Annotated in this window: 48 protein-coding genes and 1 pseudogene (1 of these 49 running past the window's edge); 31 read left to right on the top strand and 18 right to left on the bottom strand. The window is 71.7% G+C overall.

What is annotated here, in order from left to right:
* A protein-coding gene (locus ABZ565_RS30280; RefSeq protein ID WP_361033827.1) for a M28 family peptidase crosses the window boundary here: on the bottom strand, nucleotides 1–2,972 show its 5' portion. The gene continues 511 nt to the left of window position 1, outside the view; 2,972 of the gene's 3,483 nt are visible here — the first part of the coding sequence; its start codon is at nucleotides 2,970–2,972; its stop codon lies off the left edge, out of view.
* A gap of 336 nt (nucleotides 2,973–3,308) precedes the next feature.
* Between ABZ565_RS30280 and ABZ565_RS30275 the strand changes: the two genes are divergently transcribed.
* Both ABZ565_RS30275 and ABZ565_RS30270 read left to right on the top strand, forming a co-directional pair.
* Entirely contained in the window at nucleotides 3,309–4,229 is a 921-nt protein-coding gene (locus ABZ565_RS30275) for an aldo/keto reductase (RefSeq protein WP_361033806.1), read from the top strand.
* A complete protein-coding gene (locus ABZ565_RS30270; protein WP_361033803.1) occupies nucleotides 4,226–5,218 on the top strand; it encodes an aldo/keto reductase in 993 nt (330 codons plus the stop codon). Before ABZ565_RS30275 ends, ABZ565_RS30270 begins: the two co-directional genes overlap by 4 nt.
* Here ABZ565_RS30270 and ABZ565_RS30265 read toward each other — a convergent pair whose 3' ends face one another.
* The 3 genes from ABZ565_RS30265 to ABZ565_RS30255 all read right to left on the bottom strand — a co-directional run bounded on the left by ABZ565_RS30265 (nucleotide 5,219) and on the right by ABZ565_RS30255 (nucleotide 7,725).
* The gene (locus tag ABZ565_RS30265) at nucleotides 5,219–6,316 is read right to left on the bottom strand and encodes a serine/threonine-protein kinase (RefSeq protein WP_361033824.1); all 1,098 of its coding nucleotides are present in this window, start codon (nucleotides 6,314–6,316) and stop codon (nucleotides 5,219–5,221) included.
* A gap of 204 nt (nucleotides 6,317–6,520) precedes the next feature.
* The gene (locus ABZ565_RS30260) at nucleotides 6,521–6,994 is read right to left on the bottom strand and encodes an Lrp/AsnC family transcriptional regulator (protein ID WP_164398671.1); all 474 of its coding nucleotides are present in this window, start codon (nucleotides 6,992–6,994) and stop codon (nucleotides 6,521–6,523) included.
* Nucleotides 6,995–7,134: 140 nt separating this feature from the next.
* On the bottom strand, nucleotides 7,135–7,725 hold the full coding sequence (locus ABZ565_RS30255) for a lytic polysaccharide monooxygenase auxiliary activity family 9 protein (protein WP_361033800.1): 591 nt from the start codon (nucleotides 7,723–7,725) through the stop codon (nucleotides 7,135–7,137).
* Between the two features lie 333 nt (nucleotides 7,726–8,058).
* Between ABZ565_RS30255 and ABZ565_RS30250 the strand changes: the two genes are divergently transcribed.
* The gene (locus tag ABZ565_RS30250; RefSeq protein ID WP_361033798.1) at nucleotides 8,059–9,552 is read left to right on the top strand and encodes an FUSC family protein; all 1,494 of its coding nucleotides are present in this window, start codon (nucleotides 8,059–8,061) and stop codon (nucleotides 9,550–9,552) included.
* 123 nt (nucleotides 9,553–9,675) lie between these two features.
* The gene (locus ABZ565_RS30245) at nucleotides 9,676–10,722 is read left to right on the top strand and encodes a lactonase family protein (protein WP_361033795.1); all 1,047 of its coding nucleotides are present in this window, start codon (nucleotides 9,676–9,678) and stop codon (nucleotides 10,720–10,722) included.
* A gap of 74 nt (nucleotides 10,723–10,796) precedes the next feature.
* Here ABZ565_RS30245 and ABZ565_RS30240 read toward each other — a convergent pair whose 3' ends face one another.
* Nucleotides 10,797–11,720: a hypothetical protein gene (locus ABZ565_RS30240; protein WP_361033792.1), complete on the bottom strand. Its 924-nt coding sequence runs from the start codon at nucleotides 11,718–11,720 to the stop codon at nucleotides 10,797–10,799.
* A gap of 138 nt (nucleotides 11,721–11,858) precedes the next feature.
* The gene (locus ABZ565_RS30235) at nucleotides 11,859–12,869 is read right to left on the bottom strand and encodes a BadF/BadG/BcrA/BcrD ATPase family protein (RefSeq protein WP_361033789.1); all 1,011 of its coding nucleotides are present in this window, start codon (nucleotides 12,867–12,869) and stop codon (nucleotides 11,859–11,861) included.
* A gap of 85 nt (nucleotides 12,870–12,954) precedes the next feature.
* Between ABZ565_RS30235 and ABZ565_RS30230 the strand changes: the two genes are divergently transcribed.
* Nucleotides 12,955–13,632, top strand: coding sequence for a uracil-DNA glycosylase (locus ABZ565_RS30230; protein WP_361033786.1), 678 nt, complete (start codon nucleotides 12,955–12,957; stop codon nucleotides 13,630–13,632).
* Nucleotides 13,633–13,660: 28 nt separating this feature from the next.
* On the opposite strand, the gene ABZ565_RS30225 is transcribed toward ABZ565_RS30230, so the two are convergent.
* Together ABZ565_RS30225 and ABZ565_RS30220 are read right to left on the bottom strand one after the other, a co-directional pair.
* Nucleotides 13,661–14,749, bottom strand: coding sequence for an exo-alpha-sialidase (locus ABZ565_RS30225; RefSeq protein ID WP_361033783.1), 1,089 nt, complete (start codon nucleotides 14,747–14,749; stop codon nucleotides 13,661–13,663).
* A 113-nt stretch (nucleotides 14,750–14,862) separates the two neighbouring features.
* Nucleotides 14,863–15,921, bottom strand: a complete 1,059-nt coding sequence (locus tag ABZ565_RS30220) for a LacI family DNA-binding transcriptional regulator (protein ID WP_361033780.1) — start codon at nucleotides 15,919–15,921, stop codon at nucleotides 14,863–14,865.
* A gap of 214 nt (nucleotides 15,922–16,135) precedes the next feature.
* Here ABZ565_RS30220 and ABZ565_RS30215 point away from each other — a divergent pair, with 214 nt between their 5' ends.
* From ABZ565_RS30215 to ABZ565_RS30170, 10 genes are all read left to right on the top strand, one after another.
* Entirely contained in the window at nucleotides 16,136–17,389 is a 1,254-nt protein-coding gene (locus ABZ565_RS30215; protein WP_361033821.1) for an extracellular solute-binding protein, read from the top strand.
* Nucleotides 17,390–17,391: 2 nt separating this feature from the next.
* A complete protein-coding gene (locus ABZ565_RS30210) occupies nucleotides 17,392–18,321 on the top strand; it encodes a sugar ABC transporter permease (RefSeq protein ID WP_361033777.1) in 930 nt (309 codons plus the stop codon).
* 4 nt (nucleotides 18,322–18,325) lie between these two features.
* The gene (locus ABZ565_RS30205) at nucleotides 18,326–19,219 is read left to right on the top strand and encodes a carbohydrate ABC transporter permease (RefSeq protein WP_361033774.1); all 894 of its coding nucleotides are present in this window, start codon (nucleotides 18,326–18,328) and stop codon (nucleotides 19,217–19,219) included.
* Between the two features lie 52 nt (nucleotides 19,220–19,271).
* Entirely contained in the window at nucleotides 19,272–21,686 is a 2,415-nt protein-coding gene (locus ABZ565_RS30200) for a glycoside hydrolase family 3 N-terminal domain-containing protein (protein WP_361033771.1), read from the top strand.
* Between the two features lie 152 nt (nucleotides 21,687–21,838).
* Complete coding sequence (locus ABZ565_RS30195) at nucleotides 21,839–22,924, top strand: endo-1,4-beta-xylanase (protein WP_361033768.1); 1,086 nt, start codon at nucleotides 21,839–21,841, stop codon at nucleotides 22,922–22,924.
* A gap of 20 nt (nucleotides 22,925–22,944) precedes the next feature.
* On the top strand, nucleotides 22,945–26,166 hold the full coding sequence (locus tag ABZ565_RS30190; protein WP_361033765.1) for a glycosyl hydrolase 115 family protein: 3,222 nt from the start codon (nucleotides 22,945–22,947) through the stop codon (nucleotides 26,164–26,166).
* 39 nt (nucleotides 26,167–26,205) lie between these two features.
* On the top strand, nucleotides 26,206–26,586 hold the full coding sequence (locus ABZ565_RS30185) for a hypothetical protein (protein WP_361033762.1): 381 nt from the start codon (nucleotides 26,206–26,208) through the stop codon (nucleotides 26,584–26,586).
* Between the two features lie 89 nt (nucleotides 26,587–26,675).
* Nucleotides 26,676–26,954, top strand: coding sequence for a DUF1876 domain-containing protein (locus ABZ565_RS30180; protein ID WP_361033759.1), 279 nt, complete (start codon nucleotides 26,676–26,678; stop codon nucleotides 26,952–26,954).
* 128 nt (nucleotides 26,955–27,082) lie between these two features.
* The gene (locus ABZ565_RS30175; protein ID WP_361033756.1) at nucleotides 27,083–28,180 is read left to right on the top strand and encodes an NADH:flavin oxidoreductase/NADH oxidase; all 1,098 of its coding nucleotides are present in this window, start codon (nucleotides 27,083–27,085) and stop codon (nucleotides 28,178–28,180) included.
* A 230-nt stretch (nucleotides 28,181–28,410) separates the two neighbouring features.
* Entirely contained in the window at nucleotides 28,411–31,686 is a 3,276-nt protein-coding gene (locus ABZ565_RS30170) for a LamG-like jellyroll fold domain-containing protein (protein ID WP_361033753.1), read from the top strand.
* Between the two features lie 80 nt (nucleotides 31,687–31,766).
* Here ABZ565_RS30170 and ABZ565_RS30165 read toward each other — a convergent pair whose 3' ends face one another.
* A complete protein-coding gene (locus ABZ565_RS30165; protein ID WP_361033750.1) occupies nucleotides 31,767–32,771 on the bottom strand; it encodes a LacI family DNA-binding transcriptional regulator in 1,005 nt (334 codons plus the stop codon).
* Between the two features lie 155 nt (nucleotides 32,772–32,926).
* Between ABZ565_RS30165 and ABZ565_RS30160 the strand changes: the two genes are divergently transcribed.
* On the top strand, nucleotides 32,927–33,766 hold the full coding sequence (locus tag ABZ565_RS30160) for a phytanoyl-CoA dioxygenase family protein (RefSeq protein ID WP_361033747.1): 840 nt from the start codon (nucleotides 32,927–32,929) through the stop codon (nucleotides 33,764–33,766).
* A 58-nt stretch (nucleotides 33,767–33,824) separates the two neighbouring features.
* On the opposite strand, the gene ABZ565_RS30155 is transcribed toward ABZ565_RS30160, so the two are convergent.
* Nucleotides 33,825–36,095 carry an AbfB domain-containing protein gene (locus tag ABZ565_RS30155; RefSeq protein WP_361033818.1) on the bottom strand — a complete coding sequence of 757 codons (2,271 nt, stop codon included), beginning with the start codon at nucleotides 36,093–36,095 and terminating at the stop codon, nucleotides 33,825–33,827.
* A 148-nt stretch (nucleotides 36,096–36,243) separates the two neighbouring features.
* Nucleotides 36,244–38,691, bottom strand: a complete 2,448-nt coding sequence (locus ABZ565_RS30150; protein WP_361033744.1) for an RICIN domain-containing protein — start codon at nucleotides 38,689–38,691, stop codon at nucleotides 36,244–36,246.
* Nucleotides 38,692–39,204: 513 nt separating this feature from the next.
* Between ABZ565_RS30150 and ABZ565_RS30145 the strand changes: the two genes are divergently transcribed.
* From ABZ565_RS30145 to ABZ565_RS30115, 7 genes are all read left to right on the top strand, one after another.
* Nucleotides 39,205–40,293: an ABC transporter substrate-binding protein gene (locus tag ABZ565_RS30145; protein ID WP_361033741.1), complete on the top strand. Its 1,089-nt coding sequence runs from the start codon at nucleotides 39,205–39,207 to the stop codon at nucleotides 40,291–40,293.
* 118 nt (nucleotides 40,294–40,411) lie between these two features.
* The gene (locus tag ABZ565_RS30140; RefSeq protein ID WP_361033738.1) at nucleotides 40,412–42,067 is read left to right on the top strand and encodes a sugar ABC transporter ATP-binding protein; all 1,656 of its coding nucleotides are present in this window, start codon (nucleotides 40,412–40,414) and stop codon (nucleotides 42,065–42,067) included.
* The gene (locus ABZ565_RS30135; RefSeq protein WP_361033735.1) at nucleotides 42,064–43,038 is read left to right on the top strand and encodes an ABC transporter permease; all 975 of its coding nucleotides are present in this window, start codon (nucleotides 42,064–42,066) and stop codon (nucleotides 43,036–43,038) included. Before ABZ565_RS30140 ends, ABZ565_RS30135 begins: the two co-directional genes overlap by 4 nt.
* Nucleotides 43,035–44,096, top strand: coding sequence for an ABC transporter permease (locus tag ABZ565_RS30130; protein WP_361033732.1), 1,062 nt, complete (start codon nucleotides 43,035–43,037; stop codon nucleotides 44,094–44,096). Before ABZ565_RS30135 ends, ABZ565_RS30130 begins: the two co-directional genes overlap by 4 nt.
* A 109-nt stretch (nucleotides 44,097–44,205) precedes the next feature.
* A complete protein-coding gene (locus ABZ565_RS30125) occupies nucleotides 44,206–45,240 on the top strand; it encodes a LacI family DNA-binding transcriptional regulator (RefSeq protein ID WP_361033729.1) in 1,035 nt (344 codons plus the stop codon).
* Between the two features lie 64 nt (nucleotides 45,241–45,304).
* A complete protein-coding gene (locus ABZ565_RS30120) occupies nucleotides 45,305–46,384 on the top strand; it encodes an aldose epimerase family protein (RefSeq protein WP_361033726.1) in 1,080 nt (359 codons plus the stop codon).
* A 95-nt stretch (nucleotides 46,385–46,479) separates the two neighbouring features.
* Nucleotides 46,480–46,848, top strand: a complete 369-nt coding sequence (locus ABZ565_RS30115) for a helix-turn-helix transcriptional regulator (RefSeq protein ID WP_361033723.1) — start codon at nucleotides 46,480–46,482, stop codon at nucleotides 46,846–46,848.
* Between the two features lie 141 nt (nucleotides 46,849–46,989).
* On the opposite strand, the gene ABZ565_RS30110 is transcribed toward ABZ565_RS30115, so the two are convergent.
* From ABZ565_RS30110 to ABZ565_RS30090, 5 genes are all read right to left on the bottom strand, one after another.
* Entirely contained in the window at nucleotides 46,990–47,169 is a 180-nt protein-coding gene (locus tag ABZ565_RS30110; protein ID WP_361033720.1) for a hypothetical protein, read from the bottom strand.
* Nucleotides 47,170–47,239: 70 nt separating this feature from the next.
* On the bottom strand, nucleotides 47,240–47,941 hold the full coding sequence (locus tag ABZ565_RS30105; RefSeq protein WP_361033717.1) for an HAD-IA family hydrolase: 702 nt from the start codon (nucleotides 47,939–47,941) through the stop codon (nucleotides 47,240–47,242).
* Between the two features lie 72 nt (nucleotides 47,942–48,013).
* Complete coding sequence (locus ABZ565_RS30100; protein WP_361033714.1) at nucleotides 48,014–48,706, bottom strand: phosphatase PAP2 family protein; 693 nt, start codon at nucleotides 48,704–48,706, stop codon at nucleotides 48,014–48,016.
* 70 nt (nucleotides 48,707–48,776) lie between these two features.
* Nucleotides 48,777–49,712, bottom strand: a complete 936-nt coding sequence (locus tag ABZ565_RS30095; RefSeq protein WP_361033711.1) for a M48 family metalloprotease — start codon at nucleotides 49,710–49,712, stop codon at nucleotides 48,777–48,779.
* A gap of 86 nt (nucleotides 49,713–49,798) precedes the next feature.
* Complete coding sequence (locus ABZ565_RS30090; RefSeq protein WP_361033708.1) at nucleotides 49,799–50,392, bottom strand: DUF5134 domain-containing protein; 594 nt, start codon at nucleotides 50,390–50,392, stop codon at nucleotides 49,799–49,801.
* 222 nt (nucleotides 50,393–50,614) lie between these two features.
* Between ABZ565_RS30090 and ABZ565_RS30085 the strand changes: the two genes are divergently transcribed.
* Nucleotides 50,615–51,169 (top strand): GNAT family N-acetyltransferase, encoded by a 555-nt coding sequence (locus ABZ565_RS30085; protein WP_361033706.1) that lies wholly within the window; start codon nucleotides 50,615–50,617, stop codon nucleotides 51,167–51,169.
* A gap of 3 nt (nucleotides 51,170–51,172) precedes the next feature.
* On the opposite strand, the gene ABZ565_RS30080 is transcribed toward ABZ565_RS30085, so the two are convergent.
* Nucleotides 51,173–51,856 (bottom strand): glycerophosphodiester phosphodiesterase family protein, encoded by a 684-nt coding sequence (locus ABZ565_RS30080; protein WP_361033703.1) that lies wholly within the window; start codon nucleotides 51,854–51,856, stop codon nucleotides 51,173–51,175.
* 251 nt (nucleotides 51,857–52,107) lie between these two features.
* Between ABZ565_RS30080 and ABZ565_RS30075 the strand changes: the two genes are divergently transcribed.
* Genes ABZ565_RS30075 through ABZ565_RS30065 form a run of 3 tightly spaced genes read left to right on the top strand, consistent with a single transcriptional unit; the run spans nucleotide 52,108 to nucleotide 55,360 of the window.
* Nucleotides 52,108–53,505, top strand: a complete 1,398-nt coding sequence (locus ABZ565_RS30075; protein WP_361033700.1) for a DUF6421 family protein — start codon at nucleotides 52,108–52,110, stop codon at nucleotides 53,503–53,505.
* 26 nt (nucleotides 53,506–53,531) lie between these two features.
* Nucleotides 53,532–54,299 carry an SDR family NAD(P)-dependent oxidoreductase gene (locus tag ABZ565_RS30070; RefSeq protein ID WP_361033697.1) on the top strand — a complete coding sequence of 256 codons (768 nt, stop codon included), beginning with the start codon at nucleotides 53,532–53,534 and terminating at the stop codon, nucleotides 54,297–54,299.
* Nucleotides 54,278–55,360 (top strand): low specificity L-threonine aldolase, encoded by a 1,083-nt coding sequence (locus ABZ565_RS30065; protein WP_018106250.1) that lies wholly within the window; start codon nucleotides 54,278–54,280, stop codon nucleotides 55,358–55,360. The genes ABZ565_RS30070 and ABZ565_RS30065 overlap by 22 nt, the downstream gene beginning before the upstream one ends.
* Before the next feature lie 54 nt (nucleotides 55,361–55,414).
* Here the strand turns inward: ABZ565_RS30065 and ABZ565_RS30060 are convergent, their stop codons facing one another.
* Complete coding sequence (locus tag ABZ565_RS30060) at nucleotides 55,415–56,137, bottom strand: lysophospholipid acyltransferase family protein (RefSeq protein WP_361033693.1); 723 nt, start codon at nucleotides 56,135–56,137, stop codon at nucleotides 55,415–55,417.
* Nucleotides 56,138–56,356: 219 nt separating this feature from the next.
* Here ABZ565_RS30060 and ABZ565_RS30055 point away from each other — a divergent pair, with 219 nt between their 5' ends.
* From ABZ565_RS30055 to ABZ565_RS30040, 4 genes and pseudogenes are all read left to right on the top strand, one after another.
* Complete coding sequence (locus ABZ565_RS30055; RefSeq protein ID WP_361033690.1) at nucleotides 56,357–56,683, top strand: thioredoxin family protein; 327 nt, start codon at nucleotides 56,357–56,359, stop codon at nucleotides 56,681–56,683.
* 9 nt (nucleotides 56,684–56,692) lie between these two features.
* The gene (locus tag ABZ565_RS30050; protein WP_361033815.1) at nucleotides 56,693–56,836 is read left to right on the top strand and encodes a putative leader peptide; all 144 of its coding nucleotides are present in this window, start codon (nucleotides 56,693–56,695) and stop codon (nucleotides 56,834–56,836) included.
* Between the two features lie 43 nt (nucleotides 56,837–56,879).
* Complete coding sequence (locus ABZ565_RS30045; RefSeq protein ID WP_361033687.1) at nucleotides 56,880–57,386, top strand: flavin reductase family protein; 507 nt, start codon at nucleotides 56,880–56,882, stop codon at nucleotides 57,384–57,386.
* A gap of 201 nt (nucleotides 57,387–57,587) precedes the next feature.
* A pseudogene (locus ABZ565_RS30040) lies at nucleotides 57,588–57,671 on the top strand (electron transfer flavoprotein subunit beta); the annotation flags it as partial.

Raw genomic sequence — 57,671 nt, 5'->3', positions numbered from 1 at the left:
CCGGTTCCGGTCACGGTGAGTGTGTACGTACCCGCCGCGGCCTGGGCGCTCGCGGAGACCGTCATCGTGGCCGACGAGCCCGACTGCACGGACGTGGGCGAGAAGGAGACGGTCACACCGCTCGGCGCACCGGACGCCGACAGCCGCACACTCTGCGCGTCGCCGCTGGTGGTGGCCGTGGACACGGTCGCGGTGACCGAGTCGCCCGGCTGGACGCTCCCCGAGACCGGGTTCACCGAGACGGAGAAGTCGTTCGCGGGCGCGGTGGAGCCCACGGCGGACTTCCACAGCGTGTACGCGACCCCGTCGGCGCTGCGGTTGAGCGCGGTGGCGTTGATGTTGGCGGTGGTGTCGCAGGAGGAGTGGTAGCACGGGTCGTACGAACGGCCCGCCGTGCCGCCCCACTTGGACGCCTGCGCGGACGTCTTGGTGTCACTGGCCCCGGTGGCGTACCCGGAGGTCGCGATGCCCGCCTGCTGGAAGGAGTAGTCGTCGGAGCGGCCCTGGCCCTCCACGTTCTCCTCCGGGGCGAGCCCCAGGGAGACCCAGTACGCCTTCATCGGGGCCGAGGCGGCGGAGTTGAGGTTGTTGACGAAGTAGCCGCCGTTGACCGAGGCCACCATGTCGAAGTTGTAGTAGGCGGTGATGGCGCTGCGCTGTGCCGAACTCAGCTGGCCGACGTAGTACTCGGAGCCCTGGAGGCCCTGCTCCTCACCGTTCCACCAGGCGAACCGGACGTGCTTGGTCATGGTGGGGTTCTGCTGGGCGAGGGCGAGCGCGTTCTCCAGCAGGGTCGCCGAGCCGGAGCCGTTGTCGTTGATGCCGGGTCCGGCCGACACGCCGTCCAGGTGCGCGCCGAACATCACGGTGCTGTCGGCGGGCCCGCCGGGCCAGTCCGCGATGAGGTTCTTTCCGGTGTAGGTGCAGGTGGCGCAGGTCTGCTCGGTGACGGTGTAGCCGGCCGCCTGGAGCTTGCCCTTCACATAGGAGAGCGAGGCGTTGTAGCCGCTGCTCCCGGCCCGCCGGTTGCCGCCGTTCTGGGAGGCGATGGTGTTGAACTGCGTGAGGTGCGCCTGCACCTTGGCGACGTCGATGTCGGGCGGGTTGCCGCCGGGCGTGCCGCCGCCGTCATTCACGGTGAGGGTGTACTGCGCGGTGTGGTCCTGGGTGCCCGCGCCCTTCACGGTGAAGGTGTACGAGCCGGGGGCGGCGGCCGATGTCGTCGCCACGGTCATGGCGGAGGTGCCGCCGGACTGCACCGAGGCCGGGCTGAACGAGACGGTCGCCCCGCTGGGCAGGCCGCTCGCGGACAGGTTCACCGTCTGGGCGCTGCCGGAGGTGACCGTCGTGCGGACGGTGGCCGTCACCGAGCTGCCCGGCTTCACCGAGCCGGACGCCGGGTCCAGGGACAGCGAGAAGTCGTTGTTGCCGCTCGGCGAGCAGGTGGGTTCACCGCTCTGGGCGGGAATGCTGATCGCGTCCCACGCCGCCTTCGTGCGGTTGTACAGCGTGCACGTGGTGTCGAGGTTCTTGGCCGCGGTGAGGGTGGCCGTGCGGTAGCGCTTGTACGTCATACCGCTGGTCTTGAGGAGCATGCCGCCGTAGAACACCTTGCCGGCGTCCTGGATCCCGACACCGGTGACCGCGGAGTTGTTGCAGGTGGGGCTGGAGGGCTTGCCGCCGCCGGGGTTCGAGCCCTCGGCGAGCAGGTAGAACCAGTGGTTGAGGGGTCCGGCCGCCGCGTGCTCCTCGGTGTTGGGTATGGAGGAGCTGTAGCAGTTCGGGTCGCCGGTCTGGCCGGGGTTGTACATGACCCGGATCGGCCCGTTGCCGACGAGGTTGATCTTCTCGCCGACAGTGTAGTCCGGGTCGTCGTAAGGGGTGGGCTCGTTGGTGTACGCCTCGGTCAGCGCGCCCATGATGTCGCCGGTGGCCTCGCCGAGACCCGACTCGTGGTTGGCGCCGCCCGGTGTGTACTGGTCGATGCCGTGGCCGAATTCGTGGGCCACGACGTCCATGGCGCCGATCCACTGGTTGGCCTGGTTGTGGCCGATGGAGACCGTGGAGCCGTCCCAGTACGCGTTGACGTCGTTGAGGCCCACCTTGACCGGCCAGCTGCGTCCGTTGCCGTCGTGGCCGTTGCGCCCGAGCCAGTCGCGCAGCATGTCCCACTCGTGCTGGGCCGCCCACATCACGTCGACGCAGCCGGTCTCCTTGCTGGACGCACTGCCGGTGCCCCAGGAGTCGGTGGACTTGGTGAAGACGCTCCCGGTGCTGTAGTCGGCGCAGCTGAGGCCGGTACGGCTCGGGTCGCGCAGCGAGTAACTTCCCCCGGAGGAAGTGGTGTTGATGGTGAGCGGATTCGGCCCGTTCCACTGGCTGTTTCCGGTGCCGGCCCGGACGTCGTCGTAGCTGTCGATGACCGCGCCGGTGCCCGCGTCCACGAACACGTGCAGCCGGCTGGGCGCCTTCGCGGTCCGGCCGGTGAGCACGGTCTCCCAGGCCAGCCGGGAGCGCTTGCCGGTGGCCCGGACGACGAGCCGGTGGCTCTCGACCTCGTCCACCGTCCGCAGCCGCTCGCGGGAGGTGGCCTCGGCGGTCTTCGCGGAGACGGTCGCGGTGGTGGGCACGTTGATGCGCCGCGAGACCGCCGACTGCGAACCGCGCACCCGCCCCTTGGAGTCGGCCACCACGACGGCGTCCCCGCCGACCACGGGCAGGCCGCGGTAGGTGCGCTCGTACGCGACGGAGTAGAGGCCGTTGATCCACGGGGTGACCATCCGGCGCTCGTAGCGCTCGTCCGGCCCCTTGGCCAAGGTGTCGAGCCCGCTGGCGGCGGCCTTGTCGGCGGCCGAGACGGCGGTGGTGAGTGCCTTGGGGGCGGGAGGGGATGTGGGGTCCGCCGAGGCGGACGGGCCGCTGACGGCGACCAGCATTCCGGCGAGGACGGCCAGGGTCGTCCCGGCCGTCATCGGTCTGCGTTTCATCGAGGCTCCTCATGGTGTCCGTGATCGAGCGACCGAACACTCACATGTGGTCATGACCCCGTCAACGAACTGCGGGCGCCTGCAGGGGAGTTGGCAAGTCTCGTCAAGTCGGACGGGCGCGCCGCGGGATGCGCATGCGAAAAGGGGATGGACAGGCGGGGAGGCGGAAGTTATCCTGCACTCTCACCAGAACGGTGATCAACACGCAACTGTCGAGGCGAGCATATCACTGAATCGGCAAGCGGACAAGCACTTCTGGCCGCCCCTCATATGCCACCTCGTTTCCTGGTCTTCGCCCCACCCACACGGAAGGCACCAGCCTTGACCTCGCACTCCCTCACCGCAGCGGCCGCCGGCACCTGGCGGCTCGGTGATCTGACCGTCAACCGGATCGGCTTCGGCGCCATGCGGCTGACCCAGAACGGCGCGGCGTTCAGCGACGAGCGCACCCCGCACGACCGGGACCGGGCCGTCGCGGTGCTGCGCCGCGCCGTCGAGCTGGGCGTGAACCACATCGACACGGCGGCCTTCTACTTCTCGCCCCTGCGCTCGGCCAACGAGCTGATCAACCGGGCGCTCGGCCCCTACCCGGACGACCTGGTCATCACCACCAAGGTGGGTCCGGGCCGCGGCCCCTCCGGCGACTGGATCGACTGGGCCCGCCCCGAGCAGCTGCGCGGCCAGGTCCAGGAGAACATCCGCCAGCTCGGCCGCGACCACCTGGACGTGGTGAACCTCCGGATGAACGGCAACCGCCCCGTCTCCGAGCTCTTCGGTGCCCTGGCCGAACTGCGCGAGGAAGGGCTCATCCGCCACCTGGGCCTCTCCAACGTGTGGCCGGAGCAGATAACCGAGGCCCGGGCCATCGCACCCGTCGTCTGCGTGCAGAACCCCTACGGCATCGGCGAGCGGCGCGCCGGCTCCCAGGAGGTCCTGCGCATGTGCGGTGAACTGGGCATCGCCTTCGTCCCCTTCTACGCGATCGCGGGCGCCGGCCGCGAGTCCGGGGCCGGCGCCGAGCACGAGGCGCTGCTCGACGTGGTCCGCGCCCACGACGCCTCGCCCGCCCAGGTCCGGCTGGCGTGGACCCTCCAGCAGGGCCCGCACGTCCTGGCCATTCCGGGCACCGGCAACCCCGCCCACCTGGAGGCCAACGTGGCGGCGGGCGCCCTGCGGCTGACCGACGAGGAGATGGCGCGCCTCACCGCGCTCGGGCAGGCTGCAGGGGCGGACGTAGCATGATCCTCATGGAACAGCGCGAACTGGGCAGGACCGGACGCAACGTGTCGGTCGTCGGACTGGGCACCTGGCAACTCGGCGGGGACTGGGGCGAGGTCCGCGAGGCGGACGCCCTCGGAGTACTCGACGCGGCCGTCGAAGCGGGGGTCACCTTCTTCGACACGGCGGACGTCTACGGGGACGGCCGCAGCGAACAGCTCATCGGCCGCTATCTGAAGGAGCGGCCCGATGCCGGGGTCTTCGTGGCGACGAAGATGGGCCGCCGCGTCGACCAGGTGCCGGAGAACTACACCCTGGACAACTTCCGCGCGTGGAACGACCGTTCCCGCGCCAATCTGGGCGTCGACACCCTCGACCTCGTCCAGCTGCACTGTCCGCCCACCCCCGTCTACTCCTCCGACGAGGTGTACGACGCGCTGGACACGCTCGTCGCCGAGCAGCGGATCGCGGCCTACGCGGTCAGCGTCGAGACGTGCGCCGAGGCGCTGACGGCCATCGCCCGGCCGGGGGTGGCGAGCGTCCAGATCATCCTGAACCCGTTCCGCCTCAAGCCGCTGGACGAGGTCCTGCCGGCGGCGCGGGCGGCCGGGGTGGGCATCATCGCCCGGGTGCCGCTGGCCTCCGGTCTGCTCTCGGGCAAGTACACCGCGGACACCGTCTTCGCCCCCGAGGACCACCGCACCTTCAACCGGCACGGCGAGGCGTTCGACCAGGGCGAGACCTTCTCCGGCGTCGACTACGGAACGGGTGTGGCGGCCGCCGCCGAGTTCGCCGCGCTCGCCCCCGAGGGCGCGACCCCGGCGCAGACGGCGCTGCGCTGGATCGTCCAGCAGCCGGGCGTCACCAGCGTCATCCCCGGTGCGCGCTCGACGGAGCAGGCAGGGGCCAACGCGGCCGCCGCCGCGCTCGCCCCGCTCCCGCAGAGCACGCTGGACGCGGTGCGCGACCTCTACGACCGGCGGTTCCGCGCGACGGTCCACGACCGCTGGTAGTCACCGCCCGGAGAACAGGCTCATCCCCAGGAACACGGCCGCGAGAAAGGCGATCGCACCCGCGATGGCGCTGGCCACCCTGGGCCGGCGCCGGATCGCCTCGCCGGCGGTCCGCCGCCGGCCCGCCCCGGTCCTGGCCGCCGCACGCCGCCCGTGCCCGCCATGTCCGTGCACGGTCCCGTGTCCCGTCGGTGCCTCCGGCAGCCGGTACGTCGTCGGCGCACCGGAGTCCGCTCCGGGCAGCGGGGCGGGCGCGGCGGGGAAGGGCGTCGCGGGGTAGTGCGCGGCGGCGGGCGGCTGAGCGGGCGCGGGGTGGTGCGGCGGCAGGGGTTCCGGGCGGCCCCGCCAGGCGTCGCTGTGGAACCAGTCGGCGACCTGCTGGGCGGTGGGCCGGTCCTCCGGCTGCTTGGCGAGCAGGCCGAGCAGATACGTGTCGAAGGCGGCGGGGACGTCCACGCCGCGCCGGCGCAGCGGCACCGGAGGCGTGTCCACGTGCTGGTACAGGGTGGCCGTCGCGGTGTCCGAGCGGAACGGCGGCTCACCGAGCAGTAGTTGGTAGACGACGCAGCCGAGCGAGTACATGTCGGACGCGGCGTCGGCCGTGCGGCCGAGCGCCCGCTCCGGGGCGAGGTAGAGACTCGTACCGACGATTTGGCCCGTCGTCGTCAGCGCGGCGGACGGGTCGTCCACGAACTGTGCGATGCCGAAGTCCCCGATCTTGACGGTGCCTTCGCCGTCCAGCATGAGGTTCCCGGGCTTGATGTCGCGGTGGACGATGCCCTGCCGGTGCGCGGCGGCCAGCCCGGCGGCGGCCTGTCCCGCGATGCGGGCGGCCTGTTCGGGGCCGAGCCGTTCCTGGGCCAGCAGCAGATCCGCCAGGCTCCGGCCCTCGACCAGCTCCATCACGAGGAAGAGCCGGTTCTCCCACGCCCCGAAGTCGAAGACGGCCACCAGGTGAGGGTGGCTCAGGCGGGCGGCGGTCTGGGCCTCCAGGCGGAACCGGGCGGTGGCCGACTCGTCGGCGTGTTCCCCGAGGAGCAGCTTCACGGCGACGGCACGGCCGAGGACTTCGTCGGTGGCCCGCCAGACCTCACCCATCCCGCCCCGGCCGATGGCGGATATCAGCCGGTACCGACCAGCAACCAGCACCTGTGCACACCAATCTCGATAGCTCGGGCCTAGGCCGTGTCCGAGGGCCGCTTCGACTGCCGCGGCGACGGCCTCGCCGGGGCGAGAGCGGGGTGGGGGGAGCGCGGCAAGATCAGGATATCCGGCGCGCGGACCCCGTACGACCGGCCCTCCTCAGCGGGCGGCGCCGCCCAGCGATTCGACCAGGGGAAGCAGCCGGTGCGGCACCCGTTCGCGCAGCGCGACCTCGGTCCGGGTCCTGACCACGCCGGGCAGCCGGATGAGCCGCTGGATGACGTCCTCCAAGTGCCCGTTGTCCCGGGCGACCACCCGGGTCAGCAGGTCGCCGCCGCCGGTGGTCGAGAACGCCTCGATGATCTCGGGCACGGCGGCGAGTGCGTCGCCCACCTCGTCCAGGTGGCCCTGCGTGACCTCCAGGTGCACGAAGGCGAGGACCGGGTGGCCGAGTGCGGCGGGCGAGAGGAAGGGGCCGCTCCCGGTGATCACGCCGTCCCGCTCCAGCCGGTCGATGCGCGCCTGGAGGGTGCCCCGGGCGATGGACAGGATGCGTGCGTACTCGCGCACGCTCGTCTGCGGCTGCTCGATGAGCAGCCGCAGGATACGGGTGTCGAGCGCGTCCACCGCCATGCTTCGCCGGCCTCTTTCGGTGCGTCCTTCGGGGGCCAGCGACTGTACCAACGACCTCCGTCCGCGGCGGGCCGCGCGTCACCGCGCCGGCCGGATGTGCCCCGCGCACGGGCGGGTGGCGCGGGGCACGGACCGGACGGTCAGAACTGCACGTCGGAGCAGGCGTAGAACGCGTTGCCGGTGTCGGCGATCGTCCACACGCCGAGGATCAGGTGCTTGCCGGACTTCTGCGGCAGTACGCCGGAGTGGCTGACCGTCGAGCCGGGCAGCCGTCCGCCGAAGGGCACCGTGAGGAACGGCTGCGTCTCCAGGTCGGCCCGGGTGAGCGGCTTGGCGGGGTCGTAGCCGTCCTTGGTGATGTAGTAGCGGAAGTCGGTCGTGGCGTGCCGGGCCTCGATCCGCCAGTTGAACGTGTAGGTCTGGCCGGCGGTGACCTTGGTGGCGGGCCAGGCGCCGCCGCGCGGGTCGTCCAGCTCGGAGAAGCGGCCGATGCCGCCCGAGCAGATGTGGCCGTCGGCCGGGCCGCGGGTGGGGAAGCCCTTCGGGCCCTCGACACTCGGGGGCTCCCACTGGATCTGCCCGCAGCGCTTGACGGTGCCGATCCCGCAGAGCTGCTGCCGGCTGATGGGGGAGTCGGTGTAGCCGTGGCTCTGGGCGGGGGCCGAGGTGGCCAGCAGGGCCGCACCGGCGACCGCCAGCCCGGCCAGTAACGAAGTGATCTTCTTGCGCATACGTCGCTCCTGGAGATGTGGGGTGATGTCCGGAGGGTGCTGCGGTCTAGACCAAGGGTGAGCGTAGCGATGGCAATTTGACATGTCTAGACCAAGGAAGGGCGCCTCGCGCGGCGGCTTCCCGGCTGTGCTGATCCGTTGGCCGCCGACTGGTCGCCCGGATGTGCTTCGGGGTGGACCAATGGTCCAGTGATTCGAGGTCAATTTGAGCCAACCGCCCCTCGGATGGTCTGATGTACCCGTCGATGGCGCTGCGGACCTCCGCGGCGCCTTTTTCGTGCCTGAACCTGTGCCTGGAAGGGAGAGCCGGTGGACCGAAGTGGGGGAGCAGCAGTGCTGAGGAAAGCGTTCGTGGCCCGGGATCCCGGGCGGATGCGGCTGCGCTTCGCCTGCCGCGCGGTGCTCGGCATCGGACTCGCCGTCGTGGTGTGCGGGCTCGTCGGCCACTCGCTCGTGGCGGCCATCACCGGCGGCCTGGCCGCCCTGCTCGCCCTGTTCACCGTCAGCGACCCCACGGTCCGGGGCCAGGCGGTCACCACCGCGCTGCTGCCCGCCGCCGGCTTCCCGGTGCTCGCGCTCGCCGCCGTACTCCACGACCACCCGCTCGCCCGCGACACCGCGTTCCTCGCGGTCATGGGCGCGGGGGTCTACGCGAGGCGGTGGGGGCCGCGCGGGCACTCCCTCGGCGTCTTCGCCTTCATGGCGTTCTTCACCACGCAGTTCCTCCACACCCTGCCCGGGCAGCTCCCCGAGCTCTACTCCGCCGTCGCCCTGTCCCTGCTCTCCGCTTCGGCCGTCCGCTTCGGCCTCTGGTGCTACGAACGCCGGCTGCCCGCCCCGGCCGCCCCCGCCCCGCCCGCCGGCACCGGCCTGGCCAGGGTCACCACCCGCCAGGCCGTCCAGGCGGTGACCGGCGGAGCCGTCGCGCTCATGGCCGGGCAGCTGATGTCCGACCAGCGCTGGTACTGGGCCGTCGGCGCCACCTGGTGGGTCTTCGTGAACACCGCCTCCCGCGGCGAGACCCTGGTACGCGGCTTCCGCCGGGTGCTGGGCACCCTCATCGGCATCCCGGTCGGCCTCGCCGTCGTCGTCCCGCTGCACGGTGCGCCCGTGCCCACGGCCCTCGTCGTCGCCGCCGGGGTGTTCGGGATCTTCTACACGGCCGCGGTCTCCTACACCTGGATGATGCTCTCCGTGACGGTCATGGCCGGCGCGCTCTACGGCTCGCTGGGCGTGCTCGACCCCGGGCTGCTCGCCCTGCGACTCGGCGAGACCGCTGTCGGCGCGCTCGGCGCGATGCTCGCGGTGCTGTGCGTCCTGCCCGTCACCACGCACGCCACGACCGACGCCTGGATCCAGCGCGCCCTGCGCTGCGTGCACGCCTGCACCGAGGAGGCCGCCGCCCGGCTCTCCGGCTCCGCCACCGCCGACCCGGCCCCGCGCATCGCCGAGCTGGAGGTGCTCCTCGGCCGCGTCCGCCTCTCGCTCGCCCCGCTGGTCCACCCGCTGAGCCCGCTCCGTGCCCGCCGGGCCCGAGCGGGACACGTGCTGGCCCTGCTCGACGCGTGCGCCCGCGAGGTGCGGGGCCTCGCCTCGGTGGCCGCCGACCCGGAGGCGTCCCACGACGCCCGGCTCGCCGCCGCCTGCTGGCGCGTCGAGAACGCGGTGGAGGCGCTGACCGGCCGTACGGCCGTCCCGTCCGCCGTCCCGCCGCACCCCGCCGCCACCGAACCCGCCCTCGCCCACCTGCACAGCCTGGAACGCGCGCTCGCCGAACTCGCCGCACCGCTGCACAGCCCGCCGAGCGCACCCCTGGTCACGGCCTGACCCTCCTCGGGCGCGGCCGGATCCGACACCCTTGGTCTAGACCGCACCACCGCACTGCTACCGTCGCCGCAAAAGATCACGACGGCCACGTCCGCCGCGCACAGCCGGCGGGGAGGAGCAGCGGTGGACAGCAGCAACGGAGCGGGACGGGCATTCATCGGGTCGTTCACCTCGGCGGGCGGGCGGGGCGTCACCGTCGCCGCCGTGGACGCGGAGACCGGCGCGCTCACGGTCCTGGGGGCCACGGATGCCGTGCCCGACCCCTCCTACCTGGCGCTCGCCGCCGACGGCACGGTCCTGTACGCGGTCAGCGAGACCGAGCCGGGCGGTGCGGCGGCCCTGGACGTCACCACGGACGAACCCCGTCCGCTCGGCGAGGTCCGGGCGGTGGACGGCGACGGCCCCACCCACCTCACCCTCGCCGCCGGCCACCTGGTCACCGCGAACTACGGCTCGGGCAGTGTCAGCGTGCTGCCCGTCGCCGGGGACGGCACCCTCGGCCCCGTCGCGGCGGTCCTCGCGCACGAGGGCGGCGGACCGGTCGCGGACCGCCAGGAGGGCCCGCACGCCCACCAGGTCCTGCCCGACCCCTCCGGGGCCTGGGTGCTCAGCGTCGACCTCGGTACCGACTCGGTACGGGTCTGCGCGGTCGACCCGGCCACCGGCGAGCTGCGCCCGCAAGGCGAGACGGCCCTGCGCCCCGGCACCGGCCCCCGCCACCTGGCCTTCCACCCCTCGGGCCGCCACGCCTACGTGCTCAACGAACTGGAGCCCACGCTCACCGTGTGCCGCTGGGACGCCACGGCCGGCGTCCTGGAACCGGTCGGCGAGACCCCGGTGCTCCCCGACGGTGTGACCGGCGAGAGCTACGCCTCCGAGGTCGTCGTCGCCCACGACGGCCGGTTCGTGTGGGCGGCCAACCGGGGCCACGACAGCATCTCCGTCCTCGCGCTCGACGCGACCGGTGAGAAGCCGTCCCTGGTCACCACCGTGGGCTGCGGCGGGCACTGGCCCCGCGACCTCGCGCTGGACCCGGCCGGGCGCAGGCTGTACGCGGCCAACGAGCGCAGCGGGAACGTCGCCTGGTTCACCGTGGACCCGGAGACCGGTGTCCCGCGCCACGACGGCTCCCTGGACGCCCCGGCGGCCTCCTGCGTGATCTTCGGCTGATCCGCTCCGCCCATGCACGAGGCCCCCGTACCGGACTGCCGTCGGGTACGGGGGCCTCGCTCATGCCGAAAGGGTCAGCGGGCCTGCGCCCCCTGGGCCACCGGGGGAGCGATCCCGAGGGCCGAGGTGTACATCGAGAGGACCAGCTTGCCGATCGCCGGGTACGCGCCCAGCGGCTCGGCGCTCGCGCAGCCGGCCTCCTTCGCCGCAGCGTCCAGCAGGTCCTCCGTCACCTCGGGGCCCACCAGGTACGGCGCCACGGCCAGCTGGAGCGAGCCGGAGCCCTTCAGCTGATCGGCGATCGCGGCGACCGAACCCTCCACGTCGAGCGCGGCGGCCATCACCGGCACCGCGAGCCGGGCCGCGAGCAGCATGCCCGTGATCCCCGCCGCCTGCACGGCCTCCTCGCCGCCCACCGTGGCGAGCACGATGCCGTCGGCGGCCGTCGCCACCGTGAAGAGCCTGGCCCGGTCCGCGCGGGCCAGCCCGGCCTCCGACAGCCGGACGTGCAGCGCCTCGGCCAGCAGCGGGTGCGGGCCGAGCACGTCGGTCAGCTCGGCCGGGGCGTCGCTGTCGGTGATCGCCTGACGTATCCGCTGCACCAGCGAGCTGTCCGGGCCCGCGAGCAGCGGGACCACCACGGCGGCCGGGCCCTCGGGCTCGGCGACCTCACGGCCCACGGCCAGCGCCTGCTCGTAGCGCGCGGTGCGCTCGGCGGCGGAATGCGCGATCACGGAGGCCAGCGCCGGGTACTCGGCGTCGTCCCCGTCCACGTAACCGATCAGGGCGTTCAGACCGGGCAGCTCGGAACGGGCGATGCTGATGACCTCTTCGGCCAGACCGCGGCTCGTCGAGGAAGGGATACCGGGAACGGCGAGAACGAGCGCGGCAGCGCCCTCGGGTGCGACCACGGGCTCCGGGCGGCGGTGCCGTCCGGACTGGCGAGGTCGCGGCATTCGTACAGGCAGGCCGGAAGCGGGCCCAGTGGGGGTGCTCATGGCGCCGCATGCTACTGGTTTTGGACAGCGCCCTGCGCGGGGAGGGTCCGGTCGAGCGGCCTCTGTCCCCTTTTATCCGATCAGCGGCTTACCGGGCGACTGCCCTGATCTGACGTCAGCGTTCGCGCGCTTGTCGCCCTACGAGCGGGGCCCGGGCGCCGGAACGCAGAGCAGCGTCGGGTGGTGCGGCAGCCTCAGGCCCCCGGCGTCCAGGGCCTGGGCGATGCGCAGCGCACCGATCAGGGGATCACCCGAACCGGGGACCGCCCGTGCCCCGGGCAGCAGCCGCGCCAGCTCCTCGCGCAGCGGTACGAGCAACGGTTCGCCCATCCGGAACAGCCCGCCCGTCAGCGCGACTTCGCAGGCGTCCTCGCACGCCTTCGCCTCCGGGCACACCGCCGCGGCCGCCTCCGCGATGTGCGCGGCGGCTCCCCGCAGGATGCCTTCGGCGACCGGATCGCGGTCCGCGCACGCGGCCACCTCCGGCGCGAACGAGGCCAGCAGCGCGGGCCGGTCGGCACGCGGGTAGAGGAGGCCGGGAAGCTCCGGCGGCGGCCCGAACACCGCCTCCAGCCGGGCCAGCAGCGCCGGCGAACCGCCGCGCCGCCCGTCGTACGCGCGCATCGCGGCGTCGAGCCCGGCCCGCCCGATCCAGGCGCCGCCCCCGCTGTCGCCCAGCAGGTGCCCCCAGCCGTCCGCCCGCCGCCACCGCGCCAGGTCGGTGCCCAGCGCGATCAGCCCGGTCCCGGCGGCCACCACCGCGCCGGGCCGCTGCCCGACCGCCCCGGCGTACGCGGTCACCGCGTCCGCCGCGAGCGCTATCCGGCGCACCCCCAGCGCGTCCGCCAGGGCGCCCGGCAGTTCGGCGCGCAGCCCGTCGCCCAGCGTGGCCATCCCCGCGGCGCCGACCGCCGCGGCGGTGATCCGCCCGCCGGGGCCGTGCTCGTCCAGCAGGCCGCGTACCGCGGGCAGCACCTGTTCCAGGAGATGGGCGGCGTCGATGCCGCGCGGTCCGGTGCGCACCGGACCGCCGCACGCGACGGTCGCCAGGGGGGCGTCCGCCTCCGCCGTGCCCAGGGCCACCCGGAGCCCGGAGCCGCCCGAATCCACGCCGAGTACGAAGGTGCCCGGTTGTCCGTGTGACGTCATGGACCGGCTCCCGGGGGCGAAGAGGTGAGGGACGGGCAGCACCCTATCCCCGGGGCACCGCGTTGCGCCGGTAGGGTGATCTTCTGTGACAGCGCGACCGTTGAACGAAGTAGTCGAGCCCGGCTGGGCCGACGCACTGGCCCCCGTGGCGGGGCGCATCGCCGAGATGGGCGATTTCCTGCGCGCGGAGGTCGCGGCCGGCCGCACCTACCTCCCCTCCGGGGCGAACGTGCTGCGCGCGTTCCAGCAGCCCTTCCAGGACGTACGGGTCCTGATCGTCGGTCAGGACCCCTACCCCACACCGGGGATGGCGATCGGTCTGAGCTTCGCGGTCGCCCCGGACGTCCGCAGACTGCCGGGCAGCCTGGAGAACATCTACCGCGAGCTCAACGCCGACCTCGGGCTGCCCCGGCCGTCGAACGGCGACCTGACCCCGTGGACCCGTCAGGGCGTGCTGCTGCTGAACAGGGCGCTGACCACCGCGCCCCGCTCGCCCGGCGCCCATCGCGGCAAGGGCTGGGAGGAGGTCACCGAACAGGCCATCCGCGCCCTGGCCGCCCGGGGCAAGCCGCTGGTGTCCGTGCTCTGGGGCCGCGACGCCCGCAATCTGCGGCCGCTGCTCGGCGACCTGCCGGCCATCGAGTCCGCCCACCCCTCCCCGATGTCCGCCGACCGCGGCTTCTTCGGGTCCAGGCCGTTCAGCCGAGTCAACGAACTGCTCGTCGCCCAGGGCGCCGAGCCGGTCGACTGGCGGCTTCCGTAAGCGGGTTCCGTAAGCGGTTCCGCAGAACTCACACCTCGACCGCCGCCGCCCGTACGCACAGCACGTCCGGGAGGTGCGAGGCGAGCTGCTCCCAGCTGTCCCCGTCGTCCGCGCTCGCGTACAGCTCGCCGTTGCGGTTGCCGAAGTACACCCCCGCCGGGTCAGCGTCGTCCGTGCAGAGCGCGTCACGCAGCACCGTGCCGTAGTGCGCGCTCTCGGGCAGACCCGCCGACAGGGGCTCCCAGTGGGCGCCCGCGTCGGTGGTCCGGAAGACCCGGCAGCGGTGCTCGGCGGGCACCCGGTCGGCGTCGGCGTTGATGGGGAAGACGTACGCCGTGTCGGCGCGGTGCGGGTGGGCGGCCACGGCGAAGCCGAAGTCCGAGGGCAGGCCCGCGCCGATGTCCGTCCAGTTGCCCCCGGCGTCGTCGCTGCGGAAGACGCCCCAGTGGTTCTGGAGGTAGAGGCGGTCCGGGTCGGCCGCGTCCCGGCTGACCTTGTGCACGCACTGACCGAACTCCGGGTCCGGGTCGGGCAGGAAGACCGCCGAGACGCCCTTGTTGGCGGGGTCCCAGCTCGTCCCGCCGTCGGTGGTCCGGAACACCCCGGCGGTGGAGACCGCGACCGTCACCGCCCGTGCGTCCCGCTCGTCGGTCAGGATCGTGTGCAGCCCCTCGCCGCCCCCGCCGGGCACCCACCGCGAACGCGTCGGGTGCTCCCACAGCGGGCGCACCAGCTCGAACGACTCGCCCCCGTCCTCGGACCGGAAGAGCGCGGCCGGCTCCGTGCCCGCGTAGACGACGCCCGGCGCCTCGGGCCCCGCCGGTTGCAGCTGCCACACCCGCTCCAGCGAGGTCCCGGTGAACTCCGGGAACTTCACGGCCGGGGTCCTCGGCTCCACCCAGCTCGCGCCCAGGTCGTCGGAGTGGAAGACGGACGGGCCCCAGTGCGCGCTGTCCCCGCCGACCAGCAGCCGCGGCCGGTCGCCCCGGGTGTCGATGGCGACCGAGTAGATCGCCTGGGCGTTGAAATGGGGGCCGTCGAACTCCCACGTACCGCCGCGCCTGCGGCCGATGAAGAGCCCTTTGCGGGTGCCCACGGTGAGCAGTACATCGGTCATGACCGAACCTCCCGAAACGCCGTTGTGCCGGATATCGGTCAGTCTGCACCCCGGCACTGACAGCGCCCCGGACCTCGGCCCGGGGTGTCCCCGGCCCGGGCGGGCCGCCGTCCTCAGCGGCAGGGCGGGGCCGTACTGCTGCGGACCACCAGATTCGTCGCCAGGTCCACCCGGGTCGTCGCGGGCTGCCGGCCCCGGCCCAGGTCGAGGACCAGCCGGGCGGCCGTCTCGGCCATCTCGATGAGGGGCTGGCGCACCGTGGTGAGCGGCGGCCCGATCCACCGGGTGAGCGGCAGGTCGTCGAAGCCCACGACGCTCAGGTCCTCCGGGATGCGCAGACCGAGCTCGCGCGCCGCCTCGTACACGCCGAGGGCCTGGAGGTCGTTGCCGGCGAAGACGGCGGTCGGCCGGTCCGCCGAGCGCAGCAGCTCCATCCCGGCCGCGTACCCCGCCTCGTGCGAGAACTCGGCCTCGCGGATCAGTGACTGGTCGATCGGGATGTCCGCCGTACCCAGGGCGGCCCGGTAACCGTCCACCCGGGCCCGGCTGCACATCATCCGGGACGGGCCGCTGACCACGCCGATCCTGCGGTGGCCGAGGCCGGTGAGGTGGCGGGTCGCGGCCAGACCGCCCTGCCAGTTCGTCGTGCCGACCGACGGGATGTCGTCGCCCGGGTCTCCGGCCGGGTCGACCACCGCGTAGGGGATGCTGCGGCTGGTGAGCTGCGCGCGCTGGGCGGCGGTGAGGTCGGACAGCACCAGGATGACCCCGACCGGCCGGCGGGCCAGCACCCCGTCGACCCAGGTCTGCCCGGGGCTGAGGCGGCCCGCGCTCTCCGAGAGGACCAGGCTCAGGCCCTCCTCGCGCGCGACGTTCTCCACGCCGCGTACGACCTCCATGGCCCATGCGCTGTCCAGCTCGTGGAAGACCAGGTCGATGAGTTGCGACTGCGTGGTCGAGCCGCGTCTGCGGCGGTAGCCGTGCTGCAGCAGCAGCTCCTCGACCTTGGTGCGCGTACCGGGCGCGACATCGGCACGCCCGTTCAGCACTTTCGAAACTGTCGGAGCCGAGACTCCGGCCGCTCGGGCGATTTCCGCCAGCGTGGCAGTGCCGTCCGACGGCGCTGCGGCAGGCGCATTCTCCTGATGTGACTGGACGTTTGCGGGGCTCATACAGCGAATCGTAACCGCCCGGCGCCCGAACGGAGGCGGAAGCCCCGGCGAAAAATTCGCTGTCCGCGACCTCTTGACTGGCCGGAAACCCAACCGTACGGTTCCGGCAACATTCGCAAGCAACTCCGAAAGATTCGACAGAGGTGCGGTCATGCGGTCGGGAATTTTCACTCAGGGCAATCGTGCGGCGAGATGGACCGCGGCCGGTGCGGCCATGGTCATGGCGGGAGTCCTGGCGGGCTGCGGATCGGACGGCGGCAGCGGCAGTGGTGGCGGCGGCGGCACGCTGACCGCGTACGTCTACGGCGACGACGCGGTGAAGGTGCAGCAGGCGGCGGTCAAGGAGTTCAACAAGACCTCCGACGTCAAGGTCAAGCTCGTCTCGGTGCCCGGTACCGACTACGTCAACAAGCTCCGCAGCGCCATGGGTTCCCCCAGCGCCCCCGACATCTTCTTCAACTGGGGCGGCGGCTCCATCAAGCCGTACGTCGACGCGAACCAGCTGGTCGACCTGACCTCGACGTTCAAGAACGACGCCACCCTGAAGGACGGCTTCCTGCCCTCGATCGTCACCGCCGGCAGCCTCGACGGGAAGGTCTACGGCGTCCCGATGCGCGGTATGCAGCCCGTGATGCTCTTCTTCAACAAGACCCTCTTCGCCGAGAACGGCGTCACGGTCCCCAAGACGTGGGAGGACCTGCAGAAGGCCATCAAGACCTTCAAGGACAAGGGCATCACCCCGTTCGCCCTCGGCGGCTCCGACAAGTGGCCCGAGCTGATGTGGATGGAGTACCTGCTCGACCGGATCGGCGGCCCCGACGTCTTCCGCAAGATCCAGAACGGCGACAGCTCCGCCTGGGGCGACCCGGCCGTCCTGAAGACCGCCCAGACCGTCAAGCAGCTCGTGGACGACGGCGCGTTCGGCGAGAACTTCAACTCCGTCGACTACGGCAACGGCGGCGCGCCCACCCTGCTCAACAAGGGCAAGGCGGCCATGCACCTGATGGGTTCGTGGGAGTACTCCACCCAGCTCGGCAAGGCACCCGACTTCGCCAAGAAGGACCTCGGCTGGACGAACTTCCCGACCGTCGCCGGCGGCGTCGGCGACCCGGCCGACGTGGTCGGCAACCCCACCAACTACTGGTCCGTGAACGCCCGCACCAAGCACAAGGACGCGGCCATAGCCTTCCTGAAGACCATGGCGTCCAAGTCCTACGCGCAGGCCCTCGTGGACAACGGCGACGTACCCACCACCTCCAACGCCGCCTCCATGCTGAGCGGATCGCCGAACCCGAAGTTCGCCACCGACCAGTACCAGATGGTCCAGAAGGCCCCCGACTTCACCCTCTCCTGGGACCAGGCGCTGGAATCCAAGATCGCCACCCCGCTGCTCACCGAGATCAGCAAGCTGTTCGCCGGCAAGTCCACGCCCGAGCAGTTCGTCGCCGCAATGAAGGCCGTCAAGTAACGATGTCCCACGTCTCCTCGTCACCGAAGGTGCGCGGAGGACGGAAGGCGGCCGCCGGAAACGTCGGCCGCCCCCCGGTCGCCTGGGCCCTGCCCGGCATCCTCTTCTTCGCCCTCTTCGCGATCGTTCCGCTGGCGATCGCCGTGTACCTCTCCTTCTGCCACTGGGACGGGCTGAATTCCCCGACCTCGGCGGGTACGGCCAACTGGACCCGGCTCTTCAAGGACCCCGAGTTCCGCCAGGCCGCCTGGCTCAGCCTGCTCCTGACCGCCATCAGCTGGGCCTTCCAGACCCCGGTGGCCCTGCTCCTCGGCGTCTGGGCGGCCGGCCGGCAGCGCAGCCGCGCCGTGCTCTCCGCGATCTTCTTCATCCCGCTGCTGCTGTCCACCACCGCCATCGCGATGCTGTTCCACGCGCTGCTCGACCCCAACTTCGGGGTCATCAAGGAGATCGGGCCCTGGTTCGGCATCGACCCGAACATCATGGGTTCGTCCACCGGCGCCCTGCTCACCGTGGCGTTCGTCGGCGGCTGGCAGTTCATGCCCTTCCACACCCTGATCTACCAGGGCGGCACCCGGCAGATCCCGCAGGTCCTCTACCAGGCCGCCGAGATCGACGGTGCCGGCATGTTCCGGCAGTTCTTCCACATCACCCTGCCGCAGCTGCGCAACACCATCACGACCTCCTCGGTCCTGATGATCGTCGGCTCGCTGACCTACTTCGACACCGTGCTCATCATGACCAAGGGCGGTCCGGGCACGGACACCACCATCCTGCCGTACCTGATGTACCGCACCGGCTTCCAGACCTACGACCTCGGGTACGCCGCCGCCATCGCGACCGCCCTCGTCGTCGTCGCCACCGCGATCTCGCTGATCCTCGTCCGCTTCAGCGGCTTCGGGAACATGCGCTCCACCCGGGAAGGTATGTGACGCGATGTCGATCGACACCCGCCCCGCGGCGCGCCCCGCACGGCCCCTGACCCGTACCCGCCCGGCCACCGCCGCGCGCCGCCGCCGGTGGGGCAACCCGCTGGCCGGCCTCGGCTCGGTGGTCTGGCTCGTGCTCGTGATCGTCCCGCTCTACACGCTCGTCTCGTCCTCGCTGATGCACCAGGACGAGGCGCTGAACGGCGACCCGCTGGCCATCCCGACCGACCCGACGCTCGACAACTACCGCACGGTGCTGGACAGCGGCTTCTCCACGATGCTGTCCAACACGGCGATCGTCGCCGTGGCGACCACGGCAATCGTGCTGGTCCTCTCGATCCCCGTCGCGTACGTCGCGGTACGCACCCGCAGCAGGCTCTCCGGGCTCGCCTTCCGCACCTTCCTGCTCGGCGTCGCCATCCCCGCCCAGGCCGTGATCGTGCCGCTCTACCTGCTCATCAGCAAGATGGGCCTGTACGACAGCCTGCCGGCCATCATCCTGCCGACCGCGGCGTTCGCGATGCCGGTGGCGGTGCTGATCCTCAGCGGCACCATGCGCGACGTCTCCGAGGAGATGTACGAGGCCATGGCGCTGGACGGCGCCTCGTCGCTGCGGATGCTGTGGCAGCTGGCGATCCCGATGTCCAAGGCGGGCATCAGCACGGTCGCGATCTACACGGCTCTCCAGGCGTGGAACGGCTTCCTGTTCCCGCTGATCCTGACCCAGTCGGAGGAGAACCGTGTGCTGACCCTCGGTCTCTTCAACTTCATGTCCCAGTTCGGGGTGAACATCCCGGCGGTGCTCGCCGCGATCGTGCTCTCCGTCGTACCGATCTTCGCCGTGTACCTCGTGGCACGGAAGGCACTGGTCAACGGACTGATGGGGGTGGGCGGCAAGTAACGCACCCATGCCGCCGCGTACCACCGCACTCTTGAGAGGATTTCCCGCCGCCATGGCAAACCCCCCTGTTCCGCATGCCCGCAGGACCGAAGCGGCCACCGCCGTCGACGGCCCCTGGCAGGACCCCGCGCTCGCCCCCGAGGAGCGTGTGGCCGATCTCGTCTCCCGGATGACCCTCCAGGAGAAGACCGCCCAGTTGTACGGAATCTGGGTGGGCGCCGACGCCGACGGGGACGGGGTCGCCCCGCACCAGAACGAGATGGTCGACGCCATCGACTGGGACGCGCTGATCCCGCGCGGCCTCGGGCAGCTGACCCGCCCCTTCGGCACCGCCCCCGTCGACCCCGCCGTCGGCGCGATCTCACTCGCCCGGGCCCAGCGGGCCATCGCGGGCGCCGGCCGCTTCGGCATCCCGGCTCTCGCCCACGAGGAGTGCCTGGCCGGCTTCACCGCCTGGGGCGCCACCGCCTACCCCGTCCCGCTCTCCTGGGGCGCTGCCTGGAACCCGGACCTGGTCACCGAGATGGCCCACCGGATCGGCAGCGACATGCGGTCCGTGGGCGTCCACCAGGGCCTCGCCCCGGTCCTTGACGTGGTGCGCGACCTGCGCTGGGGCCGGGTCGAGGAGACCATCGGCGAGGACCCCTACCTCGTCGCCACCATCGGCACCGCGTACGTGAAGGGCCTGGAGTCCGCCGGCATCGTCGCCACCCTCAAGCACTTCGCCGGGTACGCGGCATCGGCCGGCGCCCGCAACCTCTCGCCGGTCCGGGCCGGGGCCAGGGAACTGGCCGACGTCATCCTGCCGCCCTTCGAGATGGCCCTCCTCGACGGCGGTGCCCGCTCCGTCATGCAGTCGTACGCGGAGATCGACGGCGTGCCGTCGGCGGCCGACCCCGCCCTGCTCACCGGGCTCCTCCGTGACACCTGGGGCTTCGAGGGCACCGTGGTCGCCGACTACTTCGCCATCGGCTTCCTGGAGACCCTGCACAAGGTCGCCGAGGGCCGCGCCGACGCCGCCCGCCTCGCGCTGAGCGCCGGGGTCGACGTGGAACTGCCCACCGTCCGCAGCTACGGCGACGAGCTCGCCGCCGCCGTCCTGGCCGGTACGGTCCCCGAGGAGCTGGTCGACCGCGCGCTGCACCGGGTCCTCCTCCAGAAGTGCGAACTCGGGCTGCTCGACCCCGACTGGACCCCGCTTCCCGAGCTCCTGCGCGGGACCGGCCCGGAGCAGGCGCGCGAGACCATCGACCTGGACCCGCCGCGCAACCGCGCCCTCGCCCGCGAACTCGCCGAACAGGCCGTGGTCCTGCTCGCCAATCCGCAGGGGGCGCTGCCGCTCGCCGGGACCGGGCGGATCGCGGTGATCGGCCCCCGCGCCGACGACGCGCTCGCCATGCTCGGCTGCTACTCCTTCCCCAGCCACGTCGGCGTCCTGCACCCCGGGACCGCCATGGGCATCGACATCCCCACCGTGCTCGACGCGGTGCGCGGCGAGTTCCCCGCGGCCACGGTCACCGCCGCCCCCGGCTGCGAGGTGGACGGCACCGACACCTCGGGCATCGCCGAGGCGGCCGGCCTGGCCCGGGACGCGGACGTGTGCGTCGCCGTGCTCGGCGACCGGGCCGGGCTCTTCGGGCGCGGCACCTCGGGCGAGGGCTGCGACGCCGACGACCTCGCGCTCCCGGGCGTGCAGGGCGAACTGCTCGACGCGCTGCTGGACAGCGGCACCCCGGTCGTCCTGGTCCTGCTGACCGGCCGCCCGTACGCGCTCGGCCGCTGGGCGGACCGCACCGCCGCCGTGGTCCAGGCGTTCTTCCCCGGTGAGGAGGGCGGCCCGGCCCTGGCCTCCGTGCTCTCCGGCCGGGTCAACCCGTCCGGCCGGCTGCCGGTCTCCGTCCCGCGCCACCCGGGCGGCCAGCCCTGGACCTACCTCCAGCCGCCGCTCGGACTCGCCAACGGGGTCAGCAATCTGGACCCGACGCCGCTGTACCCCTTCGGCCACGGCCTCACGTACACCTCCTTCGCCTGGGAGCCCGGCGCCCCCGCCCCGGAGGAGATCCCCACCGACGGCTCCGCCGACATCGAGCTGACCGTCCGCAACACCGGGGACCGGGCGGGCGCGGAGGTCGTCCAGCTCTACGTGCACGACCCGGTGGCCCAGACGACCCGGCCCGACACGCGGCTCATCGGCTACGCCCGGGTCCCGCTCGACGCGGGCCAGGAGGCGCGGGTGCGCTTCCGGTTCCACGCCGACCTGGTGTCCTTCACCGGGATCGCCGGGCGGCGCGTCGTGGAGCCCGGCGCGCTGGAGCTGCGGCTGGCGACGTCCAGCGGTGCCGAGGACATCCGGCACACGGTGCACCTGCGCCTCACCGGTCCTGAGCGCACCCTCGACCACCGGCGCCGGCTGGTGTGCGACGCGGAGGTCGAATCCGTGCCGGCGGTCGCCCCCGTACAGGGCTGACCGCACCCGTACTCCGGGCGGGGGCGCCGCGGCCCTTACCGCGGCGCCACCGCCCGGTCCACAGATCCACGAAACTTTCGAAACACCCACACTCGCGCACGCCCCCCGGTCACCGTGGCCCCGGACGCGCGCACTCTCGAAGGGTTTCTGTCATGCGCAAGCCAATCAAGGCTGTCCTGGTCGGCGCCGCCGCCGCGGCCCTGCTCGCCCCGTGCACCATCAACGCCTTCGCCCACGACGCCCATGGGCGCGAGCACAAGGACCCGCAGGCCACCACCCTGGGCGCCCTCGGCCTGCGGTCGGGCGTGCGCATCGGCACCGCCGTCGACATGGCGGCCCTGGCGGACGACGCGCCCTACCGCGCCAAGGCCGCGAGCGAGTTCAGCTCGGTCACCCCCGAGAACGTCATGAAGTGGGAGGCCGTCGAGCCGAGCCGCGGACAGTACGACTGGAAGGCGGCCGACGAACTGGTCGACTTCGCCCGCGCCAACGGCCAGCTCGTGCGCGGCCACACCCTGCTGTGGCACAACCAGCTGCCCGCCTGGCTCACCACCGGCGACTTCACCGCCGACGAGCTGCGCGCCATCCTGCGCAAGCACATCACCGACGAGGCCCGCCACTTCAAGGGCCGCATCTGGCAGTGGGACGTCGTCAACGAGGCGTTCAACGACGACGGCACCCTGCGCGACAGCATCTGGCTCCAGAAGCTGGGCCCCGGCTACATCGCGGACGCCTTCCGCTGGGCCCACGAGGCCGACCCCAAGGCCAAGCTCTTCATCAACGACTACAACATCGAGGGCGTCAACGCGAAGAGCACCGCCCTCTACGACCTGGTCGTCAAGCTGCGCAAGCAGCACATACCGATCGACGGCGTCGGCATCCAGGGCCACCTGTCCGTCCAGTACAACGCGCCCCACGACATCGCCGAGAACATGAAGCGGTTCGACGACCTCGGCCTGGAGACCGCGATCACCGAGGCCGACGTCCGCATTCCGATGCCCTCCGACAGCACCAAGCAGGAGGCCCAGGCCGAGGGTTACGACGTGCTGCTGCGCGGCTGTCTGCTCACCCGCAAGTGCACCGACTTCACGGTGTGGGGCTTCACCGACAAGTACTCCTGGGTGCCCGACACCTTCGAGGGCGAGGGCGCGGCCAACCTCTTCGACGAGGACTACAAGGCCAAGCCCGCCTACAGCGCCCTGCGCGACGACCTGCTGCTCGCCGCCGGCCGTAACTGAGCACGGAGAAGGAGAGCAGGATGGACAGCGACACCCCCGGCCCCGACACCCCCGGCCCCTCCGGCAACGACACACCCCGGGGGACCAGCCGCAGATCGGTCCTCGGCCTCGGCCTCGGGCTCACGGCGCTCACCGCCACCCCCCTCGGCTCCCTCGTCGGACTGACCGGTGAGGCGTCCGCCACCGGACACGGCCCCGCGCCACGGCCCACCGACCCCGGCGCCTACATCTCGTTCACCGCCCGGCGCGGCAGCTTCCCGCTGGTCAGGCACGGGCGGGCGACACCGGTCCTGGTCAGCGACCGCGACTGGCCGGGCGTCGTCAGGGTCGCCGGCGACCTCCGCGACGACATCGAACGCGTCACCGGAGTCCGCCCCGCCCTCTCGCACGGGGCGGTGCCGGAGGCCCGCGAGATCACCATCGTCGGCACCGTGGGCCGCAGCCCCCTGATCGACCGGCTGGTCGCAGACGGCCGGCTCGACGTCTCCTCGATCCGGGGCAAGTGGGAGACCAGCCTCCAGACCGTCGTGGACCACCCGCTGCCCGGTGTCGAACGTGCACTCGTGATCGCGGGCAGTGACCAGCGCGGGACCGTCTTCGGCGCGTACGACGTCTCGCGCGGCATCGGCGTCTCGCCCTGGTACTGGTGGGACGACGTCACCCCCGTACACCGCGACGAGATCCACGTACTGCCCGGACTCCACACCCAGGGCACTCCGGCCGTGAAGTACCGCGGCTTCTTCATCAACGACGAGAACCCGGCGCTCGGCACCTGGGCCCCCGCCTACTTCGGCCCCGGCAAGGCGCCCGGCTTCGAGGGCGGCTTCAACGCCGACTTCTACGCCCGTGTCTTCGAGGTCATGCTCCGGCTCAAGGCCAACTACCTGTGGCCGGCCGTCTGGGGCCGCGCCTTCGCCGAGGACGACCCGCTCAACCACGCCACCGCCAAGGCGTACGGCGTCGTCATGGGCACCTCGCACGAGGCACCCATGATGCGCGGCATCGAGGAGTGGAACCGGCACGCCGTCGCCGCCGTACGCGACAGCGAGGGCAACATCACCACCCCCGGCCACGACCCCTACGGGGGCACCGGCGAGTGGTCCTTCCGCCGCAACGCCGATGCGCTCAAGGCGTACTGGGCGGACGGCATCCGCCGGATGAAGGACGAGGACTTCGAGGGAGTCGTCACCCTCGGCATGCGCGGCAACGGCGACGTCAGCCTCCCCGACGGCGACGGCATCGAGCTGATGACCGAGATCATCGCCACCCAGCGGAAGATCCTCGCCGAGGTCTCCGGCAAGGACATCACCACGATCCCGCAGGTCTGGACGCTCTACAAGGAGGTCCAGCGCTACTGGGACCGGGGCCTGCGCGTCCCCGACGACGTCACCGTGGTCCTCACCGACGACAACTGGGCCAACATCCGCAAGCTCCCCGACCCCGCCGAGGGCCCGAGGGCGGGCGGCTACGGGCTGTACTACCACTTCGACTACGTGGGCGTCGGCCGCAACTACAAGTGGGTCGACACCGCGTCCCTCCCCAACATGTGGGACCAGCTCCACCAGTGCGCCGCGTACGGCAACCACGGCCTGTGGGTCACCAACGTCGGCGACCTCAAGGGCAACGAACTGCCCACGCAGTTCTTCCTGGAGTACGCCTGGAACCCGGAGCGCTGGACGCTGGACCGGCTGCCGGAGTGGGAGGAGACGTACGCCCGGCAGAACTTCGGCGAGAAGCAGGCCGCCGAGATCGCCTCCGTCCTGCGCGAGTACGCGCGGCTCCAGGCCCGCCGCAAGCCCGAGCTGCTCAACCGCCGCATCACCCTCGACCCGGCCAAGGACCCCGCGACCGACAGCTCGGCCGTGGTCTACGACGACCGGGCGACCCCCTTCAGCCTCGTCCACTACCGCGAGCTGGAACGCGTCACCGAGGAGTGGCGCCGGCTCGGCGAGCGCGCCGGGCGGATCGGGCGCCGGCTGCCCGCCTCCGCGCAGGACGCCTGGTACGAACTGGTCGGCTACGAGGTCGCGGCCACCGCCAACCTGTACGCGCTGCGCGAGGCGGAGTTCACCAACATCCATTACGCGGCCCAGGGCCGGGCCCTCACCAACGAGCTGGCGGCCACCGCGGAGGCGCGGCTCGCCGACGACTTCGCCCTGGCCGACCGCTTCAACAAGAAGATCGCGGGCGGCAAGTGGCAGGGCTTCCAGACCCAGCCGCACATCGACTACGGCGACGTCGAACGCTACGGACCCAACGCGCCCTGGCAGCAGCCCGAGATCGACAACGTCGCCATCAAGGACGTGCTCTTCCCGGCCGTCAAGCGCATCGACCTGCCCGCCGGGGCCCGAATGGGCGTCGCCGTCGACGGTTCCACCGCGTGGTGGCCGCACGAGACCGCGCCCGCCGTGCTGCCGGTGTTCAGCCCGTACCAGACCCGGCCCGCGCAGTACATCGAGGTGTTCAACCGGGGCCGCGCCCCGTTCGACTACCGGGTGCGGACCGGAGCGTCCTGGCTGACCGCCGACCGGGTGCGCGGCCGCGTCACCACGCAGGACCGGATCACCCTGCGCGTCGACTGGGACCGGGCACCCAAGGGTGTCACCCGCGTCCCGGTCACCGTCACCGGTCCGGACGGGGCGGAGGTGACCGTCACGGCGGTGGCCGACCGCCCGACGCTCTCCCGGTCCCGGCTCGGCGGCTTCGTGGAGGCCGGCGGCCACGTCTCCATCGAGGCCGACCACTACCACCGGGCCGTCGGCGGCCGGGGCATCACCTGGCAGCGCATTCCGGACATCGGACGGACCGGGGCCGGCATGGAGCCCTTCCCGGTCACCGCCGCCCGTCAGACGCCCGGCGGCCGGAGCCCGCGCCTGGAGTACCGGGTCAGCCTCTTCACCACCGGGCCGGTCACCGTGTACGCGTACCTCTCGCCCCGTAACAACCCACTGCCGACCGACGGGCTGACGTACGCGGTCTCCTTCGACGACGACGCCCCGCAGCGGGTGAACGTCACCAGGTCCACGGGTGCCGACGACGGGACCATGAACCCCCAGTGGGCCCGGCACACCTCCGACAACGTCAACATCACCGGCACGGTCCACCGCATCACCGGTCCCGGGGTGCATGTGCTGAAATTCTGGATGGTCGACCCGACGGTGGTCCTCCAGAACCTGGTGATCGACACCGGCGGCCTCGAACCCAGCTACCTGGGCCCGCCGGAAAGCCTCCGGCTGGACTGAGCCCGGGGGCACGGAACGTACACGGGAAGGTGCGCAGCGATGACGGACGAGCACGGGGACGACGTAATCCTGGAGGTCGCCCCTTCCGGGGCGGAGGTCGGGATCACGGTCGCCACCCCGTCCGGCGAGCACACCTTCCTGTGCACCCCGGCCCGGGCCCGGGAACTGGCAGCCGCTCTCGGCCTCGCGGCGGACGAGGCCGAGAGCGGGCCCGCCGTCCCCGTCACCGTCAGGGCGGACGAACTGCGCCGGGGTGATGTGCGCGACGGCGACCGCGCCATGACCGTGGAGGCCGTCCGCGTCGAAGGGGGCACCGCCCATGTCACCTGGACCTCAGGGGCCGGCCGCAGCTGGAACCAGATGTACGACGCCGGCGCCTCCCTCCCGCTCCGCCGCCGGGGCCGGCCGGCGGGCGCCTGAGCAAGGCCCGGGCGGCCGCCCCGCCCGCTCGCGCGAAGGCCCGGCGGCAGGCGCACCCTGGAGGGGAGACCTTCCGGAGGTGGACCGCCATGACCCGAACCGCTGTCGGATGGCACATCGAGCTCGCATTCGAGGAGGACACCCATCGCACCCGAGCGGCCGCCCTGGTGCGGCTCTCGGACGGACAGGAGGTGCGCGCCCACGGCTACGCCAGCCGCCACCCCTCCGACACGGAGCAGCCCCGGGTGGGGGAGGAGATCGCCGGGGCCCGCGCGCTCAACGAACTGGCGATGAAGCTCCTGACCAAGGCCCACGACGAGATCGACGAGGCGGCCGGCCGCAGCTCGTACCCGCTGAAACCCCGCTGACCCGGGCTCCGCGACGCCGCCGGCGCGAGGGTGGGCGTTGTACGGAAGCGGTCGTAATTTGACGGGCGTCGTACTACGGGATGTATCGTACTAGCGATCCTTCCGTACCCGGCGAAACGGAGTCCGTCGTGAGTGCCCTCTTCGAGCCCTACACCCTCAGGTCGCTTGTCGTGCCCAACCGGGTGTGGATGGCGCCCATGTGCCAGTACAGCGCCGCGGTGGAGGGGCCGGAGACGGGTGTGCCCAACGACTGGCACTTCGCCCACCTCGCCGCCCGTGCCACCGGCGGCACCGGCCTGATCCTCACCGAGGCCACGGCCGTCAGCCCCGAGGGCCGCATCAGCCCCGCCGACCTCGGCATCTGGAACGACGCCCAGGTCGAGGCGTTCCGCCGGATCACCGCCTTCGTCAAGGCGCACGGCTCCGCGGTCGGCATTCAGCTCGCCCATGCCGGGCGCAAGGCCTCCACCGCCGCGCCCTGGACCGGCGGCGGCCCCGTCGGCCCCGAGGATCACGGCTGGACCCCGGTCGGCCCCAGCCCACTGCCCTTCGACGACGGCTACCCGGTCCCGCACGAGCTGACCACCGAGGAGATCGCGGGCGTCGTGGACGACTTCCGCCAGGCCGCCCGCCGCGCCGTCGAGGCGGGCTTCCAGGTCGCCGAGGTGCACGGTGCGCACGGCTACCTCATCGGCCAGTTCCTCTCCCCGCACAGCAACCACCGCACCGACGAGTACGGCGGCAGCTTCGAGAACCGCGTCCGCCTCGCCCTCCAGGTGGTCGACGCCGTACGCGAGGTGTGGCCCGAGGAACTGCCGGTCTTCTTCCGCGTCTCCGCGACGGACTGGCTCACCGAGAACCCCGAGGACGAGCGCGAGGGCTGGACGGCCGACGAGACCGTGCGGCTGGCGGCGCTCCTGCGGGACCACGGGGTGGACCTGCTCGACGTCTCCACCGGCGGCAACGCGCCCCGTGCCCGTATCGCCACCGGCCCGGGTTATCAGGTGCCCTTCGCCGAGCGCGTGAAGCGGGAGACCTCGCTGCCCGTGGCGGCCGTCGGCCTCATCACGGAGCCGCAGCAGGCCGAGAAGATCCTCACCGAGGGCCGCGCTGACGCCGTCCTCCTCGGGCGCGAACTGCTGCGCAGCCCCTCCTGGGCCCGGGACGCCGCCCGCGCGCTGAACGGCGCGGTGCACGCCCCCGCCCCGTACGGCTACGCCATCTGACCCTCCCTCAGGGCTTCCCTTTCGCCCCCGGCCGCCCCCTTCGCACCCAAGGTGTGCGAAGGGGGCGGTCTGCGTGCACCCGTTGCGGGCTCCTGTCGGCCGTAATTTCTATCGTTGAAAAATCCTCGTGCACGACTGTTGTTTTGCGTTTGATGCTGTGGCTCAATGTTCGATTGTGTGCTGTGCCTCACAGGTTCGAGGCACTTCAGCTCTCTCGACAGGACGACGCCTTGAGACCACAAACGCCCCACCCCCGCGCTCTGTTCAGGACGGCGGCCTGCGCTGCCGCGCTCCTCATCCCCCTCGGTGCCACGCTCGTCCCGGCCGCCGCGGCCGCCCCCGCGAGCGCCGCCTCGACCACCTTCAAGGCCGGCGACCCGGCCACCACCGTCCATGGGCTGAAGGGCGAGTACTTCAGCATGTCCGCGCCCGGCGCGCGGGACTTCGACAAGCTCGGCGGGGTCGCCCTCGAACCGAACATCAACTTCCCCGGTCTCACCGGCACGTTCGAGTCGACCACCGGGCAGACCGAGAACACCACCGCCCGCTGGACCGGCTTCATCACCGCCCCCGAGGACGGCGACTACACGTTCGCCGCCAGCGGCGACAACGGCTTCCGGCTCTTCATCGACGGCAAGGCCGTCATCGACCACTGGCAGCCGGACTGGGACAACGAGCAGACCAGCGAGCCGATATCGCTCAAGGCCGGCGAGCCGCACGAGTTCAAGCTGGAGATGTTCCAGGACGTCGGCGGCGCCAACATGTTCCTGCGCTGGTCCAGCGCGAACCTGGCCAGGCAGTTCGTCCCGGAGTCCGCCTTCACCCCGCCCGCCGACTTCGAGGTCTACCCGGTCGGGCTGAGCGTCGCGGACAACGGCACCGAGCTCCACGCGGTCTTCGACGACAAGGTCAGCGACTACGCGGACCTGAAGAACCACCTCACCATCGAGGCCGACACCACCCCGATGCCGGTCAAGTCCGTCACCCTGGCCCGCAGCGGCAAGGAACTCGTCGTCAAGCTGGACGCCGCCGTCCTCAAGGGCCAGCGCGTCAAGATCGCGTACGACGGCAAGGGCGGCCTGAAGGCGGGCGGCGAGGTCGTCCCCGAGATCAACCGCACGGCCACCAACAACTCCACGCACCGCCTCACCACCAAGTGGGGCGACAAGGCCGACCGCAACCACCCGCTGCCCGAGTACCCCCGGCCGCAGCAGGTGCGCGACAAGTGGAAGAACCTCAACGGCCAGTGGGAGTTCGCCGGGGCCGAGGCGGGCGAGCAGCCCGTCTTCGGCAAGAAGCTCGGTGAGCGCATCACCGTTCCGTACCCGGTCGAGTCGCAGCTCTCCGGCCTGGAGCGCCACGAAGACCACATGTTCTACCGCAAGCTCGTCACCGTCCCGCAGAACTGGGCGGTCAAGGCTGACAAGCACGGCAAGAGCAACCGGCTGAAGCTCAACTTCGGCGCCGTCGACTACCGGGCCACCGTCTGGGTCAACGGAAAGAAGGTCGCCGAGCACACCGGTGGCTACACCGCCTTCACCGCCGACATCACCGACGCGATCAAGGGCAGCGGCCCGCAGGAGATCGTCGTCGGGGTCACCGACACCACCGGCCCCGACCAGCCCACCGGCAAGCAGTCGGCCAACCCCGGCGGCATCTTCTACACCGCGTCCTCAGGCATCTGGCAGACCGTCTGGATGGAGCCCGTCGCCCCGGCGGCCGTCGACTCCCTGACCACCACCCCGGACATCGACAAGGGCCGCCTGGCCCTGAAGGTGAAATCCGAGGACGCGTCGGAGTCCGCCCGGATCACCGCCGTCGCCCGCGACAAGAAGGGCAAGGTCGTCGGCACGGTCACCGGACCGGCCAACAGCGACCTGAGCCTGCCCGTCGCCAAGCAGCACCTGTGGACGCCGGACGACCCATACCTGTACGACCTGGAGGTCACCCTCAAGGACGGCCGGTACAAGGACACCGTCGACAGCTACTTCGGCATGCGCTCCGTCGGCATCGCCAAGGTCGGCGGCTACCAGAAGATCGTCCTCAACGGGAAGCCGTTCTTCTCGCTCGCCCAGCTCGACCAGGGCTTCTACCCGGACGGTCTGAACACCGCGCCCAGTGACGACGCGCTGGTCTTCGACCTGAAGGCGCAGAAGGACCTCGGCTTCAACTCCGTGCGCAAGCACATCAAGGTCGAGCCCGCCCGCTGGTACTACCACGCCGACCAGCTCGGTCTGTTCGTCTGGCAGGACTTCGTCTCCGGCAACCTCACCAACGAGAAGGGCCACCAGGCCTTCCTCGACCAGGGCGCCGAGATGATGAAGCAGCTCCACAACTACCCCTCGATCGGTTCCTGGATCGTCTTCAATGAGGGCTGGGGCGAATGGGACCGCACCGAGACCGGCAAGATCACCGAGAAGGTCCAGGCCGCCGACCCCTCCCGCATCGTCAATGCCCACAGCGGTGTCAACTGCTGCAACTCCAAGGGTGACTCGGGCAAGGGCGACATCATCGACCACCACGACTACAACAACACCGACCCGGCCTTCCCGGACGCCAGCCGCGCCGCGATGGACGGCGAGCACGGCGGCTTCACCCTCCGGATGCCCGGCCACATGTGGCCCGGCGCCCCGACCGTGATCTACAGCGGTGTCGCCGACAAGGCCGCGCTGACCGCCAAGTACGTCGAGAACACCCGTAAGTACTACCTGGAGGCGGCCGGCGCCGAACTCTCCGGCTCCATCTACACCCAGGTGACCGACCTCGAGAACGAGCTCAACGGCCTCTGGACGTACGACCGCCGCGAGATCAAGGTCGACGCAGCCCAGGTCCGTAAGATCAACCGCGAGGTCATCGCCGCCGGCGCCGCGGCGGGCTCCCGCACCCCGGTCAAGGGCGGCGGCTCCTGGTCGCTGGACGAGAACAAGGGCACCAAGGCCGCTGACAGCGGCCCGAACCACAAGGACCTCACCCTCTCCGAGGGCACGTCCTGGACCACCGGTGTGCACGGCTCGGCGCTGAAGTTCGACGGCGACGGCCAGTACGCGGAGACCGAAGGACCGGTCGTCGACACCACCGGCGACTACACCGTCTCGGCCTGGGCGTCCCTGGACGCGCTGCCGGGCAACTACGCCACCGTCGTCAGCCAGGACGGCCGGCGCCAGGAGAACCCGTTCTACCTCCAGTACGGTCAGGGCGCGTTCGCCTTCTCCACCCCCGGCGCCCACCGGGCCCGGGCGGAGTTGACCCCGGAGCTCGGCCACTGGTACCACCTGGTCGGCGTCCGCAGCGGTGATCAGATCAAGCTGTACGTGGACGGCAAGCTCGCCTCCACCGCCGCGGCCGGATCGGCCGACGTCAGCAGCGGCGCCCTGTCCGTGGGCCGCGCCAAGTGGTCGGGCAACAACACCGACTTCTGGAACGGCTCCGTGGACCAGGTCCAGGTGTACGACAAGGCGCTCACCGACCAGGAGGTGACCGCGCTGTACGACGGCGGGAAGGCGTAAGCCCGCCCCGCTCCCAGGACCGCTCCCGGCGGTGCGCGGCACAGGCCCGCACCGCCGGGAGCATCCGGCTGCCCGCGCGCCTACGCCCCGCTGCTCTCCCGGACCAGCAACCGGTGCGGGACCACGATCCGGCGCGCCGCCAGCCCCGAGAGCCGCCCGAGGACGCGCTCGCTCAGGCACTGCACCGCCCGCTCCGCGATCTGCGCCAGGTCGGGCGACACCGTGGTCAGCGAAGGCGTGCAGAACCGCCCGTCCTCGATGTCGTCGAAGCCCACCAGCGCCAGGTCTCCCGGCACCCGCACCCCCTGCTCGCCGGCCACCCGCAGCGCCCCCAGCGCCAGTTCGTCGCTGAAGCAGAACACCGCGTCCGGGCGCTCCGGCAGGAGCAGCAGCTCGCGCAGCGCCCGCGCCCCCTCCTCCCGGTGCAGGTCCGCCACCTCCACCTCGGCGACCGGGCTCAGCCCCGCCTCCGCGAGCCCCAGCCGGAAGCCCTCGGCCCGGAGCTCGGCCGTGCCGTGCCCCAGCGCGGACTGGAGCCCGATCGCGGCGACCCGCCGGCGGCCGGACGCCACCAGATGCCGGGCGGCGTCCCGGGCCGCCGCCACGTTGTCGAGGGCCACATGGTCGATGGACCCGTGCGGATCGAGTTCGCCGAGCACGACGAGCGGCAGGCCGCCCGCGAGCGAGGCCAGTTCGGCGGGGGGCGTCGACCACGGGCTGATGATCATCCCGTCCACCTGGTGTCCCTCGGAGCCGTCCAGCAGCCTCCGTTCCAGGTCCGCCCGGCCCCCCGTGCGCTCCACGAGCACCGTCCAGCCACGCTCCTGGGCGGCGTCGATGAGGAGGCCCGTCAGCGCACCGAAGTAGGGGGAGTGGATCTCCGGGACGGCCACACCGATGAGCCCCGTGCGGCCCTGGCGGAGGTTGCGGGCGGCGAGGTTGGGCCGGTAGCCCAGCTCCTCCACCGCGGCGAGCACCCGGGCCCGGGTGCCGGGGGCGACGGCGGCGGCGTTGCTCACCACGTTGGAGACGGTCCTGACGGACACACCCGCGAGCGCGGCCACGTCCTTGAGTCTCGCTGCCACGTTCGGTGCTCCTGCTCTCTGCCGGCGGGCGCGGGGCCCGCGTCCCGTGGGCAGTGACCGTAACAGGTGGGGCGAGATCCGCCCGTACAGGCTCTTGCCACGTTGGTTGCAACGTTGCAATATGGGGGTGCTCCGAACGAAGGAAGGACCACACCATGACCGAGGCCGCGACCACCACCGCCCCGTTCCCGCCCGCCGAGGACGCGGTGCGCGATCTGTACGGGGCCGGGATCACCGCCTGCCGCGGGGCGTTCAGCCCGCAGTGGGCGGACCGGATGCGCGAGGACATCGACGCGGCGTTCGCCGAGGCGCGCGGCCGGGAGGGCGGCGCGGTCGGCCGCGGCCCGCACCGGTACTACGTGGAGATCCACCCCGAGCAGCTGCGGGGCTTCGTGGACCTGGTCGACCACCCCTGGGTGCGCGCGGTCAGCGAGGCGGTCCTCGGCCCCGATTACCGGATCGTGGAGCTGGGCTTCGACGTGCCGCTGGCCGGGGCGGTGAACCAGCCCTGGCACCGCGACTTCCCGATGCCGGAGGAGACCCGCCGCGACCGCAGGCTCACGTCGCTGGCGTTCAACCTCACGGCCGTCGACACGCGTGAGGACATGGGCCCGTTCGAGATCGCGCCCGGCACCCAGTGGGACGACGACGCCCGTTTCGGGCACGCGATGTTCCCGCGCCGCGAGGACTACCCGCGCTACGAGGCCCTGGGGGAGCGGAAGTTCCCGCAGCGCGGCGACATCTCGGCCCGGTCGGCCCTGACCATCCACCGGGGTACGGCCAACCAGTCGCAGGACCCGCGCCCGGTCCTGGTCCTCGGGGTGGACGCCCCGGGCGCGGGGAACGACGGCCACCACGACATGGCGGTCACCCGGGGCTTCTGGGAGGCGCTGCCCGAGCGGGTCCGGGCGCACCTGGGCTGCCCGGTGGTCGACCGGCTCGAGCCCATCGTGCAGAAGCACACCATCGAGGGCCTGGTCATGGGCGACGCATGACGGAGCCGGGGCCGGGCGGAGGACCCGCCCGGCCCCGGCACACGCACCGCACCTCACCTCAGGGCGCCCAGGGCGCCTCCACCGCCCAGGTGGTGTCCTCGGCGAACGTGGCCGGGTTGTCCCAGTCGTGGCCACCGCCCGGGGCGGCGAGCCACACCTCGGAGTTGATGTGCCGCAGATAGCTGCCCGGCAGGTTCGCGCTGGTCAGCCGCACACCGCCGGTGCCGGCGACCGCACACCAGGTGGCGTCGGCCTTGTAGAGCGCGGAGCCGTCGTCGGCCTCGCGGCGGACCCGGAAGTCGCGGTGGCGCAGATACTCGCCCGGGTAGTTGCGCGACTCGAACGAGTAGCAGTTGCCGTTCGCCAGGCCCGGCACGATCTTCCAGGTGGCGTCGTTCTTCAGCAGCGCGCCGCTGCTGCCGTCGACCACCTCGGTGAAGGCCAGCGAGTCCTGGTGGCGCAGGTACTTGTTGGTGTAGCCGGGGGTGGTGACCCGCAGGGACTTGTAGCCCCCGGTGGGCAGGGTCACCGGCGGGGCCGGGTTCTTCGAGGCGTTGATCAGGGCCTGGTTCGCGGCCCGCACCCGCGCCGCGTCCACCTTGACGACCTGGCGGTCGTAGGTGAGGAGCCCGTTGGCCTCGTTCTCCACATCGGTGATCTCGGTGTACACCGAGGCGGACAGGCCCGCCGGGAGCTGGCCGACGCGGATACCGTCGATGAGTCCCACGAACCGGTCGTTCAGCGCGGCGATGCTCGGCTGGTCCTCGTAACTGAAGCCGCCGCCGGGGAACCACTCGTGCCCGGGCACCTTGTAACCCAGGCCGCCGAACTCGCCGAGGACGGCCGCCCGGGTCCCGGTCGGCGCGGTGTTGCCGGGGCCGACGTAGATGTGGTTGTCCACCACGTCACCGTTGCCGCCGTCCACCGAGCCGCAGCAGTTGACCCCGCTCATGTTGTCGACCAGCCGGCTCGGGTCGTACGCCTTGACCTCGTTCGCGATCCTGGCCTGGTCGTACTGCCCCCAGCCCTCGTTCTGGTCGACCCACATCACCAGCGACGGCGAGCTGCGGTGCTGGTCGATGACCGCGTGGAACTCGGCCTCCCACTGGGTGCGGGCCGCCGAGTCGGGGGACTTGCCGGTGTCCATGGCCGGCATGTCCTGCCAGACCAGGAGCCCCAGCTTGTCCGCCCAGTAGAACCAGCGCTGCGGTTCGACCTTGATGTGCTTGCGGACCATGTTGAACCCGAGGTCCTTGTGGGCCTGGAGGTCCGACTTCAGGGCGGCGTCGGTCGGCGCGGTGTAGATGCCGTCCGGCCAGTACCCCTGGTCCAGCGTGCCGGTCTGGAACACGAACTTCCCGTTCAGGACCGGCCGCAGGACGTTGTCGACCTTCGCGATCGCGATCGAGCGCATGCCGGTGTAGCTGCCGACCGAGTCCGTCACCGCCGAACCGTCGAGCAGTTCCGCCCTGACGTCGTAGAGGAACGGGTCGTCCGGGGTCCACAGATGCGTGTTCGGCACCGGTACGGAGACCGTGGAGCCGACCGTACCGGTGGCCGTGCCGACCACGGTGCCGCCGCTGGAGACGGTGACCCTGGCGGTGCGCCCGGACGCCGAGGCGGCCTGCACCTTCACCCGCAGGGTGCTGTCGCCCAGGTTCGGCGTCATGTCCAGCCGGGTGATGTGCGCGGCGGCGACCGGTTCCAGCCACACGGTCTGCCAGATGCCGGAGGCGGCGGTGTAGAAGATCCCGCCCCCATTGTGCGGCTTGACGTCGTTGATCCGCTGCTTGCCGACGGCCTGGCCGCCGGTCTGCGTCGGGTCGTAGACGGACACCACGATCGTGTTCGTACCGCCGTTGAGTTGCGGCGTGATGTCGTACGAGAACGAGTCGTAGCCGCCCTTGTGCGCGCCCACCTGGGTGCCGTTGACCCAGACCGTGGTCTGCCAGTCGGACGCGCCGAAGTTGAGCACGGTCCGGCGGCCGTTCCAGTTCGACGGCACGGCGAAGGTGCGCTTGTACCAGAGCTTGTCCTTCTCGGTGATCCTGCGCTGGATGCCCGAGAGCGCGGATTCGGCGACGAAGGGCACTCGGATCTGTTCGGTGAACGATGACGGCTGCCCGGCGTCCCGCCCGGTCACCGCGAAGTCCCAGATGCCGTTGAGGTTGGCCCAGTCGGACCGGGTCAGCTGCGGGCGCGGGTACTCCGGCAGCGGCTTGTCGACCGGGACCTGACCGGTCCAGGGCGTTGTCATCGGAGGCGTCTTGGGCGACCAGGACGCCGCCCCGGCCGGCGAGGCGCCGACCCCTACCAGTGCGGAGGACACCAGCGCCAGCAGGCCGGTCGTCGCGATCGCCCGTCTCCACCACGGCCTTCGGCCGGGCACACGTAAACGGCTCACAGGTTCGTCTCCTTGATTCGGTTCGGCCCCCGGGGGACGGGAGCGGCATGGGGGGTGCGCGGAGCGCCGGGAATCAGACGAGCTGCCAGAGGTGGTCGTCGGTGCCGTTGTCGTCGTACTGGACGACGTGCGCGCTGTCGGCGGTGGACATGGTGTCGACGCCCAGGACCTTGCCGGAGTGGCGGTTGCGGATGCGGTACCAGCCGCCGCCGTCCGGGACGAGCTGCCAGAGGTGGTCGTCGGTCCCGTTGTCGTCGTACTGGACGACGTGCGCGCTGTTGTCCATGGACATGTTGTCGACGCCGAGCACCTTGCCCGAGTGATGGTTGCGGATGCGGTACCAGCCGTCGCCCTCCGCGATCAGCCGCCAGTCGTGGTCGTCGGTGCCCGTGTCCCCGAACTGCACCACGTGCGCGCTGTTGGCGGTGGACATGGTGTCGACGCCCAGGACCTTGCCGGAGTGGCGGTTGCGAATGCGGTACCAGCGGTCCGCGAGCCACGGTTCCGCGTCCGGGGCGGCGGTCGGGAAGGAGGTGATGCGCAGCCTGGCCGCCCCCATCGGGACGAGGGCGACCTCCTCCACCGGCTCGGTGCTCAGGGCCGGCGAGTCCTGGAGCGGTGCCACCACGTGCCCGTCGTCGGCGGACCATTCCGGGATGCGGCGCGCCTTCGCGGTGATGGTCAGCGGGGTGCCGTCGAGCGTGAACGGGTTGTCCCCCTTCAGCCGTCGGACGGTGTGGTGGCGCAGGGACGCGGCGGCGGGCTTCTTCGCGTCCAGGACGAGCCCGTAGTTCCACGGGCCGGTCGCGTGGACCGCGTACTCGGGGAACTGCTCGCTGCCGCCGATGCGCTCGTACGACTCGCCGATGCGCAGCGAGTACGTGAGCGGGCCGCGGTCCACGCTGACGGAGCCGTGGTTGTGCGCCCAGGTGCGTACGGTGGTGCGCTGCGGGAAGCGCAGGGTGACCCGGTCCCCGTCGGCCCAGGTGCGGTCGAGCCGGGTGAAGGCGGGGCCGGCCGGGGCGTCCACGCGCCGCCCGTTCACCGCGATCTCGGGGGCGTCGCACCAGGCCGGGACGCGCAGCACCAGCGGGAAGGCCAGCCGCTTCGGCGCCTTCAGGGTGAGGGTGACGGTCTCCTTGAAGGGGTAGTCCGTCTCCTCGGTGAACGTGACCTCGGTGCCGTCGGCGACCTTGGCCGTCACCTCGCAGGCGGCGTACATCGCGGCGGCCAGGCCCCCGTCCGGGGTGGCGAGCCACAGCTCCTCGGTGAAGTACGGCCAGCCCATGCCGTAGTTGTGCGGGCAGCAGCGGTACTGGTCGACGCCGGGCAGGAACGCCTGCATGGCGAAGCCGTTCTGGAACTGGCGCTCCGACTTCGGCACGTTGTCCAGGTCCACGCTGTTGGCGCTGGTGATGTAGTGGATCGCCTTCCCCGAGGGGTCGAGCGAGGCGGGCAGCGAGTTGAACGCCAGCTCCTCGCAGCGGTCGGCCCACAGCGGGTCGCCGGTGATCCGGGTCAGCAACTGGTGGCTGGCCATGAACTCCACGATCCCGCAGGTCTCGAAGCCCTGCCGGGGGTCGCCGTGCCCGGGCCGCGCGTTCTCGTCCCCGGCGAAGCCGCCACCGGGGAACTGGCCGTACTGGTCCATGGCCTTGCCGTACGTTCCGTACGTGTCCCGGGTGTCCTGGGCGGAGCCGCTGCGCAGCGCGTACTGGGCGGGCTCGCGGAAGCCCTGGGCGATGTTCACGTTGTGCGGGTTGACCAGGTTGTCGCCCCAGTCGGCACCGTACGTGTGGATCTTGTCGGCGAGGTCCAGCAGGAAGGCGTCGCCGGTGCGGTTGTAGAGCCAGAAGACGCTGTCCAGGCCGTCGCCCCAGCGCAGCGCGATCCAGCTGGTGTTGAACGCGCCCGGGCCCTGGGCGTTCATGTACCGGAAGAACCGGCTGAGGAAGGGGATGATCCGCGTGTCCCCGGCGTACTCCTGCCAGGAGCGCAGGGCCTGTACCAGCGGCAGGAACGGCCAGAAGTCCGGGCCGCCGTTCAGCGAGGTGCGCAGCGCCTTCGGGCCGAAGAACCCGTCGGACTGCTGGGTGGCGAGGATCGCGTCGAACCAGCGGCGCACCGAGGCCAGCGCCTTCGCGTCACCCGTGACGATCGCCAGGTCGGTGTAGCCGCGCAGCCAGTACGGGACCTCCTCCCAGCCGCCGAGTTCGGGGCGGACCCAGCCGGTGGCCGTGAAGTCGAGGAAGTGCGACAACTCCTCGTACCGGCCGCACAGCCCGTCCAGCTGGAGCCTCAGCTGTCCGGCGAGCCAGCCGCGTGCGGTGACCTTGCCGGGCGGGAGCTTCAGGAAGGCGGTGGGGTGCAGGGGCGCGGCGTTGGGGGAGTAGTGGCCGCCGTGCGCGGGCCGCGCCCGGTGCTCGGCGGCGGTCGCGGTGGCCGACCAGCGGCCGGCCGCCGTGGTGGCGGCGACGGTGGCGAGGGCGCCGGTCATGAGCTGTCTGCGGTTCAGGGGCATGGGCGAGGGCTCCTGTTCTGCCGGAGGCGGGGCTCCGACTCAAGGAATGCACATGACAAGAGAGGGGGTGTCGCGGTGCGGTGGTCCAGGCCGGACGCGCGCATGACGAAGGGCGCCGTCACGATCCGGGCGAAGGGTGCGGTGTCTCTTCTGCAACGTTGGAAAACGGGGTTCCGGCGGTATGACAGCACGCCGCCGGGCGGCTGTCCAGAGGTGCGGCGGCATCGCTTCCCGCGGGTGCCGCTGCCCGGGCGGACTCGCGCCGACACATTTTGGAAACGCATCGACAACGCTCTTGCCGCCCGAGCCGCACCGCCTATATAACGTTGTAAACCGAGCCGCCGAGAGGCCGCGCAGGCTCTCACGACCGCAGTTTGTGCAGCTAGGGGCCGTCTCCTAGCGGGGCCGTGAGTGCAGTGACATCGGCCGCCGCGCAGCGGCCGATGCATCGTCCAGCCATGACCGACCGCACGCCCCTCGGCGTGCCGTCATCCCGCCAAGGAGCCCCCGCGCATGATGATCCAGCGCCGACCCCGTACCCTCGCCGTGGCCTGCGTCCTGGCCGCCACCGCCACGCTGGCCGTTTCCGGCTGCTCCAAGTCGGAGGGCTCGGACAACAAGGCGAGCAGCGACAGCAGCCAGGCTGCCCAGGCGGCCAAGACCCCCGAGTCGTCGTCCGGCTCCGGCTGCTCGCTGCAGAGTTACGGGGCGCCGAAGCTCGACCTGAAGAACGCGGTGGTCGGCTTCTCCCAGTCGGAGAAGGAGGCCAACCCCTTCCGCATCGCCGAGACCCAGTCCATCAAGGACGAGGCGAAGAAGATCGGCGTCAAGAAGCTGCTCACCACCAACGCCCAGTCGCAGCTGTCCAAGCAGATCAGCGACATCCAGGACATGCTCGCCCAGGGCGCCCAGTTCCTCATCGTCGCCCCGCTCAACTCGGACGGCCTCGAACCGGCCCTCAAGGCGGCCGCCGCCAAGAAGGTCCCGGTCCTCACCGTCGACCGCAAGCTCAACGCCACCGCCTGCAAGGACTACGTGGCCTTCCTGGGCTCCGACTTCGTCGAGCAGGGCAAGCGCGCCGCCGACGCGATGATCAAGGCGACCGGCGGCAAGGGCAAGGTCGCCATCCTCCTCGGTTCGTCGGGCAACAACGTCACCACCGACCGCACCAAGGGCTTCGTGGACCAGCTCAAGGCCAAGGCCCCCGACATGGAGATCGTCGCCCAGCAGACCGGTGAGTTCGCCCGCGACAAGGGGCAGCAGGTCACGGAGCAGCTGATCCAGTCCAAGCCCGGCATCACCGCCATCTACGCGGAGAACGACGAGATGGGACTCGGCGCCGTCACCGCGGTGAAGGCCGCCGGCAAGAAGCCCGGCAAGGACATCAAGATCGTCTCCGTCGACGGCACCCGCAACGCCGTCCAGGCCATCGTCAACGGCGAGTACAACGCCGTCATCGAGTCCAACCCGCGCTTCGGCCCGCTGGCCTTCGCGACCGCCCAGAAGTTCTACGGCGGCGAGGAGATCCCCGAGAACGTCATCATCAGCGACCGCGCCTACGACGAGTCCAACGCCAAGTCCACGGTCGGCAACGCGTTCTGACACCGGCCGGCCCCATCTGCCCGTACCGGCTCCGTCGGTTCTCGGCCGCCGTGGCGCATCCCCGTCACGGCGGCCACCGGGCCCCCATCCTTGGAAGAGCGGAAGGCCAAGACCAGCCATGGCACCACCCGAAGCAGTACCGCAGCCGCCGGAGCCGGCCGCCGACGTGAAGGAGGGGAGCGCGGCCGCGACGGCCCTCGCGGACGAGCCCGGCGCGGCCCCGGCCGTCCTGGAGGCCCGCTCGGTCAGCAAGCGGTTCCCGGGCGTCGTCGCCCTCGACGGCGTCTCCTTCTCCCTGCGCGCCGGCGAGACCCACGCCCTGGTGGGGGAGAACGGAGCCGGGAAGTCCACCCTCATCAAGGTGCTGACCGGCGTCTACCGCCCCGACGAGGGCGAACTGCGGCTGGCCGGCCGACCGATCGCGTTCGCCCGGCCGTTCGAGGCGCAGGAGGCCGGGATCTCCACGATCTACCAGGAGGTCAACCTCGTCCCGCTGATGAGCGTGGCGCGCAACATCTTCCTCGGCCGCGAGCCCAAGAACCGCTTCGGCCTGATCGACTTCCCCCGGATGCACCGCGAGGCGAGCGAACTGCTCGACGGCTTCGGTGTCCGCGTCGACCCGAAGCGCCCCCTGCACACCCTGGGCATCGGCACCCAGCAGATGGTCGCGATGGCCCGCGCCGTCTCCGTGAAGGCCCAGGTCGTCATCATGGACGAACCGACCTCCTCACTGGAGCCCCGCGAGGTCGAGACCCTCTTCCGGGTCATCGAGGACCTCCGCGGACGCGGCATCGCCGTCCTCTACGTCAGCCACCGCATGGACGAGCTGTACCGGATCTGCGACCGGGTCACCGTCCTGCGCGACGGCCACCACATCCACACCGGCGACCTCGCCGGCCTCGACCGGATGCAGCTCGTCTCGATGATGCTGGGCCGCGACATGGCCGAGGTGCGCCGCGAAGGGCTCACCAACTTCGACTCCGAGGGCCACGAGGCCGCGCGAACCCCCGTCCTCACCGCCACCGGCCTCTCCCGCGACCACCAGCTGCACGACATCTCCCTCGACCTGTACGCGGGAGAGGTCCTGGGCCTCGGCGGACTCCTCGGCTCCGGCCGCAGCGAGACCGCGAAGGCCATCGCCGGAGCGCTCGCCCTGGACTCCGGAGAGGTGAGCATCGCCGGCCGCGCCCTGCGCCGCCTCACCTCCGCCGGCGCCATCCGGGCCGGCATCAGCCTGCTGCCCGAGGACCGCAAGGCCGAGGGCATCGTGCCCGGTCTCTCGGTCCGCGAGAACATCGTGCTGGCCGCGATGCCCCGGCTCTCCCGCGCCGGCATCGTCTCCCGCGCCAAGCAGGACCGCATTGTCGACATCTTCATGAAGCGACTGAGGATCAAGGCGGCGAGCCCCGAGCAGAAGGTCGGCGAGCTCTCCGGCGGCAACCAGCAGAAGGTGCTGCTGGCCCGCTGGCTCTGCCTGGAGCCGAAGGTCCTGCTGCTGGACGAACCCACCCGGGGCATCGACGTCGGCGCCAAGGCCGAGGTCCAGAGCCTCATCGACGACCTCGCCCGCGAGGGCCTGGCCGTCCTGCTCATCTCCTCCGACATCGAGGAACTGATCGAGGGCGCCGACCGGATCGTCGTCCTGCGCGGCGGCGCGGTCGCGGGCGAACTGGCGGGCGACGAGGTGGCGGAGAGCCATCTGCTCGAAGTGCTCGCCGACCACTCACCGGCTGCCGCGGACAAGGCGCCGGCCGCGAAGGAGGACCCCCGATGACCCAGGCCGCAGTCACCACCCCCGCAGCCCGGCCGCTCGCCCGGCTGCGCGACCCCGCCTGGTACCAGGAGTACGGCGTCTACCTCGCCGTCGCGGTCGTCCTCGTCTTCAACGCCCTGTTCACCGAGCACTTCATGACGGTGGACAACCTGCGCACGCAGCTCGTCCAGGTCGCCCCGATCGTCATCGTCGCCCTCGGCATGGCGCTCGTCATCGGCACCGAGGGCGTCGACCTCTCCGTCGGCTCGACCATGGCCCTGGCCGCAGCGCTGCTGCCGCTCTACCTCGGCTACGGACTGGTCCCCGCGCTCGTCATGGCGCTGCTCGCCGGCGCCCTCGTCGGAGCGGTCAACGGCACCCTGGTCTCACTCGTCGGCCTCCAGCCGATCGTCGCCACACTCGCCCTGTTCGTCGGCGGCCGGGGCCTCGCCCTGGTCATGGCGGACAGCCAGCTCAAGCAGATCGTCAACCCGGACCTGCTCTCCCTGGGCACCGGCTCCTTCCTCGGCATCCCGCTGGTCGTCCTCATCGCCGGTGTCCTCGCCGTCGCCGTGGCCTTCCTCGTCACCCGGACCACCTTCGGCCGCCAGGTCGTCGCCATCGGCGGCAACCGCTCCGCCGCCGCCCTGGCCGGACTGCCCGTCCGGCGGGTGCTCATCGGTGTGTACGTGCTCTGCGGGGTGCTCGCCGCCCTCGCGGGAATCCTGGCCACCGCCAGGCTCACCGCCAGCGACCCCTCCTCGCTCGGCACCCTCATGGAACTCTCCGCCATCACGGCGGTCGTGGTGGGCGGCACCCCGCTCAACGGCGGCTCCATCCGGGTTCTCGGCACCGTCGCCGGCGCCCTGCTGATGCAGCTGCTGCGGGCCACCCTCATCAAGCACGACCTGCCCGACTCCACCGCACAGATCGCCCAGGCGGCCATCATCATCGCCGCCGTCTACGTCGCCCGGGAGCGTCGGTCCCGATGAACGAAACCTCACCTGCCCCGGCGGCCCCCGCCCCGGCCCCGCGCAAGACCGCCGCCTCCGGCGCCCCCGCGCCGGCCCCCGGTGCCGCGGCGCCGCGCACGACCGGCCGGCGGATCGCCGAACTCCTGCAACGCCAGGGCGTCCTGGTCGTCCTCCTGACGGTCGTGATCGTCGCGTCCTGCATCTACCCGACGACGTTCTCCACCCTGGACAACGCCCGCGGAGTGACCGTCCAGGCCTCGTTCCTGGCCGTCGTCGCGCTCGGGATGACCATGGTCATCATCACCGGCGGCATCGACCTCTCCGTCGGGTCCGTGTTCGCCCTGGGCGGGGTGCTCGCCGCCTGGGCCTCCCAATGGGGCGTCCTGCCCGCCCTGCTGGTCCCGCTCGTGGTGTGCGGAGCGATCGGCCTGCTCAACGGCTTCCTGGTGGCCCGCGCCGGAATGGCCCCGTTCATCGTCACGCTCGCCACCCTTCTCGGGGCGCGCGGACTGCTCCTCGCGATCACGGACGAGGGCGCCACCACCTACCTGGTGCCCAAGGACTCCGCCTTCGCCGAGATCGGCCAGGGCGCCGTCCGGGGCTTCGGCTACCCGATCTTCATCGCCCTCGCGCTGTTCGGCCTCGGCGGACTGCTCCTCCAGCGCACCTCGTTCGGGCAGTCGATCTTCGCCGTCGGCGGCAGCAGCGACGCCGCCACGCTGATGGGTCTGCCCGTCGCCCGTACGAAGATGCTCGTCTACACGCTCAGCGGACTCCTGGCCGGGCTGGCCGGCGCGCTCAACGCCGCCCGGCTCTCCTCCGGAGTCACCATCGTCGGCGTGGGCATGGAGCTCGACGCGATCTCCGCCGTCGTCATCGGCGGCACCCTCCTCATCGGCGGTGCCGGCTCCATCAGCGGAACGCTCTGGGGCGTCCTGCTCCTTCAGGTCATCCAGAACCTGATCAACCAGATCGGCTCGCTGAACTCCTCGTACCAGTCGGTCGTCAGCGGCGGTTTCCTTATCGTTGTCGTCGTGGCCCAGCGCTATCTGGCGCGCAGCCGCAGAACCACCTGAACCGGTGCCGGGGCCCCACGGCCCCGGCACCGTTCGAGCCGATCGAGCCGAACCGGCGGGAGCCGGGCCACCGCGCCTCACCGCGCGACAAGTCGATTCAGGGAGTGCCGTGGGCGTCAGCCTCAAGGACGTTGCGCAACGGGCGGGCGTGTCCATCAAGACCGTGTCGAACGTGGTGAACAACTATCAGCACGTCACACCGAAGATGCGCGCCAAGGTGCAGCAGGCCATCGACGAGCTCGGCTACCGGCCGAACCTGACCGCCCGTCACCTGCGCAAGGGCCGCACCGGGATCATCGCGCTCGCCGTCCCCGAGTTCGGCAACCCGTACTTCGCGGAGCTGGCGGGCGCGGTGGTCGACGCCGCCGCCCGGCACGACTACACCGTGCTGGTCGACCACACCGGCGGACTGCGCGAAAAGGAACTCCTGGTCAGCCAGGGCTTCCGGTCCCACGTCATCGACGGGCTCATCCTCAGCCCGATCCACCTGGAGACCGAGGACCTGATGGCGCGCACCGAGACCGCGCCGCTGGTCCTGCTCGGCGAGCGCGAGTACGAGGCCCCGTACGACCACATCGCCATCGACAACGTCGCGGCGGCGCGCGAGGCCGTACGCCACCTCATCGAGCTCGGCCACCGCCGCATCGCCTTCCTCGGCTCCCGTACCGGCCGCGAACGCCAGCCCGCCCACCTCCGGCTGCGCGGCTGGCGCGAGGAGCTGGCCGCCGCCGGGATCGAGCCCGACGAGGCGCTGGTCGTCGTCACCGACGGCTACGGACGCGAGGACGGGGCCTCCGCCATGGCGGCTCTGCTGGACCGCGGTGAGCGGCCCGACGCCGTCTTCGCGTACAACGACCTCATCGCCATCGGCGCCATGCGCACCCTCACCGCACGCGGCCTGCGCATCCCCGAGGACGTCGCCGTCGTCGGGTTCGACGACATCGAGGAGAGCCTCTACGGTGCGACCACGCTCACCACCGTGGCGCCCGACAAGGAGGCCATCGCCCGGCTCGCCGTCGACAGCCTGGTCGAGCGCCTCTCCGGTGAGCCGGTGGCGGAGCCCCGGCGGCCCCGCCCCGGCTACCGGCTCGTCGTCCGCGAATCCACCGTTCCCCGGCCCGCCGCCGGCCGGCCCGCGCCCTAGGGCGCGGCCGCAAAGTCCCGCCTGTCCGGCCACTCCGGCCTTCCGATCGCCCCAAGGATCATTGATGCCTCGCCCCACCGTGCACAGCAAACCGTTCGGCGCCCACGGGCCCGCGGACGTCGACATCTGGACGCTCGACTCCGGCACCGGAGTCCGGGCCGAGATCCTCACCTACGGCGGCATCCTGCACCGGCTCACCGTGCCCGACACCGCCGGCACCCCGGCCTCGGTCGTCCGCTCGCTGCCCGCCCTCGACGACTACACGGGGAAGAACCCCTTCTTCGGCGCCCTCGTCGGCCGTTACGCCAACCGCATCGCGCACGGCAGGTTCACCCTCGACGGCGCGGAGCACCAGGTCCCCGCCACCGACCGGGGCCACGCCCTGCACGGTGGGCCGGACGGCTTCCACACCCGGATCTGGCAGGCCGAAGGCACCGCCACGGACGAGGCGGCCGTCCTGCGGCTCACGCTGCACAGCCCCGACGGAGACATGGGCTTCCCCGGGGCGCTGGACGTGACCGTGACGTACACCCTGGACGCGGCCGGCACCCTCGCCCTCGACTACACGGCCACCACCGACCGCGCCACCGTCGTCAACCTCACCAACCACGCCTACTTCGACCTCACCGACCGGGGCGACATCCTCGGCCACACCCTTCAGGTGGACGCCGGCCACTACCTCCCCGTGGACGAGGAGGGCATCCCCGAGGGCCCCGCCGTGCCCGTCGCCGCCACCCCGTTCGACCTGACCGGGCCGCAGACCCTCGGCGACCGGATCGCCCTGCCGCACGAACAGCTGCGCCGGGCGGGCGGGTTCGACCACTGCTGGGTCCTCGGCGGCGCGGACGCACCGGCCGCTCCCCGCCGCGCCGCCCGCCTCACGGCACCCGACGGCGGGCGGGTCATGGAGGTGTGGACCACCGAACCGGGCATCCAGGTCTACACCGCCAACCAGCTGGACGGCACCCTGGCCGACCCCGACGGCGGCCGCCACGAGCGCCACAGTGCCGTCTGCCTGGAGACCCAGCACCTCCCCGACTCGCCCAACCGCCCCGATCAGCCGGCCACCGTCCTGCGCCCGGGCGAAGACTTCCGCAGCCGCACCGAATACCGCTTCCCGCACCTGGCGGCCCGGAGGGTGTGAGCCCTCACCGGTGAGGGCTCCCGTCCTGTGCGGCGAATTACGATGAGCCTCGTAGTATGGGAGCCCCGGACGGAGCGACGATGCGGAGAGCGACCGTGACCCCTGCCAGCACCACCGCCCCGGCAGCGGGCGCGCGCACCCTGCCCCACCCCGCCCGCCGGGAGATCCGGCTCGAAGCGGTCCTGCACGCCCTCTCGGACCCGGTGCGGCTGTGTGTCGTACGCGAACTGGCCGCCGCCGAGGACGAGCTCACCTGCTCCTGCTTCGACCTGCCCGTCACCAAGTCCACCTCCACGCACCACTTCCGGGTGCTGCGCGAGAGCGGCATCGTCCGGCAGACCTACCGGGGCACCGCCAAGATGAACGGGCTGCGCAGGGACGACCTCGACGCGCTGTTCCCCGGGCTGCTCGACCGCATCCTCGAAGCGGCCGCCTGCCAGGCGGTGCGCCTCGGCGAAGGCTGAGGGGGCGTAATCCGTCACCGTACGGGCCCGTGAAGTGGCGGAGCGTAGTACTTCATTGACCGATCAGCCGTGACGGGACATGCTGTACCCCCGCCACGGACCGGTTCCGGCGACGCAGGGGATCGCCGGAGCCGGGACGTCTCAGAACGCGGGCCTCTCGCCGCCCCCGGTCGCGGCGGCCCACTCGACCAGCAGACGCTGGTACTCCTCCTCGTCCTCCGGGGACAGGTGACCGCCCGAGCGCCGCCACAGGTCGCGAATGTCTTCATTCACCACAGCTGCGGGGCGTACGGAGTCGGACGGGCACGGAGTCGGGGACATGTTCTCCAGGCTAAGGCCACGATGTGACCATCCGACCCATTGCGCGTCAGGGACATCTCTCACATGTGTCTCAGGCAACCTTCCCGGTCAGTCCGAGCTCCCGCAGTCCGTCGGGCCGCTCATCCACCGGCAGGTGGCGTACAAAACGCACCTCGCAGCCCAGCGCCGCGGCCCCGCCGTCGGCGCGCCGGTCGTCGCCGACCATCACCACATCCGCCGGATCCTGTCCCAGAAGTGTGCACGCGGTGTGGAAGAGGCGTGGGTCCGGCTTCTGGACGCCGTGCTCGAAGGAGAGGACGTACGCGTCCACGTAGCGGTCCAGGCCGTGCGCGCGGAAGACGGGCCGCAGATCCCAGCCGATGTTGCTGACGATCCCGATCCGGACCCCGGCCGTGCGCAGCCCGGCCAGGACCTCCGCAGTGTCCGGGTAGGGGCGCCAGGCGTCCGGGCTCAGGTGGCGGTCGTACAGCGCGTCGTAGAGGCCCGGGTCCGGCAGGGCGACCTGGCGGGCCAGACCGGTGTACACCGCGCGGTGCAGCTCGGCGCTCTCGTCGCGGTGCGCCCAGCCGTCCGCAAGCTCCTCGGGCATCCGCCTCGGGCCGGGCCCGCCCGGCAGCGCGCCGAACGCCTCCAGCTCCGCCGCGTACCGCTCGAAGGCGGCCTCGTCCACGCGCACCCCCCGCTCGGCGAGAGTCGCGGCGAGCCAGGAACGGACCGGCTCGATCCGGAACAGTGTCCCGGAGAAGTCGAAGAGGGCACCCTTGATCGGCATGGCACCGATCCTCGCCGAACCGGCCGGCCCCGGGCAAGGGCGCCTGCCCTGCCACCACGGCGCCCTGCCTGGTCAGAGCCCCCGGTGCGCGGGCGCGGCGGCGCACCACCGGTCGAAACCCCGGATCGCCAAGGCGGCCAGCGCCGCCCCCAGGAGCCATCCGCCCAGCACATCGGACGGCCAGTGCACGCCCAGATACAGCCGGGTGAGCCCGACCCCGAGCACCGAGACGGCCGCCGCGCCCACCGCCGCCCACCACACCCCGCGCCGCGCCCCGGACCGGTGCAGCAGCCACAGCAGCAGCCCGCAGCTCACCGTCGCCGTCATCGCGTGCCCCGAGGGATAGGCCGCGTAGTGGGCGGAGTCCACCGGGTCCGCCCACTGCGGCCTGCCCCGGTCGACGGCCGCCTTGACGCCCTGCTGCACGAGCGCCGAGAGCAGCGTCGTCGCCGCGACCCACACCGCGAGCGGGCGGGCTCCCCGCCACCACAGGGCCACCACCGCGACGGAGATCAGGGCGCGGAACGTCCACGGGTCCCACAGCCAGTCCGTCAGCAAACGGTTGACGTGGACGAAGCCGGGCTCGGTCACCGCCCGCCGGTGCAGCGCCTCCGCGATCCGCGCGTCCAGGTCCACGAGTGGCCGCCACCGGGCGACGACCAGTGCCGTCACCGCGCCGCCGAGCACCGCGCAGACCGCGCCCGCCCGGGAGAGGCGTGAGACGGCGCGGATCTGGCCGACGGGGGAGAGCAGCGGAATGTGCATGGCACGATCCTCGCCGACCGGCACCCACTCCGGCCATTTCAGCGCGCCGGAGAACGGAATCGCCGGTCCGTTACCTCAGCGCGCTGAGCCCCGGAACGAAGGCCACGAGCAGCGGGACCACGGGCACCAGGGACGCCGCCGCGGTCAGCCGCAGCCGCCGTCCCGCCGTGAGCCTGCCCGCCGGGGCCAGCAGCCGGTTCACCCGCAGCGGCAGTTCCGCGTCGGCGGCCGAGGACGGGCCGAACACGCCCCGGTCCTCGTTGAGTTCGACCAGGGCGAGGGCGATCGTCAGCCGTCCGAAGCGCCGCGAGGCCACATCGTCGGCCGCCAGCTCGACCAGCCGGTGCATCTCGTTGCGGAAGGCCGCGAACACCGGCACCTGCGGGAAGCCGGAGGCCAGCGCCTCCGAGCAGTTGAGCAGCCAGTCGTGCCGGGCCTGCGCGTGGCCCTGCTCATGGGCCAGGACCGCGTCGAGCTGCCGCCCCTTCAGCCGCCCCAGCGCGGCCGTGGTGATGACGAGTTGGGGCGCGGACCCCGGCAGCCACCAGGCGTCGGGGCGCTCACCCTCCAGCACCACGAGCCGCCCGGACCCCGGCTCCTCGCCGGGCATCAGGGGCGCGCGCACCAGGAGTTCGGTCCGCCGCCGCCTGCGCCGCAGCTGGGCCCGGTGGATCTCGCGGGCCAGCATGGCGGCCGTCCACACGCCGCCGAGGGCCAGCAGCACCGCCATCACCGCCGACCACGCCCCGTGGCCCGCGAGCGCGTACGCGTCCACGACGGCGTGCGGCGCGGGCGCGAAGACATGACCCCGTACCGCCTGCCAGGCGGCGGCCGCGCTGAACGTCATGGAGAGGGCGAACGACAGCAGCACCGCGGCCACCACGCACTGCCACACCCACAGCGCCACCACCGGCTCGCGCTCGGGCCACTCGGCCCGCGCCATCAGGCGCGGGGTCACGACGGCGGCCAGTGCACCGAGCAGCAGCAGCGCTAGGGAGACCCACATGGCGTCAGCCTATGAGGGCCGCGCCACACACGGGTATGGCTCCGCGCGCCAAGTGACGTACACCACGAAGGGCGGCCCTGCCCGTCTCACAGGGTGAGCAGCATCGCGAACATGGCCATGCCCATGGTCAGCCGGCACGCCAGAGCCAGCTCGGGACGCGCCCCCCAGTCCCCGGGCACGGGGCCGCCGACGGTGGCCGCCGCGGCCGCCGGCACCAGCCGGGCGCCTGAGCGCAGCACATACACCGCGTAGTAGAGGAGGAGCACCCCTGTGAGCAGGGGTATGCCCTCCGCACCGGACATGCCGGGGGAGGCCATCGCGTGCGAGGTGTGGCTGCCGCCGTGCCCGCCCGTTCCGGCCCGGGCCATCACCACCGCCATGTAGACCATGGCGGAGGAGCCGACGAGGTGGTGCAGATGGTGTCCGCCGCGCCGGGAGAACCACAGCGCCCGCAGTGCCGCGACCCCGAAGAACACCGCGTAGACCCCCCACCCCCACGCGGGCGGCGCGACGGCGGCGGCCGGTATCGCCATCGCGGCCATGCCGAAGCCCATCAGCGCCTCGGCCCGCGCGGCCCTGCGCTCCTCCGCGCTCCCCGTACGGGTGCGCAGCAAGCAGTACGAGCCGGTCAACGCGCACAACGCCATCAGCAGCCATCCGGACATCGCCGGTCCGTGCACAGCGGCCCTCCCCCCGGGCGAACGCCATCGCCGTCGACCAGTAGATGCCCGGGGCCGGACACCCGTACGCGGCGCACGGAGGTGCGGGGGAGCGCGCGACGGGAGTGTTTCCGGGATGCGCCTGGTGCGCGCTCCCGCGAGGGCCGCCACGGGCCCGGGCGCCGCCCTCGGAGTTACGCTGCTCCGGCACCGCCCCCGCACAGAATCCGGAGAGACCCCGCCATGGACACCGCCCCGCCCCGGGACACGGGAGAGCTGACGTTCCGCGACGCCACCGAAGCGGACATCCCCGCGCTCGTCGAGCTGATCGAGTCCGCGTACCGCGGCGACAGCAGCCGCGCCGGCTGGACCACCGAGGCGGACATCCTCCAGGGGCAGCGGACCGACCCGCAGGGCGTCCGCGAGGTGGTCGAGAGCCCGGGCAGCCGGCTGCTCGTGGTGGAGCGGGACGGCGCGCCCGTCGCCTGCTGCCAGCTGGAGCACCGCGGCGAGGCCGCGTACTTCGGCATGTTCGCGGTCCGTCCCGCGCTCCAGGGTGCCGGCCTCGGCAAGGTGATCATCGCCGAGGCCGAGCGCACCGTCCGGGAGAGCTGGGGTGCGCGGGAGATGCACATGACCGTGATCTCCGTCCGCGACGAGCTCATCGCCTGGTACGAGCGCCGGGGCTACCGCCGCACGGGCAAGCTCTCCCCGTTCCCGTACGGCGACGAGCGCTTCGGCATCCCCCAGCGCGACGATCTGGCCTTCGAGCTGCTGGTCAAGGAGCTGGACGGCTGAGGGCTACGCGGGGGCGCCGCCCCCGCGCTGGATGTCCGGGTGGTCGGTGGTCACGCCGTCGAGCCCCAGCCCCTCGGCCAGCCGCAGCTGCTGCTGGGTGTTGACCGTCCAGCCGAAGACCGTCAGCCCCTCGGCGTGGGCCTTGTCCACCAGCTCCAGCGTGATGCGCCGGATGTTGAGGATCAGCCGGGTCGCGCCCACCGCCTTCGCGCGGTCCACCAGGTCCCCGCCCCACCGGCTGGCCACCAGCGCCGTCCGCACGCCGGGGACCAGCTGCGCGATCTCGGCGACCGCCTCGTCGTGGAACGAGATCACCTCGACGCGCTCGACCAGGTCGCGTTCGTGCATGACCCGGGCCAGGGTGCGGGCCGCCGCCACGTCCTTGATCTCCGCCTGGAGCGGGGACCGCACGGCGTCCAGGACCTCCTCGAAGACGGGCACCCGCTCGCCCAGGCCCGCGTCGAGCGCGCGCAGCTCGGCGAGCGTCTTCTCCGCGATCGGACCCTCGCCGTCGGTCGTACGGTCCACCTCCGCGTCGTGCATGACGGCCAGTGCGCCGTCCTTGCTCAGATGCAGGTCCAGCTCGATGAGGTCCACGCCCTCCTTCTCGGCGCGGACGAAGGAGCGCAGAGTGTTCTCCGGCTCGACGCCCGCCGCTCCGCGATGACCGATCGTGAGAAAAGACAAGGCCCGCTCGCTTCCGTCGACGCTCTGTTCCTCGCAGCCTAGTGGCCCCGCAACGCCGGGCGGGGGAGGGGCGGGGTCGAGCGCGCAGCGCCCCGCGAAACCCCCGAAGAAGCCGCCGCGGGGACGTATCACAGGAAAAATGGCGGTGACCATGGGGGGTCCGCAGGATATTTTCCACAATCCCACTTGTCCCGGGGACTCGCACGCGGATACGGTGGTCGGACGCGAGGTTCTCCCGTGGAGGAAGTGTGATGACGGAAATTCTTGTGCACGACGCCGTATCCGGCGACATAGCTGCCGCCCCACGGGTGATCGAGCACCCGGCCTGGCCCGCGCTCAAGAACGCCGTGGAGGAGATCCGCCCCTGGCAGTCGAAGGACGGTTCCATCGACTTCGACGCGGAGGGCGCGCCCGCCCCGGCGCTCGCCGAGGCCGCCGTGGAGCGGGTGATCGGCGCCGTCGAGGAGCTGTCCCCGCTGCTGCCGCACGACGCCGCGTACCACCGCGCCCTCGTGAAGGACCTGCGCGACTGGGTGGGCGGCGGGTTCGACGTCCCCGACTTCCTGGACTCCCTGCTGGCCTTCCAGCCGGCCAAGGGGCGCGCCGACGGCCTCCAGCACCTGGTCGTCTTCGCCATGTACACCCAGAACGGCAACCCCGACCGCAATCTCGAAGCGGTCGTGCTGCGGATGGTCTGGCCCGACTGGCTCGCCGAGCTGGAGGCCACCCGCTACGACAACCCGCTGTTCTGCGGCATCACCTTCGAGGACTTCACCTCCGGCTACGACACCAACTCGGCGGTGCTCTTCCCGGAGACCATCGCCGTCCGCGAGGCCCCCGAACGCTTCAGCTGGGGCGGCATCTTCTGCGACCGCGAGGCCGCCCGCTTCCGCCGCGTCACCGAGGCGGCCGTCGACCTCCTCGGCATCGAACTGCCCGACGACATCCGCGCGATGATCGGCGACCAGCAGCGCTGCGAGCAGGCGTTCGTGCTCTGGGACATGGTCCACGACCGCACCCACAGCCACGGCGACCTGCCGTTCGACCCCTTCATGATCAAGCAGCGCCAGCCGTTCTGGATGTACGGCCTGGAGGAGCTGCGCTGCGACCTCACCGCCTTCAAGGAGGCCGTGAAGCTGGAGGCCGAGGGCAACCCGCACGGCCGCGACGTGCAGTACGCCGTGCTCTTCGACCGGATGTTCCGCTTCCCGGTCACCGGCGAGCGCGTCCGCAACTACGACGGCCTCGGCGGCCAGCTCCTCTTCGCGTACCTCCACAAGCACGACGTGGTGCGCTGGACCGACAACACGCTCCGGATCGACTGGGAGCGCGCCCCGCAGGTCACCAACCAGCTCTGTGCCGAGATCGAGAAGCTGTACCGGGACGGCATCGACCGCCCCAAGCTGGTCCACTGGTTCGCCGCGTACGACCTCGTCTCCACCTACCTCGCCCCGCACCCCGGCTCCCGCTGGGCCAAGGGACCCGACGCCCTGGACCTCTCCCAGCCGCCCCGGAAACTTGTGGACGACGTGCTTCCCGACGAGTTTCCCCTGAGCATGTTCTATGAGGCCCTTTCCAAGAAGCTGAAGAGCGTGATCGCCTCGGCCAAGGGCATCACCGGCTCGGACGCGGGGAAGGCTGCCGCGTGAGCACAGGTCCCAAGGAGGCGGAGGCCATGAACGGAACAAGCACGGGCGACGCGAGCGGCGCGCTCGAAGGGGCCGTGGTCGCCGTCGCCGGAGCCGCCGGCCCGGCCGGCCGGGCCACGCTGCTGCGGCTCGCCGAGGCGGGCGCGGTCGTCGTCGCCTCGGACTCCCACCCCACCCGGCTCGCCGAAGCCGTCGACGCGGCGCGCTACGCCCACGGCGGCGCGACCGTCACGGGCGACACCGTCGACCTGCTCGACCTCGGCGCCACCCGGGAATGGGCGGCCAAGACGGAGAAGGAGTTCGGCCGCGTCGACGGCGTCGTCCACCTCGTGGGCGGCTGGCGCGGCAGCGCGAACTTCGCCGAGACCGACCCCGCCGACTGGACGCTGCTCGAAAAGCTGCTCATCCGCACGGTGCAGAACACCTCGCTGGCCTTCCACGACTGCCTGCTGCGCAGCGACCGGGGGCGCTTTCTGCTGACCAGCGCGGCCGGGGCGAGCCAGCCCACCGCGGGCAACGCCGCCTACGCCGCCGCCAAGGCGGCCGCCGAGGCGTGGACCCTCGCGCTCGCCGACTCCTTCCGCAAGGCGGGGGGCGAGGACGGCCCCCGCAGCGCGGCTGCGATCCTGGTCGTGAAGGCACTGGTGCACGACGCGATGCGCGCCGAGCGCCCGAATGCGAAGTTCGCGGGCTTCACCGACGTCAAGGACCTGGCCGATGCCATCGCCGGCGTCTGGGACAGGCCCGCCCCGGAAGTGAACGGAAAGCGCCTGTGGCTGACCCCGCAACCGTAAGGACCGACGCGCGTCGCCATCACGACCCGCAGGTCCGCGGTTTCGCCAGTGACAACTACGCGGGGACGCACCCCGAGATCCTCGCAGCACTCGCCCTCGCCAACGGCGGCCACCAGGTCGCCTACGGCGAGGACGACTACACGGGCCATCTCCAGCGCGTCATGCACAGCCACTTCGGCCCCACCGCCGAGGCGTTCCCGGTCTTCAACGGGACCGGGGCCAACGTGGTCTCGCTCCAGGCCATGACCGACCGCTGGGGCGCGGTCATCTGCGCCGAGTCCGCGCACATCAACGTGGACGAGGGCGGGGCTCCCGAGCGGGTCGGCGGCCTCAAGCTGCTCACCGTCCCCACCGAGGACGGCAAGCTCACCCCGGAGCTCATCGACCGGCAGGCGTACGGCTGGGACGACGAGCACCGCGCCATGCCGCAGGTCGTCTCGATCACCCAGAACACCGAGCTGGGCACCGTCTACACACCCGACGAGATCCGCGCCATCTGCGAACACGCCCACGGGCACGGCATGACGGTGCACCTCGACGGCGCCCGCATAGCCAACGCCTCGGCTTCCCTGGACGTGCCCATGCGTACGTTCACCAACACGGTCGGCGTCGACGTGCTGTCCTTCGGCGGCACGAAGAACGGGGCCATCTTCGGCGAGGCCGTCGTCGTCCTGAACCCCGACGCGGTCCGGGCCATGAAGCACCTGCGCAAGCTGTCGATGCAGCTCGCCTCCAAGATGCGCTTCGTCTCCGTGCAGCTGGAGGCGCTGCTCGCGGGCGACCTCTGGCTGCGCAACGCCCGGCACGCCAACGCGATGGCCCAGCGGCTGGCCGAGGGCGTGCGCGGGATCGACGGCGTGGAGATCCTTCACCCCGTCCAGGCCAACGCCGTCTTCGCCCGGTTGCCGCACGCGGTGACCGAGCGGCTCCAGAAGCGCTTCCGCTTCTACTTCTGGGACGAGCAGGCCGGTGACGTGCGCTGGATGTGCGCCTTCGACACCACGGAGGAGGACGTCGACGCGTTCCTCCTCGCGCTCAAGGAGGAAATGGCCGCCGCCTAGCGGCCCGGCCCGTCTCCGGGGGGTGCGGACCTGTCCGTACCCCCCGGAGACGATTCAGCCGCGCTCGCGGACCTCGGCCGCCGTCGGAGCCGTACCGCCCAGGTGCGCGGGCACCCACCACGTGTCACTGGCGTCCTTCGGCCGGACCGGATAGGCCCGCTGGGCCGCTTCGAGCAGCTCCTGCACCCGCTCGCGCAGCCGCCGCGTGATGGCGCCCGCGTACTGGTCGGTGGGGGCCTCCACGGGCTCTCCGACGCGGATGGTGATCGGGGTGTGGTTGCGCTTGAAGCTGCGCGGCCGGCCCTTGGTCCACAGCCGCTGCGTGCCCCACAGTGCCATCGGGACCAGCGGCACCCCGGCCTCCTGCGCCAGACGGGCGGCACCCGACTTGAAGCTCTTGAGCGTGAACGACTCCGAGATCGTCGCCTCGGGGAACACTCCGACGATCTCGCCGGACCGCAGCGAGGCCAGCGCGTGCGCGTACGCGTCCTCACCCTGCTTGCGGTCGACGGGAATGTGCTTCATCCCGCGCATCAGCGGCCCGGAGACCTTGTGCCGGAATACGGATTCCTTGGCCATGAAACGCACCAGCCGCTTCTGCGGGAGCGCGGCGAGGCCACTGAAGATGAAGTCCAGATAACTGATGTGGTTGCTGACCAGAACAGCACCACCGGTCTTCGGGATGTGCTCCGAACCCTGAGTGTCGATCTTCAGGTCCAGCGCCTTGAAAAACGTGCGAGCGGCGCCGATGACCGGCCGATAGACGAGTTCTGCCATCTGGGGAAGACCCTTTCTTCAGCGCCCGCGGAGGTTCTCCCGGCGGAAGTTACGCAGCCGTAGGTTTTCGGCATTGCGCCGATGGTGCCCCATGCGGTGACGTGGTGGCCAGTCCCGGCGGCGCCGGGCCGCGAGATTCTCGTCACGTACTGCGCCCGGGAATGCCCGCGGCGTCGCGGACGCTGACGCCCTGCGTAGAACTCTGACAGGAGGCCGAAGGTGGACGGGCAGGCAGGCGCCGAGAGGCTGGACGCGGCACGACTCGGCGCGGAACTGGGGAAGCGGGCCACGCTCGTCCAGTTCTCCACCGCCTTCTGCCAGCCGTGCCGGGCCACCCGGCGCACCCTCGCGGAGGTGGCCGGAATGGTCGAAGGGGTCGCCCATGTGGAGATCGACGCGGAGGCGCGTCTCGCACTCGTACGCAACCTCGGCATCAGCCGGACCCCGACCGTCCTGGTCCTCGACTCCGGGGGCCGGATCGTCCGCCGGGCCGAGGGGCAGCCCCGCACCGTCGACGTCGTCGCCGCCCTCGGCCGGGCGATATGACGGACCGTGATGCTTCTCCCACCTGGCGGGACGCCCTTGACGGCGCGGACCGCGCATCGTCAGTCTGACGTTATGCCGTCAGATCCCCTTCTCCATGGCCGGGCGTACATCGACCTCGCCCGCACCGCCGGCGCGTGCTGTCCGGGTGCCTGAGCATCCACGACCCCGCATCTCCGACGCGCAGAAGGACATCTCCATGACGGCATCACCCGGGCTCGGCACGACGCGCACGGCATCCCCGGATCTTCTGCGCTCCGTGTTCCGCCGGCATGCCGCCGGAGTCGCCGTGATCACCGCCGCCGGAGAGCGCCCGGTCGGCTTCACCGCCACCTCGCTCAGCTCCGTGGCCGCGGAGCCGCCCCTCGTCTCCTTCGGCGTCGGCACCTCGTCCTCCAGCTGGCCGGTGCTGGCCGAGGCCGAGCACGTGGGCGTGCACATACTCGGCGAACACCAGCGGGAGCTGGCCGCCACCTTCGCCCGGAGCGGCGCGGACCGTTTCGGCCCGTCCACCTTTTGGCGCAGCGGGCCGGAGGGCGTTCCGCTGCTGGACGACGTCCTTGCGTGGCTGGTCTGCCGCGTCGTGGCGCGGATCCCGGCGGGCGACCACCACATCGTGATCGCGCAGGTGGTCGAGGGCGACCCGGCCGGCGGAGGCCGGCCGCTCGTCTATCACCAGGGCCGATTCACGGCTCTGCGGGACTGACGCGATCCCCGGGGTTCGCGGGTGGATCGCGTTGGGCAGATCACAGTGCAAAGCGCTTGCTCATTGGGCACACGCTGGATGTACTGGCGAGTAATATGACGGTCGGAGCGTCGGTCGCCCCGACCGGAAAACGCCCCATCAGGCGCCTATGCTGCGTGCAACAAGGCAGCCCGGAAATGACGATGCAGTAGGAGAGCCGGCGTGAGCTTGAGGATCGTTGTCACTGTGAAGTACGTGCCCGACGCGACCGGTGACCGGCATTTCGCCGATGACCTGACGTTGGAT

Source organism: Streptomyces sp. NPDC016469, from assembly GCF_040632905.1.
Classification (GTDB): Bacteria; Actinomycetota; Actinomycetes; order Streptomycetales; family Streptomycetaceae; genus Streptomyces.
The sequence above is the reverse complement of the archived record's forward strand: the minus strand, read 5'-3'. Positions and strand labels throughout refer to the sequence as shown.

Coding starts and splice junctions, on each gene's coding strand:
- ABZ565_RS30210 (WP_361033777.1), top strand. CDS start 17,392: ATGTCCCACGTCTCCTCGTCACCGAAGGTGCGCGGAGGACGGAAGGCG.
- ABZ565_RS30225 (WP_361033783.1), bottom strand. CDS start 14,749: ATGACCGATGTACTGCTCACCGTGGGCACCCGCAAAGGGCTCTTCATC.
- ABZ565_RS30160 (WP_361033747.1), top strand. CDS start 32,927: ATGACCGAGGCCGCGACCACCACCGCCCCGTTCCCGCCCGCCGAGGAC.
- ABZ565_RS30085 (WP_361033706.1), top strand. CDS start 50,615: ATGGACACCGCCCCGCCCCGGGACACGGGAGAGCTGACGTTCCGCGAC.
- ABZ565_RS30180 (WP_361033759.1), top strand. CDS start 26,676: ATGACCCGAACCGCTGTCGGATGGCACATCGAGCTCGCATTCGAGGAG.
- ABZ565_RS30270 (WP_361033803.1), top strand. CDS start 4,226: ATGATCCTCATGGAACAGCGCGAACTGGGCAGGACCGGACGCAACGTG.
- ABZ565_RS30045 (WP_361033687.1), top strand. CDS start 56,880: ATGACGGCATCACCCGGGCTCGGCACGACGCGCACGGCATCCCCGGAT.
- ABZ565_RS30265 (WP_361033824.1), bottom strand. CDS start 6,316: ATGGGTGAGGTCTGGCGGGCCACCGACGAAGTCCTCGGCCGTGCCGTC.
- ABZ565_RS30255 (WP_361033800.1), bottom strand. CDS start 7,725: ATGCGCAAGAAGATCACTTCGTTACTGGCCGGGCTGGCGGTCGCCGGT.
- ABZ565_RS30200 (WP_361033771.1), top strand. CDS start 19,272: ATGGCAAACCCCCCTGTTCCGCATGCCCGCAGGACCGAAGCGGCCACC.
- ABZ565_RS30185 (WP_361033762.1), top strand. CDS start 26,206: ATGACGGACGAGCACGGGGACGACGTAATCCTGGAGGTCGCCCCTTCC.
- ABZ565_RS30260 (WP_164398671.1), bottom strand. CDS start 6,994: ATGGCGGTGGACGCGCTCGACACCCGTATCCTGCGGCTGCTCATCGAG.
- ABZ565_RS30150 (WP_361033744.1), bottom strand. CDS start 38,691: ATGCCCCTGAACCGCAGACAGCTCATGACCGGCGCCCTCGCCACCGTC.
- ABZ565_RS30235 (WP_361033789.1), bottom strand. CDS start 12,869: ATGACGTCACACGGACAACCGGGCACCTTCGTACTCGGCGTGGATTCG.
- ABZ565_RS30215 (WP_361033821.1), top strand. CDS start 16,136: ATGGTCATGGCGGGAGTCCTGGCGGGCTGCGGATCGGACGGCGGCAGC.
- ABZ565_RS30120 (WP_361033726.1), top strand. CDS start 45,305: ATGCCTCGCCCCACCGTGCACAGCAAACCGTTCGGCGCCCACGGGCCC.
- ABZ565_RS30100 (WP_361033714.1), bottom strand. CDS start 48,706: ATGCACATTCCGCTGCTCTCCCCCGTCGGCCAGATCCGCGCCGTCTCA.
- ABZ565_RS30145 (WP_361033741.1), top strand. CDS start 39,205: ATGATGATCCAGCGCCGACCCCGTACCCTCGCCGTGGCCTGCGTCCTG.
- ABZ565_RS30095 (WP_361033711.1), bottom strand. CDS start 49,712: ATGTGGGTCTCCCTAGCGCTGCTGCTGCTCGGTGCACTGGCCGCCGTC.
- ABZ565_RS30130 (WP_361033732.1), top strand. CDS start 43,035: ATGAACGAAACCTCACCTGCCCCGGCGGCCCCCGCCCCGGCCCCGCGC.
- ABZ565_RS30240 (WP_361033792.1), bottom strand. CDS start 11,720: ATGAGCACCCCCACTGGGCCCGCTTCCGGCCTGCCTGTACGAATGCCG.
- ABZ565_RS30075 (WP_361033700.1), top strand. CDS start 52,108: ATGACGGAAATTCTTGTGCACGACGCCGTATCCGGCGACATAGCTGCC.
- ABZ565_RS30105 (WP_361033717.1), bottom strand. CDS start 47,941: ATGCCGATCAAGGGTGCCCTCTTCGACTTCTCCGGGACACTGTTCCGG.
- ABZ565_RS30135 (WP_361033735.1), top strand. CDS start 42,064: ATGACCCAGGCCGCAGTCACCACCCCCGCAGCCCGGCCGCTCGCCCGG.
- ABZ565_RS30190 (WP_361033765.1), top strand. CDS start 22,945: ATGGACAGCGACACCCCCGGCCCCGACACCCCCGGCCCCTCCGGCAAC.
- ABZ565_RS30050 (WP_361033815.1), top strand. CDS start 56,693: ATGCTTCTCCCACCTGGCGGGACGCCCTTGACGGCGCGGACCGCGCAT.
- ABZ565_RS30070 (WP_361033697.1), top strand. CDS start 53,532: ATGAACGGAACAAGCACGGGCGACGCGAGCGGCGCGCTCGAAGGGGCC.
- ABZ565_RS30220 (WP_361033780.1), bottom strand. CDS start 15,921: ATGAGCCCCGCAAACGTCCAGTCACATCAGGAGAATGCGCCTGCCGCA.
- ABZ565_RS30140 (WP_361033738.1), top strand. CDS start 40,412: ATGGCACCACCCGAAGCAGTACCGCAGCCGCCGGAGCCGGCCGCCGAC.
- ABZ565_RS30060 (WP_361033693.1), bottom strand. CDS start 56,137: ATGGCAGAACTCGTCTATCGGCCGGTCATCGGCGCCGCTCGCACGTTT.
- ABZ565_RS30205 (WP_361033774.1), top strand. CDS start 18,326: ATGTCGATCGACACCCGCCCCGCGGCGCGCCCCGCACGGCCCCTGACC.
- ABZ565_RS30110 (WP_361033720.1), bottom strand. CDS start 47,169: ATGTCCCCGACTCCGTGCCCGTCCGACTCCGTACGCCCCGCAGCTGTG.
- ABZ565_RS30195 (WP_361033768.1), top strand. CDS start 21,839: ATGCGCAAGCCAATCAAGGCTGTCCTGGTCGGCGCCGCCGCCGCGGCC.